The sequence below is a fragment of the Vibrio ouci genome (genome assembly GCF_004551525.1).
Classification (GTDB): Bacteria; Pseudomonadota; Gammaproteobacteria; order Enterobacterales; family Vibrionaceae; genus Vibrio; species Vibrio ouci.
In genome coordinates this window covers 1-57671 of sequence record NZ_SATR01000027.1, presented here as the reverse complement: position 1 = coordinate 57671, position 57671 = coordinate 1, and the positions used below count along the sequence as shown (strand labels likewise).

The 57671-nt window shown below is 45.7% G+C and carries 50 protein-coding genes and 1 other RNA gene; 38 read left to right on the top strand and 13 right to left on the bottom strand.

The features are described 5' to 3' along the window. Window positions 1–66 precede the first annotated feature (66 nt). Together sspA and sspB are read left to right on the top strand one after the other, a co-directional pair. The gene (sspA, locus tag ELS82_RS16660; RefSeq protein WP_053440147.1) at window positions 67–702 is read left to right on the top strand and encodes a stringent starvation protein SspA; all 636 of its coding nucleotides are present in this window, start codon (window positions 67–69) and stop codon (window positions 700–702) included. An 11-nt stretch (window positions 703–713) separates the two neighbouring features. Further along, entirely contained in the window at window positions 714–1214 is a 501-nt protein-coding gene (gene sspB, locus ELS82_RS16655; RefSeq protein ID WP_134836474.1) for a ClpXP protease specificity-enhancing factor, read from the top strand. 50 nt (window positions 1215–1264) lie between these two features. Here the strand turns inward: sspB and ELS82_RS16650 are convergent, their stop codons facing one another. Genes ELS82_RS16650 through ELS82_RS16635 form a run of 4 tightly spaced genes read right to left on the bottom strand, consistent with a single transcriptional unit; the run spans window position 1265 to window position 4607 of the window. Further along, the gene (locus ELS82_RS16650; RefSeq protein WP_134836473.1) at window positions 1265–1843 is read right to left on the bottom strand and encodes a BON domain-containing protein; all 579 of its coding nucleotides are present in this window, start codon (window positions 1841–1843) and stop codon (window positions 1265–1267) included. Between the two features lie 3 nt (window positions 1844–1846). Beyond that, window positions 1847–2437, bottom strand: coding sequence for a phosphoheptose isomerase (locus ELS82_RS16645; RefSeq protein WP_004415461.1), 591 nt, complete (start codon window positions 2435–2437; stop codon window positions 1847–1849). Window positions 2438–2440: 3 nt separating this feature from the next. Further along, the gene (locus ELS82_RS16640; protein ID WP_134836472.1) at window positions 2441–2806 is read right to left on the bottom strand and encodes a YraN family protein; all 366 of its coding nucleotides are present in this window, start codon (window positions 2804–2806) and stop codon (window positions 2441–2443) included. Further along, on the bottom strand, window positions 2793–4607 hold the full coding sequence (locus ELS82_RS16635) for a penicillin-binding protein activator (RefSeq protein ID WP_134836471.1): 1815 nt from the start codon (window positions 4605–4607) through the stop codon (window positions 2793–2795). Before ELS82_RS16635 ends, ELS82_RS16640 begins: the two co-directional genes overlap by 14 nt. Window positions 4608–4670: 63 nt before the next feature. Here ELS82_RS16635 and rsmI point away from each other — a divergent pair, with 63 nt between their 5' ends. From rsmI to lpxC, 16 genes are all read left to right on the top strand, one after another. Further along, window positions 4671–5534: a 16S rRNA (cytidine(1402)-2'-O)-methyltransferase gene (gene rsmI, locus ELS82_RS16630; RefSeq protein ID WP_134836470.1), complete on the top strand. Its 864-nt coding sequence runs from the start codon at window positions 4671–4673 to the stop codon at window positions 5532–5534. Between the two features lie 258 nt (window positions 5535–5792). Further along, an RNA gene (rnpB, locus tag ELS82_RS16625) (RNase P RNA component class A) lies at window positions 5793–6239 on the top strand. A 186-nt stretch (window positions 6240–6425) separates the two neighbouring features. After that, a complete protein-coding gene (rsmH, locus tag ELS82_RS16620) occupies window positions 6426–7376 on the top strand; it encodes a 16S rRNA (cytosine(1402)-N(4))-methyltransferase RsmH (protein ID WP_134836469.1) in 951 nt (316 codons plus the stop codon). Between the two features lie 6 nt (window positions 7377–7382). Continuing rightward, complete coding sequence (ftsL, locus tag ELS82_RS16615) at window positions 7383–7700, top strand: cell division protein FtsL (RefSeq protein WP_134836468.1); 318 nt, start codon at window positions 7383–7385, stop codon at window positions 7698–7700. Further along, window positions 7697–9421, top strand: coding sequence for a penicillin-binding transpeptidase domain-containing protein (locus ELS82_RS16610; RefSeq protein ID WP_134836467.1), 1725 nt, complete (start codon window positions 7697–7699; stop codon window positions 9419–9421). The genes ftsL and ELS82_RS16610 overlap by 4 nt, the downstream gene beginning before the upstream one ends. Window positions 9422–9432: 11 nt before the next feature. Then, window positions 9433–10917: a UDP-N-acetylmuramoyl-L-alanyl-D-glutamate--2,6-diaminopimelate ligase gene (murE, locus tag ELS82_RS16605; RefSeq protein ID WP_134836466.1), complete on the top strand. Its 1485-nt coding sequence runs from the start codon at window positions 9433–9435 to the stop codon at window positions 10915–10917. Beyond that, entirely contained in the window at window positions 10914–12272 is a 1359-nt protein-coding gene (locus ELS82_RS16600) for a UDP-N-acetylmuramoyl-tripeptide--D-alanyl-D-alanine ligase (protein ID WP_134836465.1), read from the top strand. The genes murE and ELS82_RS16600 overlap by 4 nt, the downstream gene beginning before the upstream one ends. After that, a complete protein-coding gene (gene mraY, locus ELS82_RS16595) occupies window positions 12269–13351 on the top strand; it encodes a phospho-N-acetylmuramoyl-pentapeptide-transferase (protein ID WP_134836464.1) in 1083 nt (360 codons plus the stop codon). Before ELS82_RS16600 ends, mraY begins: the two co-directional genes overlap by 4 nt. Window positions 13352–13370: 19 nt before the next feature. Then, a complete protein-coding gene (murD, locus tag ELS82_RS16590; RefSeq protein WP_208733191.1) occupies window positions 13371–14687 on the top strand; it encodes a UDP-N-acetylmuramoyl-L-alanine--D-glutamate ligase in 1317 nt (438 codons plus the stop codon). Between the two features lie 13 nt (window positions 14688–14700). Then, the gene (ftsW, locus tag ELS82_RS16585; RefSeq protein ID WP_134836462.1) at window positions 14701–15900 is read left to right on the top strand and encodes a cell division protein FtsW; all 1200 of its coding nucleotides are present in this window, start codon (window positions 14701–14703) and stop codon (window positions 15898–15900) included. Continuing rightward, window positions 15887–16948: an undecaprenyldiphospho-muramoylpentapeptide beta-N-acetylglucosaminyltransferase gene (gene murG / locus ELS82_RS16580; protein WP_134836484.1), complete on the top strand. Its 1062-nt coding sequence runs from the start codon at window positions 15887–15889 to the stop codon at window positions 16946–16948. The genes ftsW and murG overlap by 14 nt, the downstream gene beginning before the upstream one ends. Before the next feature lie 11 nt (window positions 16949–16959). Beyond that, window positions 16960–18420 (top strand): UDP-N-acetylmuramate--L-alanine ligase, encoded by a 1461-nt coding sequence (gene murC, locus ELS82_RS16575; RefSeq protein ID WP_134836461.1) that lies wholly within the window; start codon window positions 16960–16962, stop codon window positions 18418–18420. A 184-nt stretch (window positions 18421–18604) separates the two neighbouring features. Next, window positions 18605–19387, top strand: coding sequence for a cell division protein FtsQ/DivIB (locus ELS82_RS16570; protein WP_053440131.1), 783 nt, complete (start codon window positions 18605–18607; stop codon window positions 19385–19387). After that, window positions 19380–20642 carry a cell division protein FtsA gene (gene ftsA, locus ELS82_RS16565; RefSeq protein WP_053440130.1) on the top strand — a complete coding sequence of 421 codons (1263 nt, stop codon included), beginning with the start codon at window positions 19380–19382 and terminating at the stop codon, window positions 20640–20642. Before ELS82_RS16570 ends, ftsA begins: the two co-directional genes overlap by 8 nt. Before the next feature lie 30 nt (window positions 20643–20672). Continuing rightward, window positions 20673–21899, top strand: coding sequence for a cell division protein FtsZ (ftsZ, locus tag ELS82_RS16560; protein WP_134836460.1), 1227 nt, complete (start codon window positions 20673–20675; stop codon window positions 21897–21899). 97 nt (window positions 21900–21996) lie between these two features. Continuing rightward, on the top strand, window positions 21997–22914 hold the full coding sequence (gene lpxC, locus ELS82_RS16555; protein WP_053440129.1) for a UDP-3-O-acyl-N-acetylglucosamine deacetylase: 918 nt from the start codon (window positions 21997–21999) through the stop codon (window positions 22912–22914). A 58-nt stretch (window positions 22915–22972) separates the two neighbouring features. Here the strand turns inward: lpxC and ELS82_RS16550 are convergent, their stop codons facing one another. After that, on the bottom strand, window positions 22973–23428 hold the full coding sequence (locus ELS82_RS16550; RefSeq protein WP_134836459.1) for a DUF721 domain-containing protein: 456 nt from the start codon (window positions 23426–23428) through the stop codon (window positions 22973–22975). 342 nt (window positions 23429–23770) lie between these two features. Here ELS82_RS16550 and secA point away from each other — a divergent pair, with 342 nt between their 5' ends. The 6 genes from secA (at window position 23771) to ELS82_RS16520 (ending at window position 33753) form a co-directional block, all read left to right on the top strand. Beyond that, window positions 23771–26494 carry a preprotein translocase subunit SecA gene (secA, locus tag ELS82_RS16545; RefSeq protein ID WP_134836458.1) on the top strand — a complete coding sequence of 908 codons (2724 nt, stop codon included), beginning with the start codon at window positions 23771–23773 and terminating at the stop codon, window positions 26492–26494. A 74-nt stretch (window positions 26495–26568) separates the two neighbouring features. Next, the gene (mutT, locus tag ELS82_RS16540) at window positions 26569–26967 is read left to right on the top strand and encodes an 8-oxo-dGTP diphosphatase MutT (RefSeq protein ID WP_134836483.1); all 399 of its coding nucleotides are present in this window, start codon (window positions 26569–26571) and stop codon (window positions 26965–26967) included. Between the two features lie 78 nt (window positions 26968–27045). Next, window positions 27046–27870 (top strand): 4-hydroxy-tetrahydrodipicolinate reductase, encoded by an 825-nt coding sequence (gene dapB, locus ELS82_RS16535; RefSeq protein WP_208733189.1) that lies wholly within the window; start codon window positions 27046–27048, stop codon window positions 27868–27870. Window positions 27871–28405: 535 nt separating this feature from the next. Continuing rightward, window positions 28406–29545, top strand: coding sequence for a glutamine-hydrolyzing carbamoyl-phosphate synthase small subunit (carA, locus tag ELS82_RS16530; RefSeq protein WP_134836456.1), 1140 nt, complete (start codon window positions 28406–28408; stop codon window positions 29543–29545). A 16-nt stretch (window positions 29546–29561) separates the two neighbouring features. Beyond that, the gene (carB, locus tag ELS82_RS16525) at window positions 29562–32792 is read left to right on the top strand and encodes a carbamoyl-phosphate synthase large subunit (protein WP_134836455.1); all 3231 of its coding nucleotides are present in this window, start codon (window positions 29562–29564) and stop codon (window positions 32790–32792) included. A 181-nt stretch (window positions 32793–32973) separates the two neighbouring features. Then, window positions 32974–33753, top strand: coding sequence for a TSUP family transporter (locus ELS82_RS16520; protein WP_134836454.1), 780 nt, complete (start codon window positions 32974–32976; stop codon window positions 33751–33753). Here the strand turns inward: ELS82_RS16520 and ELS82_RS16515 are convergent. Beyond that, a complete protein-coding gene (locus tag ELS82_RS16515) occupies window positions 33689–34549 on the bottom strand; it encodes a LysR family transcriptional regulator (protein ID WP_134836453.1) in 861 nt (286 codons plus the stop codon). The two genes, ELS82_RS16520 and ELS82_RS16515, sit on opposite strands and share 65 nt — an antisense overlap. Window positions 34550–34672: 123 nt before the next feature. Next, the gene (gene grcA / locus ELS82_RS16510) at window positions 34673–35050 is read right to left on the bottom strand and encodes an autonomous glycyl radical cofactor GrcA (protein ID WP_004415419.1); all 378 of its coding nucleotides are present in this window, start codon (window positions 35048–35050) and stop codon (window positions 34673–34675) included. A 330-nt stretch (window positions 35051–35380) separates the two neighbouring features. On the opposite strand from grcA, the gene nfo reads away from it, so the two are divergent. The 3 genes from nfo (at window position 35381) to ELS82_RS16495 (ending at window position 37836) form a co-directional block, all read left to right on the top strand. After that, window positions 35381–36256 carry a deoxyribonuclease IV gene (gene nfo / locus ELS82_RS16505; protein WP_134836452.1) on the top strand — a complete coding sequence of 292 codons (876 nt, stop codon included), beginning with the start codon at window positions 35381–35383 and terminating at the stop codon, window positions 36254–36256. Window positions 36257–36497: 241 nt separating this feature from the next. Beyond that, window positions 36498–37184, top strand: a complete 687-nt coding sequence (ung, locus tag ELS82_RS16500) for a uracil-DNA glycosylase (RefSeq protein ID WP_134836451.1) — start codon at window positions 36498–36500, stop codon at window positions 37182–37184. 100 nt (window positions 37185–37284) lie between these two features. Then, on the top strand, window positions 37285–37836 hold the full coding sequence (locus ELS82_RS16495) for a hemerythrin domain-containing protein (RefSeq protein ID WP_134836450.1): 552 nt from the start codon (window positions 37285–37287) through the stop codon (window positions 37834–37836). Window positions 37837–37872: 36 nt separating this feature from the next. Here the strand turns inward: ELS82_RS16495 and ELS82_RS16490 are convergent, their stop codons facing one another. Next, window positions 37873–38055, bottom strand: a complete 183-nt coding sequence (locus ELS82_RS16490) for a DUF3545 family protein (RefSeq protein ID WP_053440117.1) — start codon at window positions 38053–38055, stop codon at window positions 37873–37875. 706 nt (window positions 38056–38761) lie between these two features. On the opposite strand from ELS82_RS16490, the gene ELS82_RS16485 reads away from it, so the two are divergent. The 9 genes from ELS82_RS16485 (at window position 38762) to deoD (ending at window position 48658) form a co-directional block, all read left to right on the top strand. Further along, on the top strand, window positions 38762–40192 hold the full coding sequence (locus ELS82_RS16485) for an alanine/glycine:cation symporter family protein (RefSeq protein WP_134836449.1): 1431 nt from the start codon (window positions 38762–38764) through the stop codon (window positions 40190–40192). Between the two features lie 112 nt (window positions 40193–40304). Beyond that, window positions 40305–41081, top strand: coding sequence for a peroxide stress protein YaaA (gene yaaA / locus ELS82_RS16480; RefSeq protein WP_134836448.1), 777 nt, complete (start codon window positions 40305–40307; stop codon window positions 41079–41081). 12 nt (window positions 41082–41093) lie between these two features. Next, the gene (locus ELS82_RS26340; protein ID WP_167489349.1) at window positions 41094–41240 is read left to right on the top strand and encodes a DUF5363 family protein; all 147 of its coding nucleotides are present in this window, start codon (window positions 41094–41096) and stop codon (window positions 41238–41240) included. After that, on the top strand, window positions 41240–42013 hold the full coding sequence (locus ELS82_RS16475) for a TatD family hydrolase (RefSeq protein WP_134836447.1): 774 nt from the start codon (window positions 41240–41242) through the stop codon (window positions 42011–42013). Before ELS82_RS26340 ends, ELS82_RS16475 begins: the two co-directional genes overlap by 1 nt. Window positions 42014–42218: 205 nt before the next feature. After that, window positions 42219–43481, top strand: coding sequence for a NupC/NupG family nucleoside CNT transporter (locus tag ELS82_RS16470; protein ID WP_134836446.1), 1263 nt, complete (start codon window positions 42219–42221; stop codon window positions 43479–43481). 718 nt (window positions 43482–44199) lie between these two features. Continuing rightward, a complete protein-coding gene (gene deoC / locus ELS82_RS16465) occupies window positions 44200–44976 on the top strand; it encodes a deoxyribose-phosphate aldolase (protein WP_134836445.1) in 777 nt (258 codons plus the stop codon). A gap of 119 nt (window positions 44977–45095) precedes the next feature. Beyond that, window positions 45096–46424, top strand: coding sequence for a thymidine phosphorylase (deoA, locus tag ELS82_RS16460; protein ID WP_134836444.1), 1329 nt, complete (start codon window positions 45096–45098; stop codon window positions 46422–46424). Window positions 46425–46627: 203 nt separating this feature from the next. Then, window positions 46628–47848, top strand: coding sequence for a phosphopentomutase (locus ELS82_RS16455; protein ID WP_134836443.1), 1221 nt, complete (start codon window positions 46628–46630; stop codon window positions 47846–47848). A 90-nt stretch (window positions 47849–47938) separates the two neighbouring features. Next, on the top strand, window positions 47939–48658 hold the full coding sequence (deoD, locus tag ELS82_RS16450) for a purine-nucleoside phosphorylase (protein WP_053440109.1): 720 nt from the start codon (window positions 47939–47941) through the stop codon (window positions 48656–48658). Window positions 48659–48935: 277 nt separating this feature from the next. On the opposite strand, the gene ELS82_RS16445 is transcribed toward deoD, so the two are convergent. Further along, the gene (locus ELS82_RS16445) at window positions 48936–49544 is read right to left on the bottom strand and encodes a YtjB family periplasmic protein (protein WP_134836442.1); all 609 of its coding nucleotides are present in this window, start codon (window positions 49542–49544) and stop codon (window positions 48936–48938) included. A 104-nt stretch (window positions 49545–49648) separates the two neighbouring features. Here ELS82_RS16445 and serB point away from each other — a divergent pair, with 104 nt between their 5' ends. Next, a complete protein-coding gene (serB, locus tag ELS82_RS16440) occupies window positions 49649–50629 on the top strand; it encodes a phosphoserine phosphatase (protein ID WP_134836441.1) in 981 nt (326 codons plus the stop codon). Window positions 50630–50699: 70 nt separating this feature from the next. Here the strand turns inward: serB and ELS82_RS16435 are convergent, their stop codons facing one another. Beyond that, window positions 50700–53045 (bottom strand): PilZ domain-containing protein, encoded by a 2346-nt coding sequence (locus ELS82_RS16435; RefSeq protein ID WP_134836440.1) that lies wholly within the window; start codon window positions 53043–53045, stop codon window positions 50700–50702. Between the two features lie 150 nt (window positions 53046–53195). On the opposite strand from ELS82_RS16435, the gene radA reads away from it, so the two are divergent. Further along, the gene (gene radA / locus ELS82_RS16430; protein ID WP_004415378.1) at window positions 53196–54575 is read left to right on the top strand and encodes a DNA repair protein RadA; all 1380 of its coding nucleotides are present in this window, start codon (window positions 53196–53198) and stop codon (window positions 54573–54575) included. A 173-nt stretch (window positions 54576–54748) separates the two neighbouring features. On the opposite strand, the gene csdA is transcribed toward radA, so the two are convergent. The 3 genes from csdA to panE are packed head-to-tail and all read right to left on the bottom strand — an operon-like array spanning window position 54749 to window position 57446. After that, on the bottom strand, window positions 54749–55960 hold the full coding sequence (csdA, locus tag ELS82_RS16425) for a cysteine desulfurase CsdA (RefSeq protein WP_134836439.1): 1212 nt from the start codon (window positions 55958–55960) through the stop codon (window positions 54749–54751). Beyond that, window positions 55960–56559, bottom strand: a complete 600-nt coding sequence (locus tag ELS82_RS16420; protein WP_134836438.1) for a DJ-1 family glyoxalase III — start codon at window positions 56557–56559, stop codon at window positions 55960–55962. The genes csdA and ELS82_RS16420 overlap by 1 nt, the downstream gene beginning before the upstream one ends. Before the next feature lie 2 nt (window positions 56560–56561). After that, window positions 56562–57446 carry a 2-dehydropantoate 2-reductase gene (gene panE / locus ELS82_RS16415; RefSeq protein ID WP_134836437.1) on the bottom strand — a complete coding sequence of 295 codons (885 nt, stop codon included), beginning with the start codon at window positions 57444–57446 and terminating at the stop codon, window positions 56562–56564. Window positions 57447–57671: the final 225 nt, after the last annotated feature.

The following is a 57671-nucleotide window of genomic DNA, read 5'->3' as shown; positions in this document are numbered from 1 at the left end:
TTTGAACTTAACAATGGAGGCTTAGCCTCCATTGTTTTTATATTTGTAAGTGTGCTGGAGGGCTCCATGGCTGTAGCTGCCAATAAACGTTCTGTGATGACTCTATTCTCAAGTGCATCTGATATGTATAGCCATCAGGTACGTATTGTTCTAGCGGAGAAAGGTGTAAGTGTTGAAGTTGAACTAGTAGATGAAGCAAATCTACCAGCTGAACTTATTGAACTTAACCCGTACAAGACAGTTCCAACATTAGTTGACCGTGAGCTTGCGCTTTACGATTCAAAGATCATCATGGAATACCTAGATGAGCGTTTTCCTCATCCACCGTTGATGCCTGTATACCCGGTTGCTCGTGGTAACAGCCGTCTAATGATCTACCGTATCGAGAAAAACTGGTACACGCTTGCTGAAAAAGTTGTTAAAGGCAACGCTGAAGAAGCGGAAGCCGCTCGTAACAAACTACGTAACGACCTTCTAACTCTTGGTCCTGTATTCGCAGAATACGAATACTTCATGAGTGAAGAGTTCAGCCTAATTGACTGCTATTTAGCACCGTTACTATGGCGTCTACCACAGCTTGGTATTGAGCTAGTTGGCCCAGGTTCTAAAGAGCTAAAAGTTTACATGAACCGCGTATTTGAGCGTGATTCATTCCTAGCTTCTCTAACTGAAGCTGAACGTGAAATGCGTCTAACTCGTTAATCGGCGAGAAGATGGATATTGCAAACATGACACCACGCCGACCATATATGCTACGTGCATTTTATGATTGGCTGGTGGACAACGACTTAACGCCACACTTAGTTGTGGCGGCAGACCTTCCAGGGGTACGTGTACCGCTAGAGTTTGTGCAAGATGGTCAAATCATTCTTAATATCGCACCAAGAGCGGTAGGGAATTTAGAACTAGGCAACGAAGCGATTACTTTCAGTGCTCGTTTTAGTGGTCGTCCACATTCCGTTATCGTTCCACTGTATGCTGTTCAAGCGATTTATGCGCGTGAGAATGGCGCTGGCACTATGTTTGAGCCAGAAGATGCATACATGGGTGAATATGAAGAAGAAGGTATCTTCGAAGAGGAAGTGACAACAGAAGAGTCTCCTTTATCTGTTGCTAGTGAATCTGAAGAGCTTGAGACTTCTGATGTGACCGATGGTGGTGATGATGAGCCGCCAAGACCAAAAGGTCGCCCAAGCTTAAGAGTCGTCAAATAATAAAAAAGCAGCGTATTACGCTGCTTTTTTTGTATCTCAATTTTGTGAATTTAACTTTCGCTTTCACCGGAATGAAATGCTCGAACCACTTGTTTGACACCTGAAATGTTTCTCGCGACATCAGTGGCAATATCAGCATGTTGCTGTGAAACGTAACCAAGTAAGAACACTTCTCTATCTTCGGTAATCACTTTGATCTTCACGCCACTCAAATCAGAGTTAGCCAGCAGCGCCGATTTCACCTTAGTGGTAATCCAGCTATCGTGGCTAATTTCGCCCATAGATAAAGGCTGCTTAACTCTAAGTTGGTTGTGAACGTTATTCACCCCTTTGATTTTACGCGTCTGGGACTCTAAATCACGCTTGAGCGCTTCTGTATTGGCTTGTCCGACTAAAATCACAGTGCCATCATATGAGCTGGCCGTAACGCGAGCATTGCCGCGGAATGGGGCTTTATTGCCAATACCAGCGACTTCAAACTCTATGTTGTTATCGTTCCAAATTTCTTGAGTGGTTCTAGGGTCGATAACAATGCTTGCCGTCGTTGCAGCTCCCGCAACAAACAAGCCTGCACAGCCTGTTGTGGAGAGGATAAACAGTGATAGCAATAAAGCCTTAATTGAATGCATAGCTTACTCTTCGTGCGCTGGGAATAGTACTTGGTCGATAAGATCGCACAAGCAATGCAGCGTCACCATATGAACTTCATGAATTCTTGCAGTTCTGTGAGAAGGAATACGGATTTCTACATCATGCTCACCGAGTAAACCGGCCATTTCACCACCGTCTTTGCCTGTTAGTGCAATGATGGTCATATCACGCGTTACTGCCGCTTCCATCGCTTTGATAATGTTTTTACTGTTACCGCTAGTAGAGATCGCCAGCAAAATATCACCTGGTTGACCAAAGGCACGTACCTGCTTAGAGAAAATCTCTTCATAGTGGTAGTCATTTGCGACGGCAGTCAAGGTTGTATTGTCCGCCGTAAGAGCCATACCAGGTAGGCTAGGACGCTCAGTTTCAAAACGGTTAAGAAGACAGGAAACAAATTGTTGTGCGTTTGAAGAAGAGCCACCGTTGCCACAGCAGAGGATTTTATTGCCATTCAATAGACTAGCGACCATCGCTTGTGCTGCGTGGGTAATGGCATCTGGAAGCGCCTCTGCAGCGGCGATTTGGATTTGAATACTTTCTGTAAAACTGTCTTTAATGCTATCGAGCATTGTTTATCCTTGAGTTATTGCGTTTTTTATCCACTCGATTTGCTCACCATTTTGATGGATGGCAACTAAATCAAAGCGAAAATCAGTTGAATAGACGGACAAGCCATTTTTCATTAGCCATACATTGGCCGTTCTAATTAGCTTTTGTATTTTTGAGCGAGTGACAGTCTCAGCCGCATGACCAAAAGCTTGGCTCTTTCGGTAGCGAACCTCAACAAAAACAATGCTGCTTTTGTCTCGCATGATGAGGTCAAGCTCTCCACCTTTAGCAAGGAAGTTTCGCTCAATTAGCGTTAAGCCGCAACTGATAAGATACTTTTCAGCTACGGCTTCATAGTGTTGACCGCTGGCGCGTTTAGTCGTTGGCACCGTGTTCAGCCCAGCTGATTTCACGTTGTACGACACAGTTCTCGTCAATACTTAGCGTACCAGTATTGCCATCAATAGTGTAATCAGTGACCACTTTCATTTGCGGCAAATGTTCCATTAGTCGGTAAGCATCCATGCCCAGCGCTTGGAGACGTTTTTCAGCATTTGAATCTTTAGGCCATAGCTGATCCATTTGCGCTTTTAGCGCCGCATCTGGATGAATGAGCAATGGAATATCGCTATACATTACACCAGATAGATCTTCGTACTGGTGGCGACCACTGTTACTACGTGAGTTGGAGTACAGCTTTGGTGGCACAGTGTCTGGGTTAATCGCGACTTCGATAAATGGTTTAATCAAAGTTAGCTCAGCGCTGTTAGCAACAATGTAAACGGAATCAATGTCGCGACGGCTACGTGGCTGACTTTCTAGTGGCGTGCTTAGTAGTGACTCCATTTGAGCAATGTTTTGTTGGCTTGCTTGTAGGCCAAATACATTGTTGATGTCACGCTGAAGTTGGCGTTTGTCGCCAAACAAGCTTACCGCAACTTTGTTGTCACTGTATTTTTTCCACTCTTGCTCAAAAGCTTCAACGACGCGAGGACCTAAACGACCTTTTGGCGCTAGGATGAGCGGGAACTTGTAGCCTTGTGCAGCTAAGTGTTTTGCTGCCTGAGCCACTTCTTGCTCTGGTGATAGAGCGAGATAGCAAACATTAGTGCCTGGTTTAACTTCATCAGGAATATTGAGTGCTAGTGCAGAGACGTTACTGTTTGAGCTCGCTAGAGATTCTTGCAGTTGCTCAATGTTATCTTTGATCAGCGGGCCGACAACCGAGTCAATTTGCTTGTCACTGAGCGCGAACTTTATTTCGTCAGCAGATTGCACGTTGGTATCAATGACCGTCAGTGTTGCATTTTCATCGCGCTCATCGTCATTCATCATTTCCAGAATGAAACCATCGCGGATCAGCTGTGCTTGTTTCGCAAATTTACCTGACAGCGGCAGCAGCAACGCAGTATTGACTGGCTTAGTCATTTCCAATGCCAAGATATCGACAATGCTTTGCGGTGTGTAAAGTGCCGCCGGGTGGTTAGGGTTAGCCGCTAACCATTGTTCGATCTGACTTTGCAGTTCCGGTAAGTGATTGGATAGTGTTTTGGTGTAGCTAGATAGTTCAAGCCAGCCAAGCCAGACTGAATTAGTTTCTTGTGCGCGTTGCGCTTCTAACTCAGTCGCAGGAATTAGGCTAAGGTTGCGCCAAACGTTTTGCGCCAGTTGTGGCTGCTCCTGTTCTGAGGCAAATCGACTGCCTAAAGAGAGTTCTTTAGTTGCATTGTAGTCATCACCGAGAGTCGCAAACAATGAGGCGCGCAGTTGATGGTAGTTTTGCCACTGGTCATTAGCAAGCTGCCATGACGGACGGAAATTGAGTTGCGCTAGTGCATCTTGAGGCTTCTCTTGAGCGATCAGTAACTCGGAACGGGCCAGTTGCCACTCCGCTTGTTGCATGTCACTAAGCGACTGGCGAGCAAGACGTTTGATGAGTAGCTCTGCTTGAGCAACATCGCCGTTGTCTACTGCAGCTTTCAGCGCCATGACCAACCAATCATTTTGCAAACTGCCAGTGCTGCTATCCGCTCGCATCAAATAGGTCTGAGTTGGTTGGTTCGGATCTAAAGTAATATCGACGCTTTGCGGTGTCTTAGGAGCAGAAGAACACGCCGCCAATGCGACAGCGAGTGCTACAGGAGTCAATAAGCGTGTTACACTGAGACGCTTGTGGTTATTCTTGGCCATGAGTTCTTTACTAATTCCGTATAAAATTGTGTCTATATTAATCGTTGAAGTGATGGTAAACAAATGACAGATAACAAAACCTTACCAACAGAGGTTCCAACTCTCTATATCGTACCTACGCCAATTGGCAATTTAGGTGATATTACTCAACGAGCGATAGAAGTTCTATCTACAGTCGATCTTATTGCCGCTGAAGATACACGACATACAGGTAAGTTGTTGTCTCACTTCTGTATTCAGACTAAAACTTTTGCGCTTCATGATCATAATGAACAACAAAAAGCGCAAGTGCTAGTCGACAAATTGTTAGCGGGGCACTCAATTGCACTCGTTTCTGACGCTGGAACCCCATTAATAAGTGATCCAGGATACCATCTTGTCAATCAATGTCGTCAAGCAGGCGTCAAAGTTGTCCCACTACCAGGTGCATGTGCGGTGATCACGGCGTTGAGTGCGTCAGGCCTGCCATCAGATCGCTTTAGCTTTGAAGGCTTCCTTCCTGCCAAAAGCAAAGGTCGTAAAGATAAGTTTCTAGAAATAGCTAAGGCAGAGCGTACTTGTGTGTTTTACGAGTCACCTCACCGTATTCTAGACTCGCTTGATGACATGTTAGAAATTCTTGGCGCAGAACGTGAAGTGGTGCTTGCCCGTGAGCTAACCAAAACGTTTGAAACCATTCAAGGGATGCCACTCGGTGAGCTTATTGAGTGGGTTAAGTCAGACTCCAACCAGCAGCGCGGCGAAATGGCGTTATTGATTCATGGCTATCGCGCTGAAGCGGACGACACTTTGCCTGAGGAAGTGACGCGCACTTTAACGATTTTAACCAAAGAGCTGCCACTGAAAAAAGCCGCGGCGATGACAGCCGAGATCTACAATCTGAAAAAAAATGCGCTCTACAAGTGGGGATTGGAGAACTTAGATTAAGCTTCTCGTGAGCTTGTAAACTAAACGCGATAGCTAGTGTTAATTTCAACGGCTCATACTTCTATCCTCAGAGTGAGGTACGAGCGAGTTGGGGATCTCTATTTTGGTTAGAGATTCCCTACTCACTTCTTCGTCGTTCTATGGAATGACCAATTATTGATAATTAACTGCACGCTTTTTGCCCAGTTAACACCCTCATTGCATCATATCTGTGATCTCGCTAGACACTTAGCTGATAACTCTATACAATCCGCCCTCGGAGCTGACTGGGTAGTCGCTGCTTTGTTGATGTCCTTCGGGAGACTGACGTTGAGGTCCTTTTAGGAGACTGACGTTGACGTCCTTCGGGAGACTGACAAGGGGGAGGAAAGTCCGGGCTTCATAGAGCAAGGTGCCAGGTAACGCCTGGGGGGCGCAAGCCCACGACAAGTGCAGCAGAGAGAAGACCGCCGATGGCCCTTTTTTTCGTTAGAGAATTGGGGCACAGGTAAGGGTGAAAGGGTGCGGTAAGAGCGCACCGGACGACTAGTAATAGTTCGTAGCAGGGTAAACTCCACCTGAAGCAAGACCAAATAGGCCTCCACATTGCGTTGCTCGCGTAAGGAGGCGGGTAGGTTGCTCGAGCCAGTGAGTGATTGCTGGCCTAGACGAATGGCTACCGCCGCGCAAGCGGAACAGAACCCGGCTTATGTGTCGGCTCCACCTATTCGAGACCCATCGTAACTTTATTGTTATGATGGGTTTTTTGCTTTTAATTGACCTAATTTATTTTCTAACGATTAAACTTGGCGCAAAATCACGTGTTCTCTCACGCTAGAGGTGGCGATAAGCCGCTAAATCAGTACACTGGAGAGTCAGAATTCGTCAATGCGTCAGCTACATGAGATAACTATGACCGAAGCATTTAAACACATATCCGTACTTTTACATGAATCTATCGATGGTTTAGCGATTAAACCTGATGGCATCTACATAGACGGAACATTCGGTCGTGGTGGTCATAGCCGCACGATTCTATCTAAATTAGGTGACAACGGTCGTCTTTACAGTATCGACCGTGACCCTCAAGCGATCGCAGAAGCGGGTAAAATTGATGACCCTCGCTTTACTATTATTCATGGTCCTTTCTCTGGTATGGCGCAATATGCGGCAGAGTATGGTCTTGTCGGTAAAGTTGATGGCGTATTGCTTGACCTCGGTGTGTCGTCTCCTCAGCTAGATGATGCAGAGCGAGGCTTTAGCTTTATGAAAGACGGTCCACTAGATATGCGTATGGACCCGACATCAGGTATCCCGGTTTCTCAGTGGTTGATGGAAGCAGACCTTGATGACATTACTTGGGTTATCCGTGAGTTTGGTGAAGACAAACACGCGCGCCGTATTGCTAAAGCGATTGTCGCTTACCGTGAGAACGAAGAAAACGAGCCAATGACACGTACTGGTCAATTGGCGAAGTTAATTTCTGAGGCTGCGCCAAAGAGCTTTAAAGAGAAAAAACACCCAGCAACGCGTTCTTTCCAAGCTTTCCGTATCTACATCAACAGTGAGCTAGAAGAGATTGATACCGCACTAAAAGGCGCAGCGAGCATTCTAGCGCCTGAAGGTCGTTTGTCTGTGATCAGTTTCCACTCATTGGAAGATCGCATGGTGAAGCGATTTATTCGTAAAGAGAGCAAAGGCCCTGAAGTACCTCATGGTATTCCTATGACGGAAGATCAGATCAAAGCCCTCGGTAGTGCCAATCTAAAGCCTGTTGGTAAAGCGATCAAACCATCGAAACAAGAAGTTGAAGAGAACGCTCGCTCGCGCAGTTCTGTTTTGCGTATTGCTGAGAAACTTTAACCTGCAATGAGTAAGTCGTCTCCAAACCTAGCTAAATTAATTGCGCTCGACATTGTTAGTGTTGGGCGCGTGCCACTTGTGTTACTGGTACTTATTTTTGCTAGTGCAATGGGCGTCGTATTTACTACTCACCACACTCGTCAAGCGATCACCGAGAAAGACCAAACCATGGTCGAGCGCGAAAGATTAGACAATGAGTGGCGTAACTTACTGTTAGAAGAGACCGCCTTGGCTGAACATAGCCGAGTTCAGGCGGTGGCCAAAAAAGAACTGGACATGAAACGTCCAGACTCAGACAAAGAAGTCATCATTAATCTCCCATGAGCAAAAAAGTAAAACCAGCAGAAGCTAAATCAGACGATCAGCCAGCGACACTTATTCGTTGGCGTTTCTATCTTGTTCTTTTCTTTGTGTTCTGCGCGTTTGCTGCACTTTGTGGCCGTATTGCTTATATCCAAATTATTGAGCCTGATAACCTGATCAAACAGGGCGATATGCGCTCGATTCGCGCTAAGACTTTGCACTCAGCGCGAGGAATTATCTCAGACCGTAATGGCGAGCCTTTGGCTGTGAGTGTTCCTGTTGAAGCGGTATGGGCCGATCCAGCGACCATTTTTAAAGAAGGTGGCCTTGAAGACATTAACCGCTGGTACGCGCTTGCGGACGTATTGGGGCTTAAGCGTCAAGGTATGGTTGATAAGATCAACCGAAACAAGACTAAGCGCTTTATTTATCTGCAACGTCAAGTCAGCCCTGCGATGGCGCACTATATCCGTGAGCTGAAGTTGGCTGGTGTTGGTCTAAAAGCTGAATCAAGACGTTATTACCCTGCTGGTGAAGTTAGTGCCCACTTAGTTGGTGTGACGGGTATTGATGGTCATGGTCTGGAAGGTGTTGAGCGTAGCTATGATAAATGGTTAACGGGTGAGGCGGGTAAACGCATCATTCGTAAAGACCGTTATGGCCGTGTGGTAGAAAACATTTCTTTAGAAGAGCGTGAAGAAGGCAAACCGCTCGAACTGACTATCGATCAGCGTATTCAGGCGATCGCTTATCGCGCGATTAAACAGGCGGTGGCTGACTTCCGTGCAACTTCTGGCTCGGCGGTTATCCTAGATGTGAAAACTGGTGCGGTATTGGCGATGGTTAATGCGCCATCTTATAACCCGAATAATCGCTCAGACCTTCAATCTGCCAAGATGCGAAACCGTGTTATTACTGACGCGTTTGAGCCAGGGTCAACGATAAAGCCTTTTGTTGTTCTTGCTGCACTTGAAAATGGCGTCGCTGATGAAAACACCATCATTGATACCGGCAACGGCATTATGCAGATCGGTGGTAGTCGCGTACGAGACACGTCTAAGGTGGGCAAAGCCAATCTTCAAACCATTCTTAAAAAGTCGAGTAATATCGGTGTCGCTAAGCTAGCTTTGGATATGCCGCTTGAAGCGCTACTCGGTATGTATAGCTCAGTCGGTTTTGGTGAAGTATCTGGCTTAAACCTAGTGGGCGAAACGCAAGGTATTTTCCCTAACCGCCGTCGTTGGTCAAAATTTGAAATAGCCACGCTGTCATTTGGTTATGGTTTGACCATTACCCCTCTTCAACTCGCCCACGCCTATGCAACGCTAGGCAATTTAGGTGAGTATCAACCGATCCATATTATTGAAAACAACCAGCAGAACCTCGCTAAGCAAGTGATTGATCACGATAACGCTCGTAAGGTGCTTGATATGCTGGAAACCGTGACTCAGCCCGGTGGTACTGCAACTAGAGCTGCCGTTCCTGGCTATCGAGTGGCGGCGAAAACGGGTACCTCACGTAAAGCGATTGCGGGTGGTTATGGTGATGAATATTTTGCTTATACCGCGGGTGTTGCGCCAGCGAGCGATCCAAGAGTCGCTTTAGTTGTCGTAATTAATGAACCGCAAGGTGACAGCTACTACGGTGGTTTAGTGGCTGGTCCTGTGTTTTCAGAAATATTAAAAGGGACGCTGCAGATTTTGAATGTAGCGCCTGATGAAAATCGATTTAAACAAGATTAAGTGAGTTTACTATGTCCAAGGAACTGACCTTAGCAGCGCTGCTCTCTTCATGGCTGGATATCTCTACTGATAAGAGCGCTAATATTGTCGTTAAGCACCTTGAGCTTGATAGTCGCAAAGTTACCTCTGGAACAACGTTTGTTGCGATTAAAGGACACGCTGTTGATGGACGCCGTTTTATTGCATCTGCGATTGAAAAGGGTGCCAATGCCGTTATTGCTGAAGCATGTGAGCAACATGCTGCTGGAAAAGTTGAGCTTATCGGTGATGTTCCGGTTGTTTATGTCGCTCAGTTAAGTGAATACCTTTCTGCTTTAGCAAGCCGTTTATACCCTCTCGAAACTCACCAAGTCATCGGCGTGACGGGGACCAATGGCAAAACCACCATCACCCAGTTGATCGCGCAGTGGCTTGAGCTTGTTGGTAAGAAAGCAGCCGTGATGGGCACGACAGGTAATGGTTTCTTAGACAACCTACAACCTGCTGCCAATACCACTGGTAACGCGATTGAAATTCAACAGACCTTGCATCAATTAGAGCAACAGTCTGCTCAGTTTACCGCTTTGGAAGTCTCTTCTCATGGTCTTGTTCAAGGTCGAGTAAAAGCACTCGATTTTGCTGTGGGTGTCTTCTCCAACTTGAGCCGTGACCACCTTGATTATCACGGTACGATGGAAGAGTACGCTGAAGCCAAATTCAGTTTATTCAGTGAGCACAATTGTCACAACGCTGTGATTAATATCGATGATCAAGTGGGCGCGAGTTGGGTAGAGCGTTTAGATAATGCGATCGCTGTTTCCCTTAAGACGATAACGATCGAACGTGCCGTGTGGGCGAAAAGCGTTGCCTACTCTGAGTCGGGCATCACACTGTCGATTGATGGCATGTTTGGCGTAGGTGACTGCGTTGTACCACTTATCGGTGAATTCAATGCGAGCAATGTTCTGCTGGCAATGACGACCTTATTGGCGTTGGGTATCGATAAACAATTACTGCTTGATACCGCGAGTTCTTTGAAACCGGTATTAGGTCGTATGGAACTCTTTACCGCAGAGAATAAAGCTAAGGTAGTGGTTGATTATGCGCACACACCGGATGCACTTGAGAAGGCGCTTAATGCATTGCGAGTTCATTGCCAAGGACAGCTGTGGGCTATCTTTGGTTGTGGCGGTGATCGAGACAAAGGTAAACGCCCGATGATGGCCGAAATTGGCGAACGCTTAGCTGACCAAGTGATTTTAACTGATGATAACCCGCGCAGTGAGTCACCAGCAGAGATCGTTAAAGATATGCTTGTTGGTATGAAGCAGCCGGATAGCGCTGTTGTTGAGCACAGCCGCTTTGATGCACTTCAATACGCAATAGCTAATAGCCATGCGGATGACATTATCTTACTTGCGGGCAAGGGACATGAAGATTATCAAGTGATGGCGAACGAAACGATTCATTACTCAGATCGTGAGTCTGCGATTCAATTGCTGGAGCAAAAAGCATGATTTCATTAATGTTAAGTCAAATCGCTGAATCATTAGGTGCTGAGCTTATCGGCAATGATATGGTGATCAATTCAGTATCAACGGATACGCGTAACATTGAGCAAGGTGCTCTGTTTGTCGCATTAGTTGGTGAACGATTTGATGCGCACAACTTTACTCACCAAGCTGTTGAATCAGGTGCGGGCGCCTTGTTAGTCAGCAAGCCTGTTAGTGATGATGTACCACAGCTTTTGGTTAAAGATACCAAATTGGCGCTTGGTCAATTAGGTGCTCTCGTGCACCAGACATGTATGACTCCAACCGTGGCGATCACGGGTAGCTGTGGCAAAACCACAGTCAAAGAGATGATCGCAAGTATCATGGAGCAAAAAGGTCAGGTGCTGTTTACCGCAGGTAACTTTAACAATGAGATTGGCGTCCCGCTGACTCTACTGCGTTCCACTCCTGAAGATGACTTTGCGGTTATTGAGTTGGGTGCTAACCATATTGGTGAAATCGCGTATACCACATGCTTGGTTCAACCGGATGTTGCCTTGGTCAACAACGTAGCGGCTGCACACCTTGAAGGCTTTGGCTCGATGGATGGGGTGAAACATGCTAAAGGTGAAATCTATCAAGGCCTTAAAGCTGGCTCAGTGGCGATTGTTAACCTAGATAGTAATGGTGGTGACTACTGGCAAGAGGTTCTGGCGGACAAAGTGGTGAAAACCTTTTCTTTGACAGACTCTAGTGCTGATTTTACCGCGTCAGATATCTCACTTAATGAGGTAGGTGAAGCGAGCTTTAAGCTAAATACACCACAGGGTGAGATTAAGGTAACGCTGGGCATCATTGGACAACATAATGTGGCCAATGCACTGGCGGCTACAGCTTTAGCGTTGGAGCTAGGAGCAAGCCTTGAGATGATTCAATCCGGCCTTGCTTCTTTAAATAAAGTGAAAGGGCGAGTTGAACTGATCGAACTTAATCAGCAAATTAAGTTAATTGATGACAGTTACAATGCCAGCGTTCCAGCGATGAAGGCGGCCGCTGATTTACTTGCAGGTTTCAAAGGCGTTCGTTGGTTAATTTTAGGTAATATGGCTGAGTTAGGCGATGAAAGTCTTGCACTTCACCGTCAAGTCGGACAACATGCTGCCCCATTCAAATTTGAATATGTGCTTACATTTGGCGCTGACGCGAAGGCGATCAGTGAAGAGTGTGATGGCCTTCATTTTGAAGACCATCAGAGCATGATTGATTTTATTAAACAGCAGATAGAACAGCACCAAGAGCCTCAAACCTTATTGGTTAAAGGGGCGAATAGTGCTGGAATGAGCAAAGTTGCCGCTGCTGTCAAGGAGATGTACACATGATTATTTGGCTCGCGGAGCTGCTACAGCCATATTTTTCATTCTTCCGTTTATTCGAATACCTGTCTTTTCGAGCGATTGTCAGTGTCCTAACTGCACTGGGTATCTCGCTGTGGATGGGACCAATAATGATCCGCCGTTTGCAGTTACTGCAAATTGGTCAGGTTGTTCGTAACGAAGGCCCAGAATCCCACTTTAGCAAACGTGGTACCCCAACTATGGGCGGGATCATGATCCTAACGGCGATTGTTACCACGGTTTTACTTTGGACGGATTTATCCAACCCTTATGTTTGGGCTGTACTGGCAGTATTACTTGGTTACGGTGCGGTTGGTTTTGTCGACGATTATCGCAAAGTTGTGCGTAAGAACACCGATGGCTTAATTGCGCGTTGGAAGTATTTCTGGCAATCCGCCATTGCTTTAGTGGTGGCATTCGCACTGTATGCCCACGGTAAAGACACGGCCGCAACTCAGCTAGTGGTGCCATTTTTCAAAGACATCATGCCTCAGCTAGGCTTGCTCTACATTGTCCTTACTTATTTCGTGATTGTTGGTACCAGTAACGCAGTAAACCTGACTGATGGCTTAGATGGCCTGGCTATTATGCCAACGGTATTGGTTTCAGCTGGCTTTGCTGCGATTGCTTGGGCAACGGGTAACGTTCAATTTGCTAACTATCTGCATATTCCATACATTCCTCAAGCGTCTGAGTTGGTTGTCGTCTGTACCGCCATTGTCGGAGCAGGTTTAGGTTTCTTATGGTTTAACACTTACCCTGCGCAAGTGTTTATGGGCGATGTAGGCTCACTAGCACTGGGTGGAGCACTGGGTACGATTGCGGTTCTAGTACGTCAAGAGTTTGTACTGGTGATCATGGGTGGTGTGTTTGTGATGGAAACCTTGTCAGTGATCTTACAGGTTGGTTCATACAAACTGCGCGGCCAACGTATCTTCCGTATGGCGCCAATTCACCACCATTACGAATTAAAAGGCTGGCCAGAGCCACGTGTAATTGTACGTTTCTGGATCATCTCTATCGTTCTTGTGCTTGTTGGTTTGGCAACGCTGAAAGTTCGCTAAGGAAATCTCACTCATGACAATGGAACGCTGGAAAAATGTTGAGAAGGTAGTGGTTGTAGGGCTTGGTATTACCGGCCTGTCAGTGGTTAAACACTTACAATCGCTGCCGAAAACGCTACAAATCCGTGTTATTGATACTCGTGAGTGCCCGCCGGGACGCGAGGAGCTAACGGAAGACGTTGCGCTTCACTCAGGCAGCTGGAATCTCAACTGGTTGCTTGACGCTGACCTTGTGGTTGCCAATCCTGGTATTGCTCTCGCAACGCCAGAGATTCAACAAGTACTCCAAGCTGGCATTCCTGTTGTGGGTGATATTGAGCTATTTGCATGGCAGGTCGATAAACCTGTCATTGCGATTACTGGCTCAAATGGCAAAAGCACCGTTACCGATTGGACTGGCTGTGTCGCAAAAGCGTCCGGCCTCAAGGTTGGTGTCGGCGGTAATATTGGCTTGCCTGCGCTTGATCTTCTTCAGCTTGATGCTGACTTGTATGTGCTTGAACTCTCCAGTTTTCAACTTGAAACGACCTCGTCATTAAAGCCTACCGCAGCCGCGTTTTTAAACCTCTCAGAAGACCATATGGATCGCTACGATGGGATGAGTGATTACCGTCAGGCGAAATTGCGCATTTTCCACCACGCAAAAACTTGCGTGGTGAATGCTGATGACAAACAAACCTATCCAGATGATGACTGCAATGTGGTTGAGTTTAGTTTAGCTGAGCAGACTCGTTATCACTTAGTTACTGAAGGGGACGTTGAGTATGTAGCTATCGCTGGGCGTAAACTGTGCCCAACTCAAGCGCTTTCTCTAGTTGGCCGACATAATGTCGCCAATGCATTGGTTGTTTTGGCTCTACTTAATGAGTCGGGTGTCGATATTACTTCAGGTCTTGATGCTCTTAAGTCTTACAATGGTTTGACACATCGATGCCAAGTGGTTGCTGATAATCATGGCGTTAAGTGGGTCAATGACTCTAAAGCAACCAATGTCGCAAGCACATTAGCAGCATTGGCTGGGCTAGAGTTAGCTGGCAAATTATATCTGCTAGTCGGTGGTGTCGGTAAAGGGGCTGATTTCTCAGAGCTCAAGCCTGTGTTGAGTGCGTTGAATGTTCAGTTGTGTTGCTTTGGTGAAGATGGTGACGAGTTCATGCCTCTACACCCTAGTGCGAAATCTTTTACCTCGATGAAAGAGATTATTGAATGGCTTGCACCTCAGGTTGAATCAGGCGACATGGTGTTATTGTCTCCAGCTTGTGCCAGCTTTGATCAGTTCAATAATTTTATGGCCCGTGGTGATGCATTCACTGAGCTAGCAAAAATCTACTCTTAGTTGTTAGGGAACTATGCAGATTCGAGATGTTTTCAGCAGTATTAAGCGTTGGATGACCACTGCGTCACCAGAGGCTTTGTATGACCGTCAGTTGGTATGGATATCCCTTGGCTTGATGCTTACTGGATTGGTTATGGTAACGTCTGCTTCGTTCCCTATCAGTTCTCGTCTAACGGATCAGCCATTCCACTTTATGTTCCGTCATGCGATATTTCTTGTGCTTGCTCTCATGGCCTCGTCGGTTATTTTGCAAGTGCCGATGAAGCGCTGGCTGCAATACAGTACTTGGTTACTGCTGATCTCTATTGGTTTGCTGGTTGTGGTGCTTGTCGCGGGTAAATCCGTTAACGGTGCATCGCGCTGGATCCCGCTTGGTCTGTTTAACCTGCAGCCTGCCGAAGTAGCAAAACTGTCGCTGTTTATTTTCATGTCGGGATACCTTGTGCGTAAAAGCGAAGAGGTACGCTCAAGTTTCTTTGGCGGCTTTATCAAGCCGATCATTGTATTTGCTACCTTAGCAAGTTTACTTCTTCTCCAGCCAGACTTAGGTACGGTTGTGGTAATGCTAGTGACCTTGTTTGGGATGCTATTTATTGCCGGCGCGAAGCTGACTCAATTCCTTGCACTTATGGTAGTGGGTTTGATGTCGGTCGCGACTCTTATCTATATCGAACCTTACCGTATGCGCCGTGTTACTTCTTTCCTCGACCCTTGGGAAGACCCATTCGGCAGTGGTTACCAGTTGACGCAATCTTTGATGGCGTTTGGTCGCGGAGAATGGTTTGGTCAAGGGCTAGGTAACTCGATTCAAAAACTCGAATATCTTCCGGAAGCGCACACTGACTTTGTATTTGCCGTTCTGGCTGAAGAGCTCGGTTTTGTGGGTGTTGTCTTAGTATTGCTGCTGATTTTTAGTTTGGTACTTAAAGCGATATATATTGGCCGTAAGGCATTCGACAATGAGCAGCTATTCGGTGGCTACCTTGCTTTTGGCATCGGTATTTGGTTTGCTTTCCAAACACTGGTTAATGTCGGTGCAGCGGCCGGAATGGTGCCAACCAAAGGTTTGACTTTGCCACTGATCAGTTACGGTGGTTCGAGCTTGATTGTTATGGCAGTAGCCGTTTCTATCCTACTGCGCATCGATCATGAATGTCGTTTGGTTGTTGCAGATAAGCATGAACAACAGTTAGAAAATGATGAAAAAGAATAAAAGATTAATGGTGATGGCTGGTGGTACCGGCGGTCACGTTTTCCCCGGCCTTGCCGTTGCTAAACAACTACAATCACAAGGTTGGGAGATTCGCTGGCTAGGTACCGCGGATCGTATGGAAGCTGATTTAGTACCTAAACATGGTATTGAAATCGACTTTATCAAAGTAAAAGGTCTACGAGGTCAAGGTATTGGCCGGCTAATTAAAGCACCATTCCAGATCATCAATGCCATTATGCAAGCTAAGGCGCACATGAAACGTTGGCAACCTGATGCTGTGCTTGGTATGGGTGGTTACGTCAGTGGCCCAGGCGGGATTGCTGCTTGGTTGCTTGGGATCCCAGTGGTACTCCATGAACAAAATGCAGTAGCAGGGTTAACCAATCAGTGGTTATCAAAGATCGCGAAGAAGGTGTTTCAGGCATTCCCTGGTGCCTTTCCAACCGCACCTGTGGTGGGTAACCCAGTACGTGAAGACGTAGTGGCGATTGACGCACCTGAGCAGAGAATGGCACAGCGTGATGGAAAAATTCGTATTTTAGTGATGGGTGGGAGCCAAGGCGCTCGCATCCTTAATCAGACCCTACCAGAGGTCATGGCCAAGCTCGGTGAAGGGTATGAGATTCGTCACCAAGCGGGTAAAAATAGCCAGCAGGAAGTTGAGCTAGCGTATCAGCAACATCAAGTGAGCAATGCGCAAGTAACAGAGTTTATTGATGATGTTGCAGAGGCTTACACATGGGCTGATTTACTGGTATGTCGCTCAGGTGCGCTGACTGTATCAGAGGTATCAGCGGCAGGTGTTGGGGCTATTTTTGTCCCATTTATGCACAAAGACAGACAACAAGCGCTGAACGCAGACCATTTGGTCGAGTGCGGTGCGGCAAAAATGATAGAGCAGCCTGAGCTGAGCGTGGATAAGTTGGTTTCAGAGATTCAGACAATGGATCGTGAAGCCCTAATGGCCATGGCAACAAAAGCGAAAGCGGCGGCGAAGTTAGATGCAGATAAAGTGGTAGCCGAAGCCATTATCGCATTGACGAAATAACGAGAAGATTCATGACAGTTCAACATACTCAAAATTTAGCTCAGATTCGAGCGATGGTGCCTGAGATGCGCCGAGTTAAATGCATTCACTTCATTGGTATTGGTGGTGCAGGCATGAGCGGTATTGCCGAAGTGCTCCTCAATGAAGGTTACCAAATCTCAGGTTCTGATATTGCCGAGAATCCAGTGACTGAGCGACTTGCTGATAAAGGTGCAACCATCTACATCGGTCATGCTGAAGAGAATGTCGCTAAAGCGAGTGTGGTCGTGGTGTCGACGGCGATCAATGAAGAGAACCCGGAAATCATTGCAGCACGTGCTGCACGTATTCCGGTTGTTCGTCGTGCGGAAATGTTGGCTGAGTTGATGCGATTCCGCCACGGTATTGCGGTAGCTGGTACTCACGGTAAAACCACGACAACCGCTTTGGTTACCCAAATCTATTCAGAAGCGGGTTTAGATCCCACGTTCGTTAACGGTGGTTTGGTTAAAAGTGCTGGTACCAATGCACGTTTAGGTTCGAGCCGAATCTTAATCGCAGAGGCGGATGAGAGTGATGCTTCATTCCTTCATCTTCAGCCAATGGTAAGCATTGTCACCAATATCGAAGCGGACCATATGGACACTTATGGTGGTGATTTTGAGACGCTTAAGCAGACATTTATCGATTTTCTGCACAACTTACCTTTTTATGGTCAAGCGATTGTGTGTGTTGATGATCCTGTCGTACGCGAATTAATTCCAAAGATTAGTCGTCAGGTGATTACCTATGGTTTCTCTGATGATGCAGACGTACGTATTGCCAACTACCGTCAAGATGGCCAACAAGGCAAGTTTACCGTAATTCGCCAAGGTAAGGCTGATCTTGATATCACGCTTAATATCCCTGGTCGTCACAACGCACTAAATGCCTCGGCAGCCATAGCGGTCGCGACAGAAGATGATATCTCAGATGAAGCAATCCTAAGTGCGATGGCTGGCACGCAAGGTACAGGTCGACGCTTTGACCACCTTGGTGAGTTTGATACTGGTAATGGTCAAGCGATGCTGGTGGATGATTATGGTCATCACCCAACCGAGGTTGATGTGACGATTCAGGCAGCACGCAATGGTTGGGAAGATAAACGCCTAGTGATGATTTTTCAGCCTCACCGTTATAGCCGTACACGAGATCTTTATGACGATTTCGCCAACGTACTTGAGCAAGTCGATGTATTGATCATGCTGGATGTATATTCTGCGGGTGAGAAACCGATCGCTGGCGCTGATGGACGAGCATTATGTAGGACTATTCGCAGTCGCGGTAAGCTGGATCCGATTTTTGTACCGGAAAGCAACGCATTACCTGCAGTTCTCGCTAATGTTTTACAAGACGGTGACTTAGTACTAACTCAAGGCGCAGGGGATGTTGGTAAAGTCGCTAAACAACTCGCTGCTTTTGAGTTAAATATCGATAAGATGAGCCAAGCTTAATCAAAAACATCGAATTTTAAGTATTTGCTGCACTTATTGCATTTAAAGTAGCAATTTCTCACTTTCAATGTTTGATACTTTCTTTGACCCCAGTATAATCCGAAGGTTAAAGTAGGTGCTTTAGTCTCTATATACGAATTGGGTTAGGGAAAGATAAGCGAGCTAATAGCAAGGACTATGGACTTTGATTAAAAGTGCTTTTAATGAAGGCCGTCGTTTAACCTCTGCGCCACTAGTGAAACAACATGCCCTCGGAGGCAGTTTCTTGCTAGTGGTCTTGTTGTTAATAGGCTCTCTCCTCTACTCGACGGTTTCTTGGATGTGGGATGATCAACGTCTGCCACTATCAAAAATCGTACTTCAGGGCGAACTGCATTATGTTACCGCGCGAGACGTTCAACGAGCGTTTGCTCAGTTAGAGCATGTCGGAACATTCATGTCTCAGGACATTGACGTACTGCAAAGTATGGCAGAATCAATCCCTTGGGTTTCTCATGCCTCAATTCGTAAACAGTGGCCTGATACCGTGAAAGTCTTTTTGACAGAACATCACGCAGAAGCAATTTGGAATGGAAATGCTCTGCTTAACGATTTCGGTCAAGTTTTCGACGGTGATATCGGTCAACTGGATGAAGATCGTGTAAAACTATACGGACCGCTTGATACAAGCAGTGAAGTACTGCAGGTATGGCGAGATATTAGTCCCAAGTTTGAAGCACTGCATTTAACGATAACTTCTCTGGTTCTCAATGAGCGTAGAGCTTGGCAAATTATTCTGGATAACGGAATTCGCTTAGAGCTAGGCAAAGAATCTTTAGAAGAGCGCATTGAGCGCTTTATCTCGCTTTACAAGAATTTGGGTAGCGATGCTGAAAGGGTTAGCTACATTGACCTCAGGTATGATACGGGAGCCTCTATTGGATGGTTCCCTGAGCAAGAGTTAGAACAAGAGAATACAGATGACTAAGACCGCTGATGACAACATTATTGTTGGTCTTGATATAGGCACTGCTACCGTATCAGCTCTGGTAGGCGAAGTATTGCCTGATGGTCAAATCAATATTATTGGCGCAGGCAGCAGTCCTTCCCGCGGGATGGACAAAGGTGGTGTGAACGACCTTGAATCGGTAGTGAAATCGGTTCAGCGCGCTGTCGACCAAGCAGAACTGATGGCTGAGTGCCAGATCAGCAATGTGTTCATTTCGCTTTCAGGGCGACACATTGCGAGCCGTATTGAAAAAGGCATGGGAACGATATCTGATGAGGAAGTGTCTCAGGAGGATATGGACCGTGCTATTCATACCGCAAAATCAATTAAAATTGGTGACGAGCAACGCATTCTCCACGTAATTCCTCAAGAATTTACGATTGATTACCAAGAAGGGATTAAAAACCCGCTAGGTTTATCAGGAGTGCGAATGGAAGTTAGTGTTCACCTTATTTCTTGTCATAACGATATGGCACGAAATATCATTAAGGCAGTAGAGCGCTGCGGCCTTAAAGTTGAGCACCTTGTTTATTCTGGATTGGCGGCAAGTAATGCGGTCATTACAGAAGATGAACGTGAACTGGGCGTATGTGTCGTTGATATCGGCGCTGGTACAATGGATGTGTCTATTTGGACCGGTGGTGCGCTACGTCATACTGAAGTGTTCTCGTACGCGGGTAACGCTGTCACCAGTGATATTGCTTTTGCTTTCGGTACGCCAGTGAGCGATGCGGAAGAAATTAAAGTGAAATATGGCTGTGCTCTTAGTGAGTTAGTCAGCAAAGATGACACGGTTAATGTTCCAAGCGTTGGTGGTCGTCCATCACGCAGCTTACAAAGACAGACTCTGTCTGAAGTAATTGAGCCTCGTTATACTGAGCTCATGGGATTGGTTAATCAAACTATCGACAACGTTCAAGAGAAACTGCGCGAAGAAGGTATTAAACACCACTTAGCAGCAGGTGTGGTGCTCACTGGTGGAGCGGCACAGATTGACGGTGTGGTAGAATGTGCGGAACGAGTATTCCGCAACCAAGTTAGAGTTGGCAAACCTTTAGAGGTAAGCGGCTTAACAGATTACGTAAAAGAGCCGTATCATTCTACGGCTGTAGGTCTACTTCATTATGCAAGAGATGCCCAGATAAGTGATGAAACTGAATACAACGAGCCTTCTCGTCCTTCAGTGACAAGTTTATTTGATCGCGTGCGTAATTGGATACAAAAAGAGTTTTAACCTGAGCAGCAGGAAAAACGGAGATAACACATGTTTGAACCGATGATGGAAATGTCTGACGACGCGGTAATCAAAGTCGTTGGAGTTGGTGGCGGTGGTGGTAACGCCGTTGAACACATGGTGCGTGAGTCCATCGAAGGTGTTGAGTTCATTAGTATTAACACTGATGCTCAGGCACTTCGTAAAACCAGTGTGAATAGTGTTATTCAGATTGGCGGCGATATGACTAAAGGTCTAGGTGCTGGTGCGAACCCTCAAGTAGGACGTGACGCAGCTCTCGAAGATCGAGATCGTATTAAAGAAGAGCTCAACGGTGCCGATATGGTATTTATCGCAGCTGGTATGGGCGGTGGTACAGGTACAGGTGCAGCTCCGGTAATTGCAGAAGTAGCGAAAGAGCTAGGTATTCTGACTGTTGCTGTTGTAACTAAGCCATTTAGCTTTGAAGGCAAAAAGCGTTTAGCTTTTGCTGAACAAGGTATTGAAGAGCTTTCTAAACATGTGGACTCGCTAATTACGATTCCAAATGAAAAGCTTCTTAAAGTACTTGGCCGTGGAATTACTCTACTAGAAGCCTTTGCTAGTGCGAATGACGTATTGAAGAACGCGGTACAAGGTATTGCGGAACTGATTACTCGCCCAGGCATGATTAACGTCGACTTTGCGGACGTACGCACTGTAATGTCGGAAATGGGTCATGCAATGATGGGTAGTGGCGTTGCGAAAGGCGAAGATCGTGCAGAAGAAGCGGCAGAGATGGCAATCTCAAGCCCACTTCTAGAAGACATCGATCTTGCTGGCGCTCGTGGTGTACTTGTAAACATCACTGCTGGCCTAGATATGCGTCTAGATGAGTTTGAAACTGTAGGTAACACAGTTAAAGCATTCGCATCAGACAACGCAACAGTGGTAATCGGTACTTCATTAGACCCTGATATGGCTGATGAAATCCGCGTTACAGTTGTAGCGACAGGTATTGGTAACGAGAAGAAACCGGATATCACGCTAGTTGCGGGCGGCAAGGCAAAAGTAGCACCAGTTGCTCAGCCTCAAACTCAACCACAAACGGCACCTGCACAGCAGACTGTCAATAAAGTGGAAGAAAAGCCGGCACCAACTTTGCAAGAGAAACCTCAGGTTACTCCTCAGCCAACGACAACGCCATCAGGTTCAGGCGCAGGCCAAAGTGCAGCAGCAAAACCTGAGAAAGAGGGCTATTTAGATATCCCTGCGTTCTTACGTCGTCAAGCTGACTAAAAACACTACAATTTGACACTGTTCGATTTTGTGGTAGCATGCACGGTCAATATCGCTTATTGACCGTGATTTGTAGCATATTTACTGAGGCAAGCAGATGATCAGACAACGTACTCTGAAAGAAATGGTGAAAACAACTGGTGTGGGTCTCCACTCTGGTCGTAAAGTCACGCTTACTCTTCGCCCAGCAGCTGCAAACACAGGTATCGTGTACCGTCGTACTGACGTAAATCCACCAGTAGATTTTCCTGCAGACCCTGAATCTGTTCGTGATACTATGCTGTGTACAGCACTAGTTAACGACGCTGGTGTGCGTATCTCTACGGTAGAGCACCTTAATGCTGCGCTTGCAGGTATGGGTATCGACAACATTGTTGTTGAAGTTGACGCACCAGAAATTCCAATTATGGATGGTAGTGCCAGCCCATTTGTATTCTTACTACAACAAGCGGGTATAGAAGAGCAAAACTCACCAAAACGCTTTATTCGCATCAAAAAGCCAGTGCGCTTTGAAGATGGCGATAAGTGGGCTGAATTTGTACCATTCAACGGTTTCCGTATGGATTTCGAAATTGAGTTTAACCACCCAGCGATCGATGCAGATGAACAGCACCTACTGTTCGACTTCTCATCTCAAGGGTTTGTTAAAGAAATTTCACGTGCACGTACTTTCGGCTTTATGCGTGATATCGAATACCTACAGTCGCAAAACCTAGTGTTAGGCGGTAGCTTTGATAACGCAATTGTTTTAGATGAATACCGCATCTTAAACGAAGAAGGTCTTCGCTTTGAAAACGAATTCGTAACTCACAAAGTGCTAGATGCTATCGGTGACCTTTACATGTGTGGTCATCCAATCATCGGTGAATTCCGTGCATTCAAATCGGGCCATGGCCTAAATAACCAACTGCTTCGCTCAGTATTGGCTGATCAAGAAGCTTGGGAATGGGTTACCTTCGAAGAAGAAGCAACATCGCCAGTTGCGTTCGCTGAACCAAGCATGGTTTTAGCGTAACAAGAATTAGAAAAAAGCCAGACGTAAGTCTGGCTTTTTTTATGCCTGTAGAATTGGGCTAGTCAGGTTTTTTAGCCAATTTGGCTAAGCTCTCTAAGCGAGCTTTCACTTTCGGCGAAGCGCCTGACGCGATCATCTCTAAATATTGAGCCGCCGTTTCTGAAATAGGATCGCGCGGTTTACTTTGTTCCGCCTTGGTTTTTTCTACGCGATACAGTTCTGGATTGATCTGAACAGAGACAGCGATCAATCGAGCAAAGCCTTTTGATCTTAACTGATTTAAGATATTCAAACGTTCATAATCGATCTTCATTTTGATGCTGGCACTTGCCACTTCAAGGATCAATTGACCATCTCGTATGTTTGCCACTCGGCAATGTTGTTCCGTTCCGCGTGGCAAGATCGTTTTTAATTCACTGTTGATCATCATGATCTCTTTAGCGTGTTGCTGAAGTTGAGATAATCTCGAATCAGCAATAATGTCGTCGCCAAGAGTCGGGCGGTGGTCTCTCATAATCTGCCTCAAATAAAACGGACACTTCTATTCTAGTGAATGACATCAAGGGAAGATAGGGAAATCTCTGACATCAAAAAATCCTTATTGTGAGTAAACTTCCTTCATATAACGACAAAAAATAAAGAGTGGTTCAAACAAATAACTATGTTATTGGTTGTTAGAGACAAAATTTCATAAACTAAGCGCCACTTAAAGTAACACAAGCCTTGAAATCTATAGTTCTCATCACAATATCTGAGGAAAGTGATTTATCTCAGTATTCTTAGTTCAAAACTGTTAGAGACTGAAGGCATTAAAAGTAGATCGGGCCCGATCTGAATAAAGAGAGATTCATAGCAAATGATAACTAAGCTACTGACAAAGGTAATTGGCAGTCGCAATGACCGAACACTGCGCCGCCTGAGAAAGATTGTAAAAGAAATTAATAACTACGAGCCGACCTTTGAAGCTTTTTCTGATGAAGAATTGAAAGCTAAAACGGTTGAGTTCCGTCAGCGCTTAGAGCAGGGTGAAACGCTAGACAAGCTACTACCAGAAGCATTTGCGACGGTACGTGAAGCATCAAAGCGTGTTTACGGCATGCGTCACTTCGACGTACAGCTTATTGGCGGCATGGTACTAAACGCTGGCCAAATCGCCGAGATGCGTACAGGTGAAGGTAAAACACTGACTGCAACCCTACCTGCTTACCTAAATGCACTTAAAGGCGCGGTTCACGTCGTCACAGTGAACGACTACCTAGCTAAGCGCGATGCGGAAACTAACCGCGTCCTATTCGAATTCTTAGGTATGACAGTTGGTATTAACGTGCCAAACATGCCTCCTCAAGAAAAGAAAGAAGCTTACCAAGCGGATATTCTTTACGGTACGAACAACGAGTTTGGTTTTGACTACCTACGTGACAACATGGCTTTCCGTGCGGAAGACCGTGTACAGCGTGAACGTTACTTCGCTATCGTCGATGAAGTGGACTCGATCCTAATCGATGAAGCGCGTACTCCACTGATCATTTCAGGCCCTGCTGAAGATAGCTCTGAGCTATACACACGAATCAATACTTTGATTCCTCATCTACAAAAGCAAGACCAAGAAGATTCTGAAGAGTACCGTGGCGATGGTCACTACACTGTCGATGAAAAATCGAAGCAAGTTCACCTGACTGAAACAGGCCAAGAGTTTGTTGAAGAGTTGATGTTTAAAAACGGTCTGATGGAAGAGGGCGATACGCTTTACTCTCCAACTAACATCAGTCTATTACATCACGTGAATGCGGCACTTCGTGCTCATGTTCTATTTGAAAAGAACGTAGACTACATCGTTAACGATGATGGCGAAGTGGTTATCGTTGATGAACATACTGGCCGTACTATGCCAGGTCGTCGTTGGTCTGAAGGTCTTCACCAAGCGGTAGAAGCGAAAGAAGGCGTTAAGATTCAGAACGAGAACCAGACGCTAGCATCTATCACGTTCCAGAACTTCTTCCGTTTATACGAAAAACTGTCAGGTATGACAGGTACTGCAGATACTGAAGCGTTCGAGTTCCAGTCTATCTACGGCCTAGAAACTGTGGTTATTCCAACCAACAAACCAATGATCCGTAACGATATGCCAGATGTGGTTTATCGTACTGAGACAGATAAGTTCAACGCGATTATTGAAGATATCAAAGAGCGCGTGGCAAAAGGTCAGCCAAGCCTTGTTGGTACAGTATCAATCGAAAAATCTGAGCTGCTTTCAAATGCATTGAAGAAAGCAAAGATTAAGCACAACGTACTTAACGCTAAGTTCCACGAGAAAGAAGCAGAAATCGTTGCTGGCGCAGGTACGCCAGGCGCGGTGACTATCGCAACTAACATGGCCGGTCGTGGTACCGATATCGTGTTAGGTGGTAGCTGGCAATCGAAGGTTGAAGCATTAACCGATCCTACGCCAGAACAAATTGCAGAAATTAAAGCAGAGTGGAAGAAAGTACACGACGCAGTGCTTGAAGCAGGCGGTCTGCACATCATTGGTACAGAGCGTCACGAATCTCGTCGTATCGATAACCAGCTACGTGGTCGTTCTGGTCGTCAGGGTGATGCAGGTTCTTCACGTTTCTACCTATCGATGGAAGATTCACTACTACGTATCTTCACTTCAGACCGTATGGCGAGCCTAATCCAGAGTGGTATGGAAGAAGGTGAAGCGATCGAATCTAAGATGCTATCTCGTTCAATCGAAAAAGCGCAACGTAAAGTAGAAGGTCGTAACTTCGATATTCGTAAACAGCTACTTGAATACGATGATGTTGCTAACGATCAACGTAAAGTCGTTTACGAGCTGCGCGATGAGTTAATGAGCGCTGAAGATATCAGTGAGATGATCGAACACAACCGTGAAGATGTTCTAACGGCTGTGATTGATGAATACATCCCGCCACAATCTCTAGAAGATATGTGGGATGTAGAAGGTCTACAAGATCGTCTGAAGAACGACTTCGATATTGATGCACCAGTTAAACAGTGGCTTGAAGAAGACGATAAGCTGTACGAAGAAGCGCTACGTGAAAAGATCCTTGAAACTGCAGTTGCTGTTTACAAAGAGAAAGAGACCGTTGTTGGCGAACAAGTACTGCGTAACTTCGAGAAATCAGTAATGCTACAAACGCTAGATACGCTTTGGAAAGAGCACCTAGCGGCAATGGATCACCTACGTCAAGGCATCCACCTACGTGGCTATGCACAGAAGAACCCGAAACAAGAGTACAAGCGTGAGTCGTTTGAACTATTTGAAGGTCTTCTTGATGCACTGAAATCAGATGTGATCACTATCCTGTCTAAAGTTCGTGTTCAGCAGCAAGAAGAAGTTGAGCGTATGGAAGCTCAGCGTCAGGCGCAAGCTGAAGAAGCAGCACGTCGTGCTCAAGCTCAGCATGCATCAGCGGAAAACCCACTTTCTGATGGTGAAGAGTCTGATGATGCTCATCAGCCAATGGTACGTGAAGAGCGTAAAGTTGGCCGAAATGAACCTTGCCCGTGTGGTAGTGGTAAGAAATACAAGCAGTGTCACGGTCAGATTAACTGATTAGGCATCGCTATATAAATAATGAAGAGTCGCTTAAGCGGCTCTTTTTTTAACTTTTAGTAAGGAATCGGATGATGAAACGTATCCATATCGTGGCAGCAATCATCTTCAATCAAGATAAGTCGCAAGTTTTTATCACTAAGCGCCCAGATGATAAGCACAAAGGTGGTTTTTGGGAGTTCCCCGGTGGCAAAGTAGAGCAGGGTGAAACTATCGAGCAAGCGATGGTGCGCGAGTTAGAAGAAGAGATCGGTATTACCACCACTGAGCAGCGGTTGTTCGAGCATCTAGAGTTTGATTATTCAGATAAATCATTGAAGTTTGATTTCATCTTAGTGACTCAGTTTGAAGGTCAACCTTATGGTAAGGAAGGTCAGCAAGGTGAATGGGTAGCGGTAGCGAATCTTGCCGACTACGCCTTCCCTGAAGCGAATGTGCCGATTTTAGAGCGAGTGATAAAAGAGTTTGCTTAGGCTCTAGCCACTGATGACGATTGTTGATAGTTTATTGAGACAGATTGGAATAACTGCGAAGACGCAGATTAGAAAAGAATGGAGAACAGCGCAATGGTAAGAATTGCAGTTGCAGGTGCAGCGGGCCGTATGGGACGCAACCTAGTCAAAGCAACGTACAACAATGAAAATGCAGCAGTCGCAGCAGGATCTGAACGCCCAGAGTCGTCACTTGTCGGTGTTGATTTAGGTGAGCTGTGTGGTGAAGGTAAATTTGATGTTGTTGTCACGGATGATCTTGCCAAAGAGATTGAGCAGTTCGATGTGATCATTGATTTCACCGCGCCAGTGAGCACTCTAGCGAATCTAGAGCTGTGTCGTCAGCATGGTAAAAGTATTGTGATTGGCACAACGGGCTTTTCTGACGAAGAGCGCGCGCAGATCGATGAAATCGCCAAACAAGTCCCAGTGGTTATGGCGCCGAACTATTCAGTCGGTGTAAACCTGGTATTTAAGCTGCTAGAAAAAGCAGCGAAAGTGATGGGTGACTACTGCGATGTTGAAATTGTAGAAGCGCACCACCGCCATAAAGTCGATGCCCCTTCAGGTACTGCTATTGGTATGGGAGAAGCGATTGCTGGCGCTATGGGCAACCAACTCAGTGACGTTGCTGTCTATGCTCGTGAGGGTATCACTGGTGAACGTACCAAAGATGAAATCGGTTTTGCTACGATTCGTGCCGGCGATATTATCGGTGAGCACACTGCTATGTTTGCGGACATCGGTGAGCGCGTTGAAATCACCCATAAAGCAACAGACCGTATGACCTTTGCCAATGGTGCGGTTAAAGCGGCGGTGTGGTTAAAGCAGAAACCTGCAGGCTTTTACACAATGACAGATGTGCTAGGGCTTAACGACCTATAACGGCTGCTATTAGCTTAGTTTCTTAATTACTCGAAACTGGCTTAAATTTATAAATAGATAATTATGCGCTGGGCTTGCCCGGCGCTTTTTGTTTTTGGCCGTTAGTAGTTGAGAAGGTTGCATTGCAATATCTTAATATACACCCTTAGTTTAGTGTTATTTTTATGGGTTTGGTGGTGTTTTTTGTTTGTTATGGCCAAAAGTTAATGCGATCTATGGTGGTGCAACGTTTGCGTAATTTTTGAGGACAAAACTGTGATCTCAAATTATCTTCAAATTCTAGAATTCATAAATCATTAATCATCTCTCCATGAAAGTGGCACTAAACGTGGTTTTTTGGGGGTCTAAAAAGGTTTTTTGCTTTAAGCGCCCTAAATGCTAAATTTATTTTTAGGCCTGTATTGACAGTTGTGACCAGTGTCATTAGAATACCGCCAATTTGTCTAATTTCCATAAACACGCACTTTTAGGTGTTGCAGGAAGGTAGATTTGCAAATTAAATCAATTTTAATGCATTTTTATTCTGGAGGTTGTCTTGAGTAAGTCAGCACTGCTAGTCCTAGAAGATGGGACAGTATTCCACGGTGAATCCATTGGCGCAGGTGGTTCTGCTGTCGGTGAAGTCGTTTTTAACACCTCGATGACGGGGTACCAAGAAATCCTCACTGATCCTTCCTATTCTCAACAAATTGTTACTCTTACTTACCCTCACATTGGCAATACCGGAACCAATTCCGAAGACGAAGAATCTTCTTCAATCCACGCTCAAGGCCTTGTGATTCGCGATCTCCCTCTTATCGCTTCTAACTTCCGTAACGAACAATCCCTTTCTGATTACCTTAAATCGCAAAATATCGTCGGCATTGCTGATATCGATACGCGTAAGCTTACTCGAATTCTGCGTGAGAAAGGTGCACAGAACGGTTGTATCATTGCAGGTAACAACCTAGACGAGGCTCTAGCGCTAGCTAAAGCGAAAGAATTCCCTGGCCTAAAAGGTATGGACCTTGCGAAAGAAGTTACAACAAAAGAAGCGTATCAATGGAAACAAGGTTCGTGGACGCTTGAGGGTGGACTTCCTGAAGCGAAAGACGACAGCGAGTTGCCATATCACGTTGTTGCCTACGACTTCGGTGCAAAACGAAACATCCTGCGCATGCTTGTTGACCGCGGCTGCCGCTTAACGGTTGTTCCTGCTGAAACTTCAGCGGAAGAAGTGCTGGCTCTAAACCCAGATGGCGTTTTCCTATCAAACGGCCCTGGTGACCCAGAACCATGTACTTACGCTATCGAAGCGACAAAAGTATTCCTAGAAAAAGGCCTACCAATCTTTGGTATCTGTCTAGGTCACCAAATTCTAGCTCTAGCGTCTGGTGCACAGACTGTGAAGATGAAGTTTGGTCACCACGGTGCTAACCACCCAGTTAAAGATTTAGATCGTAACGTTGTAATGATTACTTCTCAGAACCACGGTTTTGCTGCGGATGAAGCAACTCTACCTGAGAATCTACGTGCAACTCACGTATCGCTATTTGATGGCTCACTGCAAGGTATCCACCGTACAGATAAGCCAGCGTTTAGCTTCCAAGGTCACCCTGAAGCGAGCCCAGGTCCACACGACGCTGCGCCGCTATTTGACCACTTTATCGAACTAATCAAACAACACAGCGCTTAATTCGGAGTAGTAGAGAATGCCAAAACGTACTGACTTAAAAAGTATTCTAATTCTAGGTGCAGGCCCGATTGTTATCGGTCAGGCATGTGAGTTTGACTACTCTGGTGCTCAAGCATGTAAAGCACTGCGTGAAGAGGGTTACCGAGTTATCCTTGTGAACTCTAACCCTGCAACCATCATGACTGACCCAGACATGGCGGATGCAACCTACATCGAACCAATCCAATGGGAAGTGGTTCGTAAGATCATTGAGAAAGAGCGTCCAGATGCAGTACTACCAACAATGGGTGGTCAGACTGCGCTTAACTGTGCTCTAGACCTAGAAAAGCACGGCGTACTTGAAGAGTTCGGCGTAGAAATGATTGGTGCAACGGCTGACGCTATCGATAAAGCAGAAGACCGTTCTCGCTTCGATAAAGCGATGAAGTCTATCGGCCTTGAGTGTCCTCGTGCTGATACAGCGAAAACCATGGAAGAAGCTTACGGCGTTCTCGATATGGTTGGCTTCCCATGTATCATCCGTCCATCATTCACTATGGGTGGTACAGGCGGTGGTATCGCTTACAACAAAGAAGAGTTCGAAGAGATTTGTCGTCGCGGTTTAGACCTGTCGCCAACTAACGAACTTCTAATCGATGAATCTCTTATCGGTTGGAAAGAGTACGAAATGGAAGTGGTTCGTGACAAAGCGGACAACTGTATCATCGTATGTGCGATTGAAAACTTTGACCCAATGGGCATCCACACGGGCGACTCAATCACAGTTGCACCAGCACAGACGCTAACCGACAAAGAATACCAGCTGATGCGTAACGCATCTCTAGCAGTTCTTCGTGAAATCGGTGTTGAAACGGGTGGTTCAAACGTACAGTTTGGTATCAATCCTAAAGATGGCCGTATGGTTATCATCGAGATGAACCCACGTGTATCTCGTTCTTCTGCTCTAGCTTCGAAAGCAACAGGTTTCCCAATCGCTAAGATTGCAGCGAAACTGGCTGTTGGCTTTACGCTAGACGAGCTAATGAATGACATCACAGGCGGCGCAACTCCTGCATCATTCGAACCAACAATCGACTACGTAGTCACTAAGATTCCTCGCTTTAACTTCGAGAAATTTGCTGGTGCTAACGACCGTCTAACGACGCAAATGAAGTCTGTTGGTGAAGTTATGGCTATCGGCCGTAACCAACAAGAGTCGCTACAAAAAGCGCTTCGCGGCCTAGAAGTTGGCGCGACTGGCTTTGACGAAATGGTTGACCTAGATGCGCCAGACGCACTAACAACAATTCGTCACGAACTAAAAGAAGCTGGCGCAGAGCGTATCTGGTACATCGCAGATGCGTTCCGTGCGGGTATGTCAGTAGATGGTGTCTTCAACCTGACGCAAATCGACCGTTGGTTCCTAGTTCAAATCGAAGACATCGTTAAGCTTGAACAAGAGCTAAAAGCGAAAGGTTTTGCGGGTCTGAACAAAGACGAGCTAAACAAGCTTAAGCGCAAAGGTTTTGCTGATGCGCGCCTATCTAAGATTCTAGGTGTTTCTGAAAGCGAAATCCGTCGTCTACGTGACCAGTACGACATCCACCCAGTTTACAAGCGTGTCGATACGTGTGCGGCTGAGTTCTCGTCTGATACTGCTTATATGTACTCATCTTACGATGACGAGTGTGAAGCGAACCCAACAGATAAAGATAAGATCATGATTCTTGGCGGCGGTCCAAACCGTATTGGCCAAGGTATCGAATTTGACTACTGTTGTGTACACGCGTCACTAGCACTGCGTGAAGATGGTTATGAGACTATCATGGTTAACTGTAACCCTGAGACAGTTTCAACAGACTACGACACGTCTGACCGTCTGTACTTCGAACCAGTAACTTTGGAAGATGTACTAGCGATTGCTCGCGTTGAGAAGCCAAAAGGCGTTATCGTTCAGTACGGTGGTCAAACTCCACTGAAACTGGCTCGTGCACTTGAAGCAGCCGGCGTGCCAATCATCGGTACTAGCCCAGATGCAATCGACCGTGCGGAAGACCGTGAGCGTTTCCAAGTTGCTGTTGACCGTCTAGGCCTACTACAGCCAGAAAACGCGACAGTAACAACGATGGAGCAAGCGGTAGAGAAATCTCGTGAAATCGGTTACCCATTAGTTGTACGTCCTTCATACGTACTGGGTGGTCGTGCGATGGAAATCGTATACGACGAGCAGGACCTACGTCGCTACTTCAACGAAGCAGTAAGCGTATCGAACGAATCACCAGTACTACTAGATAGCTTCCTAGATGACGCTGTTGAAGTAGACATCGATGCTATCTGTGACGGTGAGCGCGTAGTTATCGGCGGTATCATGGAGCATATCGAGCAAGCGGGTGTTCACTCAGGTGACTCAGCATGTTCTCTTCCTGCATACACGCTAAGCCAAGAAATCCAAGACGTAATGCGCGAGCAAGTTGAAAAGCTAGCGTTCGAGCTAGGTGTTCGTGGTCTGATGAACACGCAGTTTGCGGTTAAGAACAACCAAGTATACCTAATCGAGGTGAACCCTCGTGCAGCGCGTACTGTACCGTTCGTATCTAAAGCAACGGGTGCGCCAATCGCTAAGATTGCCGCTCGTGTAATGGCTGGTCAATCTCTAGAGTCGCAAGGCTTTACTAAAGAGATCATCCCACCATACTACTCAGTAAAAGAAGTGGTACTGCCATTCAACAAATTCCCAGGTGTTGACCCACTATTAGGCCCAGAAATGCGCTCTACTGGTGAAGTTATGGGTGTTGGTGCAACGTTCGCTGAAGCGTACTCTAAAGCCGAGCTAGGTTGTGGCAATGTTTACCCTGAAGGTGGTCGTGCACTTCTTTCTGTTCGCGAAGGTGACAAAGAGCGTGTTGTAGACCTAGCATCTAAGCTTTCTAAGCTTGGCTACCAGCTAGACGCAACACACGGCACTGCAGTTATCCTAGGCGAAGCGGGTATTAACCCACGTCTAGTAAACAAAGTACACGAAGGTCGTCCTCACATTCTTGACCGCATCAAGAACAATGAGTACACCTACATCGTGAACACTGCGGCTGGCCGTCAAGCGATTGAAGACTCTAAAGTTCTACGTCGCGGCGCACTAGCTGAGAAAGTGAACTACACGACAACGCTAAATGCAGCATTTGCAGTATGTATGGCACATACCGCTGACGCTAAAACGTCAGTGACTTCAGTTCAGGAGCTACACGCTAAAGTAGCTGAGAACGAAGCGTAATAACAATCAGTAGGCTCGCAACGGAGCCTATATGACAACCTCATTGCCCGCTCACTAGAGCGGGCTTTTTTATTTTCTAATTGTTGAAAAAAAGGAATGGGTTTAAGTCTAATCTTTCGTTAAAAGAATGGTTAACTTGATGGTATTTTGCTCTTAGAGACTTGTAACTGATTGATCGAAAATGGAACTGACACTCGAAATTCTAACCATCCTATTCTTTGTTGCTACCGTGGCGGGTTTTATTGATGCCATGGCTGGTGGTGGAGGCTTGTTAACGTTACCTGCGCTACTGGCTGCTGGTGTGCCGCCGACACAGGCACTAGCAACCAATAAACTGCAAAGCTCATTCGGTAGCTTTTCAGCCAGTTGGTATTTCGTGCGTAACGGCATTGTCAGTATCAAAGAGATGCGCTTGGCTATTGTCTGTACTTTCATCGGTTCTGCAGTCGGTGCTGAAGCCGTGCAGTATATTGATGCGGGAGTACTAACTAGCCTTATTCCGCTGTTATTGGTCGCCATTTCGCTCTATTTCTTAATGATGCCGAAGACCAGAGAGCAATCGGGCAAGGCTAAAATCTCTGAAGCGATGTTTGCTTTTAGTGTTGGTGGTGGAGTGGGGTTCTATGATGGCTTCTTCGGCCCAGGGACAGGTTCGATCTTTACCGTCTGTTTTGTCGCGCTTGGTCACTTCTCGCTTGTCGATGCGACCGCTCGCACTAAGGTGCTCAACTTTACGTCGAATATCGCCGCGCTACTGTTTTTTATTCTGGCAGGTTTACCTATTTGGGAATTGGGCCTTGTGATGGCTGTTGGCGGCTTTATTGGTGCTCAGCTCGGCGCGAAAGTGGTGGTGAGCAAAGGACAAAAGTGGATTCGTCCTTTGGTGATTACCATGTCTATGCTAATGGCGCTGAAGCTACTTTGGGAACAGCATCAGCAATGGTTGCTATCAATGTTTTAACCCTTGTAGATTGGTAAACACTCTGCCTTACACAAATATGAATCGGTCTGATCAAGGACTCAAGTTGCTTAAACTGAAAACAGTGATTATCTGGTATGTTTAGCGCTCTAACGATAGAGAGAGGGATCAGCGCTGGTGACGCCCCTCCTAAGGCTAATTGAGCCGCGGCAGTGTAAGCATCCATTTCCATTGCCGGTTTTATCCCTAACTTGGCTAGAGCTGGAAGTTGATAACTGTTGGATGGGTTCGTCAGGTCATTGGTGATGACTCTCTCTGGTAGTTTGTGTGGCTGTTTATCACTGACGATGAAAAACGGTTCATCACATAGGTGGAATGCCTTCAAACCATGTTGTGCAGGGAGTTGGCCAGCACATAGGCCTATTGTCGCTTTACCTGATTGGACTCGTTCGACGATTCTCGGTGTGTGATTGGTCGTTATTGTTAAGTACTGATCTTGTTTTAGATAATCACCGATCGTTTTGCCTAGGTAACCTGCAATGAGCGATTTTGAGCTGTCTAGGGTGATTAATGAGGTGTCCTCAAGCTCTTGCTGCTCATAGATTAGGCCGCGTAACTCATTGAATGAGGGGCCAATCGTTTCAATTAAAGCAATGCCATCGGGTGTGAGCTTTATCGAACGGCCGCAAGGCTCAATCAGTTTTTTACCCAACTTCTTTTCCAGATTGGCGATACGCTTACTAACGGCGGATTGGCTGATGTAAAGTAAGCTTCCGGTGCGGCTCATGGTCTTTGCTTTACTTAACACAAGTAAGGTTTCGATGCCTTCCAATAGCATAAGGTTCACTCTAGGTGATAACTAGTGATGTTAATGTACCTTATGGCCAGTAGAGTAGGGTATAGCCACAAGCAAAAAAAACGGCGTTCAATGAGCGCCGTTTTTAAAATCAGTGACTGAGAATTATAGAGACTCAGTGAAAGTACGTGCGATTACGTCACGTTGCTGTTCAGTTGTTAGTGAGTTGAAACGAACAGCGTAGCCAGAAACGCGGATAGTTAGCTGAGGGTAGTTCTCAGGGTGTGCTACAGCATCTTCTAGAGTTTCACGCTTAAGAACGTTAACGTTTAGGTGCTGACCACCTTCGATGCGTGGAGCTGTTTCGATAGCTACTTCACGGCTTTCGTAGTCGCCAAGATCGTTAATTGCGATTACTTGGTCAGCTTCGTAGCCAGAGTTTGCTGCTACACAACGAGCTTCATTCTTCTCGCTATCTAGTAGCCAGATAGAGTTTAGTAGGTCGTCATTTGCTGCTTTAGTGATTTGAATACCTTGAATCATTACTATCTCCTAGTCCACTTAACGTGGTTAATTGGTGTTAATTTTCGAATTTTAGTGAGCTACGTATTATATAGCGAATATCCCTTATGATAATATTGATTTAAGTCAAAAAACAACCAAAAACATTAATTTCTTGATGGTTATTTTATTGTTCTAAATCAATAAAATCTTTGAAAACAATATAGTTACAATTTATTTGATAATATAAAAAATATTTAATAACTCATTTTGTTGTAAATTTACTACAAAATGAGTTTAAAGTTTGAGCTCCCTCTTTTAAATGACTGTTTTTCGGGAGCCATACTGAAAGTGAAAGGTGATTAAGTAACAATGATAAAAAAAGCAATGGGTAATAAGTATATAGGTGCGCATGTCTCTGCAGCTGGTGGGGTTGACCAAGCGCCACTGCGTGCGCGTGAGATCGGTGCCAACGCTTTTGCGCTCTTTACTAAAAACCAACGCCAATGGGTAGCGAAGCCACTTGAAGCTGCCACCATCAGTGCCTTTAAAGCGAACTGCAAAATGTTAGGTTTTGCTAGCGAACAGATTCTTCCTCATGATTCCTATTTAATAAACTTAGGTGCACCGGAAGAGGAAAAGTTGGAAAAGTCGCGCGCGGCATTTATTGATGAGATGGAACGCTGTAATCAGCTCGGATTAACCCTGCTGAATTTTCATCCTGGGAGTCATTTAAAGAAGATATCTGAGAAAGAGTGCCTCACTAAAATTGCCGAATCGATCAATCTGGCGCATCAAGCGGTTCCTAATGTGATCGCAGTGATTGAGAACACCGCGGGTCAGGGGACGAATCTTGGTTGGCGTTTTGAGCATCTCGCCGAGATCATTGAGCAAGTTGAAGATAAGTCGCGTGTCGGTGTATGTATTGATACTTGCCACACCTTTGCTGCTGGCTATGACTTAAGTTCGCATGAGGCTTGTGAAGCGACATTTGCTGAGTTTGAGCGTGTAGTCGGGATGCAATATTTACGTGCAATGCACATTAATGACTCAAAGATTGCCTTAGGCGGCAAGGTCGATAGGCACCACGCTTTGGGCAAAGGTGAAATTGGCTGGGACTGTTTTGAGTATATCTCTAAAGATGCGAGATTCGATGGTATCCCATTGATTCTAGAGACGATAGAGCCTGAACTTTGGCCGCAAGAGATCGAAACCATGCGTCAATTCCACCTTCAAGCATTAGCTTAAGCGAGAAGTTGGCAGCAATGTGGCATTAATCTTTCATAGCTTTTTATGAAGTCACAATATGGGGATGCCACTATGCCTTTTACTTACTCTCACGTTTCGAGCCGCACTGTACGTCTACCTTTGCCAAATCGACACATCACTGGTCAAGGTCACTACCGTACTCCTCAAAAACACTAACCCCTTTGTTCCTTCTACTATTTTTGCGACAATGTCAGCGCATATATAGTAGAAGGAATGGGTCATGAATACCTCACTTACCTGGCATGATGTTATTGGTGTAGAAAAGCAGCAAGAGTATTTTCAGCAAACGATCTCTTTTGTTGAGGCGGAGCGTGCAGCCGGAAAAGTAGTATTCCCGCCTGCGTCGGACGTTTTCAATGCGTTTAAGGCGACAGAGTTTGCCGATATCAAAGTGGTGATCATTGGCCAAGACCCTTACCATGGCCCTAATCAAGCCCACGGGTTATGTTTTTCGGTTCTGCCGGGGGTAAAAACGCCACCTTCTTTGGTCAATATGTATAAAGAGCTTGCTCAAGATATAGAGGGGTTCGAGATCCCGCCGCATGGCTATTTGCAAAGTTGGGCTCAGCAAGGTGTGTTATTGCTTAATACGGTATTGACGGTAGAGCAAGGTAAGGCACACTCACACGCTAAAAGTGGTTGGGAGACCTTTACCGATAAAGTCATAGAGGCCATCAACCAACATCAGTCTGGGGTTGTGTTTCTTTTATGGGGGGCACATGCGCAAAAGAAAGGACGCTTTATTGATCGTGATAAACACCATGTTTTATCTGGGCCTCACCCATCACCGCTGTCTGCTCACCGTGGTTTTTTTGGCTGCGGCCACTTCTCCCAGACCAATGCCATTCTGACCTCTCAGGGGAAAAACGCGATTCAATGGCAGCTTCCGATGCAGGTCGAAGTGTAATTCATCCTTGCCAATGACTGATTAAAATCTGAACAAGATCAAAGCATCTCTATTAATACTCTAATACACTTATTAAAAGTAAGTGTTAAGGAGAGACACTATGATGATTGAAAGAATCAAGCGCGAGCATGGTTATATGGTGCGCCTGCTAGCAATATTGCGCCATAAGTTAGCGGTACTAAAAGATGAGCGCAGCGTTAACTATGGTGTGTTAAGAGAGATTGTCGACTATTTAGCGAATCATTCTGAGAGGGTACATCACCCTAAAGAGGACATCCTATATCACCATTACTTGACTCATTACGGTCATCATAAGGAAATTGATAACCTAGAGTTAGAGCACAAAACATTGTCTGAGCAAACGCATGAGTTTCTTAATATTGTTGATATGGTGCTTCAAGATGCGGTTGTGCCACAGAGTCTGTTCATTGAGCAGCTTGAATCATTCCTAAATGCGCAGAAGAGCCATTTAGAAATGGAAGAGAAGCACATCTTTCCTTATCTAATGGAAACGTTCACCACCAAAGATTGGCAAATCGTTGAAGAGCAATGGACAGTATGCGAAGACGATCCTGTTTTCGGCGAAACCATCGCCGAGCAATATCAGCAGATCGCTGAACGCGTCCATCAAAATGCTCATGAAAGCATCTAAAATGAAAAAAAGAGGCGTAATGCCTCTTTTTAGTAATCAGTATTCGACTGCGTTTAAATCATCATAGCCGATATCCATATCCATCAACTCTTTTTGCAAGCGTTGGCGATCTTTAATTGCTTCGATTTCTCGCCACTTACGTTTCACAGGTTTTGAGCGACTGGCTCTTCCTTTTGGTAAGTCCTGTTCGAAAATTTCGTCAAAGTTTAAGCCTTCCATAAGCTACCTCTTTATGATCATCTTTCCTTTAATCGGGCATGTTTTTAATACCATATCTAAAACTAACCTAACTTTGATTCGTTTCTCATTTGTTACGTTTCAATGAAGTTTTTGCGCATATTGTGCGAGGGGGTCACAAAAAATGTCGTCTTAACTGGCGTTTTTTTGAGCGTTTGATTCGACGAAAACGATTAAATTGACTCTAACGGTATGTTAATTCTGTGTGTGAATTTTGACCTTGAGATGACGCATTCAATTATGCACATATAAAATTGAAGCATAGCCTATCATTTTGCGGTACGTCATTTTTTATATTGAGTTGCGAGCCTTATAGAGCAAGGCATTGTCGCTAGAAGAATATAGAGGGGATTCTTAGCAGTATGAATTAGGGGTTGTTGATTAATATTTAATAAAATGTTCTGTTTTAATTGCTAGTTTGTGTGGGTTACTGTTAATTTCAGGTGACTATCTAGTGAAAAATAACATTTTAATGAGTTTGGTTGCATATTGATTTTTGTCGTTCTTCACTGCATTATCCGCCCGTCAAAAAATACGCTGATACGTAAAATGGAAGCATGAGGCGAGTTTTACAGATCTAGACTGCACAATATAACAATACCAATACTAAGCAATCTTGACACTTAGTAAGGCGGTCAGATGGAAGGCTTGGAAGCAAAGATTAGCGAAAACTCAATATGAGGATGTTATGACAGACTTAATTAATTTAATGAATGACCTGCTATGGGGTTCCATTCTTGTTTATCTTCTAGTCGGTGTTGGAATCTACTTTACAGTCCGCTTGGGCTTTATCCAATTCCGTCACTTTGGCCACATGTTCTCAGTATTAAAGAACAGCCGTAAAGCAGACAAAGCTGGTATCTCTTCTTTCCAAGCTCTTTGTACTAGTTTAGCTGCACGTGTTGGTACCGGTAATATGGCCGGTGTAGCTGTAGCGCTTACTGCTGGTGGCCCAGGTGCTATTTTCTGGATGTGGCTTATCGCCATGCTAGGTATGGCGACATCATTCGCTGAAAGTACCTTAGCGCAGCTATACAAAACCAAAGATGATGACGGTAACTACCGTGGCGGCCCTGCATACTACATGGAGAAAGGCCTAGGTATGCGTTGGATGGGTGTACTGTTCTCGGTATTCCTAATTATCGCATTCGGTCTTGTGTTTAACGCAGTACAAGCGAACTCTATCGCAAACGCAATGCACAACGCATTCGGTTGGGACGACACCTACGTAGGTGTGGTAGTTGTGCTACTTTCATCGGTTGTTATCTTTGGTGGTATCAAGCGTATTGCACGTGTAGCAGAGTTAGTGGTTCCAATCATGGCACTGGCTTACTTGCTACTAGCAATGTTCGTTATGGTAATGAACATTGAGAAGCTTCCTGCTGTTCTGACCTTAATCATCAAGAGCGCATTCGGCCTACAAGAAGCTGCTGCAGGTGGTTTGGGCTACGCAATTGCACAAGCGATGATTAACGGTATCAAACGCGGTCTATTCTCAAACGAAGCGGGTATGGGTTCTGCGCCTAACGCTGCAGCTTCGGCAACGCCTTACCCACCGCACCCAGCGTCGCAAGGTTATGTGCAAATGCTAGGTGTATTCATGGACACGATTGTTATCTGTTCAGCGACAGTTGCTATCATCCTGATGTCGGGTGAGTACGTACCGCATGGTGAAGTGACGGGTATCGAATTGACTCAGAGCGCGCTAAGTTCACAAGTGGGTGAATGGGGTGGAATCTTTGTTGCAGTAGCGATTTTCTTCTTCGCATTTACTTCAATCATTGCTAACTACTCTTACGCTGAAACGAACCTTATCTTCCTGGAGCACAACCACAAAGCAGGCCTAGGTATCTTCCGTATCGTCGTGTTAGGTATGGTAATGTTTGGTGCAGTAGCGTCACTACCAGTTGTTTGGGCTCTTGCAGACGTATCTATGGGTCTAATGGCGATTGTTAACTTGGTAGCGATTCTTCTACTATCAGGTATCGTGATTAAGCTTGCTAAAGACTACAACCGTCAGCTAGATGAAGGCAAAGTGCCAACGTTTGACTCGAACGATTTCCCTGAGCTGAAATCTCAGCTTGAAGATGGTATTTGGGATCAGAGCAAAAAGAGCTAATCGATAGTTATTAGATTTGCCTATCAAAACGATTCAAAAAGCCATGCAGACAATGCATGGCTTTTTTTGTACCCTAAACTCAATAAAACAAAGATATGGATAGAGTAAAGTCATGTTAATCGTCGTTTCTCCAGCGAAAACCTTAGATTATGAATCCCCACTGGCGACAGAGAAGTTCACTCAGCCAGATTTAGTTGAGTACTCAAAGCAGCTGATTGAAGTGTGTCGTAAGCTCACACCTGCAGACGTTGCGAGCTTGATGAAAGTGAGTGACAAGATTGCTGATTTAAACGTTGGCCGCTTTCAAGAGTGGAGTGAAGAGTTTACGACTGATAATTCGCGCCAAGCAATTCTAGCGTTTAAAGGCGATGTTTATACTGGCCTAGATGCACAATCGCTGTCTGAAGAGGACTTTGCTTATGCGCAAGAGCATTTACGCATGCTCTCTGGCCTGTATGGTTTACTTAAGCCTCTCGACTTGATGCAGCCATACCGCTTAGAGATGGGCACCAAGCTGGCGAATGATAAAGGCACCAACCTTTACCAATTCTGGGGTAACGTTATTACAGGTAAGCTCAATGAAGCTATTGAAGCTCAAGGTGATAACGTGCTTATCAACCTTGCATCGAATGAATACTTCAAAGCAGTAAAACCGAAAGCGTTAGATGCGCAGGTGATTACGCCGGTATTTAAAGATTGTAAGAATGGCCAATATAAAGTGATCAGCTTTTACGCTAAGAAAGCACGCGGCATGATGGCGCGTTACATCATAGAGAATCGTATTTCGAGCGTGGCAGACTTAACCAAGTTTGATACCGCGGGCTATTACTTTGTTGAAGAAGAATCGACACCGACTGAGCTAGTCTTTAAGCGAGAAGAGCAGAAATAGAAGGGGATGGGGATGCGCAGTTGGTTGAAGCGTCTATTAGCAAAATATGATGCGTGGTGTTTGTCTCTCGGATTGACCCCCGAGCATAAGCGCAGCTGTGTTCCTTATCGCACTGACCCGAGTGCTGAGAACTCTGATAAAACTAAGGCGCAAAAGTAATGCGCCTTTTTGATACCCACTGTCATTTCGACTTTGATATCTTCCAAGACGACTTTGACTCTCAACTGAAATCCGCCCATGAGCAAGGTGTCTCGCGTTTTGTTATCCCATCTATTGGCTCTAGTAATTGGGCCAAAATGCACCAAATGGCCACAGACCACACCGATATCTACTATGCGCTTGGGATGCACCCCTATTTTCTTGATCAACAAAGTATTGATGAATTGCCTACCTTAAAAGAGCTGCTTAACCAGCGTGGCAATCAGTGCGTAGCGGTAGGCGAATGTGGCTTAGATTCGATGGTTGAGGTCGATATGACGCTTCAGGAAAAAGTGTTTATAGAGCAGGTCCGTTTTGCAACATCTTGTCAACTTCCCCTCATTCTCCATTGCCGGAAAACACACAACCGAATGCTACAAATTTTGAAGCAAGAAAAGTTTCAATATGGTGGTATTTTGCACGGTTTTTCTGGCAGCTATCAGCAGGCTATGCAATTTATCGAGCTTGGTTTTTTTATCGGTGTCGGTGGTGTAATCACCTATCCAAGAGCAAATAAAACCAGACAAGCTATAGTTAGACTGCCTATTGAGAAGTTAGTGTTAGAAACGGATTCTCCAGACATGCCACTAAATGGTTATCAGGGCAAGCCCAATCATCCTAAGATGATAGGTGAAATCTTGTCCTCTCTCGCATCTCTAAAAGGAATGTCGAAGCAAACGATTGCTGAAATCGTTTGGAAAAATAGCAATTCAGCGTTTGGTATTTGTGAATAATTTCTAATTAAATTGTTCATTTGATGATTACCTAAAGCCTTAAAGGTGATCTCGTTCACGTAAATGAGTGAGCAGGCCATGAATCTTATTAGAAACTGTGAGGGTGGCATTACTTTATCATTGGCCGGATGAGTATAATTGCCTCCGCTTTTTGAGCTCCATTTTGTAACACGCCAACAAATAACATATAAGGAAGTCATAAACTATGAGCCTGTTTATGAGCCTAGTCGGTATGGCAGTATTGCTAGGACTTGCATTACTACTGTCTGATAACCGCAAAGCTATCAATCTAAGAACTGTGGGTGGCGCATTTGCTATCCAATTCATCATCGGTGGTTTCGTTCTATACGTACCATGGGGTCGTGACCTTCTAGCTGGTTTCTCAGCTGGTGTACAAAACGTTATCGATTACGGTAAAGACGGTACTGGTTTCCTATTCGGCAGCCTAGTTAACTTCTCAGTTGACGGTATCGGTTTCATCTTTGCTTTCCAAGTACTACCAACGCTAATCTTCTTCTCTGCGCTAATTTCTGTACTTTACTACATCGGTGTGATGCAGTGGGTTATCAAGATTCTTGGTGGCGGTCTACAAAAAGCACTAGGTACTTCACGTGCCGAGTCTATGTCTGCAGCAGCGAACATTTTCGTAGGTCAAACAGAGGCACCTCTAGTTGTTCGTCCGTTTGTACCTAAAATGACTCAATCTGAGCTGTTTGCAGTAATGTGTGGTGGTCTAGCGTCAGTTGCTGGTGGTGTACTAGCAGGTTACGCATCTATGGGTGTACCTCTAGAGTACCTTGTAGCAGCATCATTCATGGCAGCACCAGGCGGTCTACTATTCGCTAAAATCATTAAGCCAGAAGTTGACACTCCAGACGAAGATTTGGACAACAACATTGATGGTGGTGATGACAAGCCAGCTAACGTTATCGACGCAGCAGCAGGCGGTGCATCAGTTGGTCTACAACTAGCACTTAACGTTGGTGCAATGCTACTAGCATTCGTTGGTCTAATCGCACTAGTTAACGGCATCCTAGGTGGCGTTGGCGGTTGGTTCGGTATGGAGAACCTAACTCTAGAACTAATTCTAGGTTGGATGTTCGCGCCGCTAGCATTCCTAATCGGTGTACCATGGGCTGAAGCAACATTCGCTGGTTCTTTCATCGGTCAAAAACTGGTTGTAAACGAATTCGTAGCGTACCTAAACTTCGTACCTTACGTTGGTGATGCAGCACAAGTTGTTCCAGCAACAGGTGCAGTAATGTCTGAGAAGACTCAAGCAATCATCGCATTCGCACTATGTGGTTTCGCAAACCTCTCTTCTATCGCGATTCTACTAGGTGGTCTAGGTAGCCTAGCTCCTGCACGTCGCCACGACATCGCTCGTATGGGTGTTAAAGCAGTGTGTGCTGGTACTCTATCTAACTTGATGGCAGCGACAATCGCTGGCTTCTTCCTATCTTTCTAAGAAAGTAGATAGATTATATAGACGCCGTTTTACAAAACCCCGTAGTAACTCTGTTACTGCGGGGTTTTTTTATTTTTCGGCGTAGTGAACGTGATAGGTGCCTCAACTGAGATTGGCTCCTTGCTTCCACTACTTTGAAGAATAGTTGTAAAGGCTCGAAACTGTGATTCCCAAGTGTATGACAGATTTGAGCAACGCACTTAAATTAGATTTAGGTGAGTGGGTTTTGAGTGTTTGATGATGATTAAGATTGAGCAAACGTTAAACAGAATCTTTTTTGAGATACAAACCGTTTGCGCTCTATGAGCAACTACAGATTTTCGATGAATATCTATAATGTATAGTTGTAGGAAGTAGGGAAACGTTTTTGAATCAAACGTTGGAAGCTGGGCAAGGTGATGTCAGCTTACTACTTTTCATACATTCAGATTTATTGAAATGTTTTTCGCTAGCGATAATTAATACAAGGAGTATGATTGGCGCTGGCAGCAACGAGAGTTGCTAGGGCTATTGCCCTTATACGTTAGACACCGCAATCGAAGATTGTTGTGCCATAGACCAAACTGGTACTGTGCGGTGACAAGGATAGCAATTAGGGGTCAATTCGCTGTTTACCCCTGAGTCTTCAAGGAACCAAGTCCGTTCATTAATGACTACATCGCCAACTTGAATAGACAGGTTGAGCAGTAAAATTTTTGAATATTGATCGGAGATAGAAATGAGCGATTTAAAAGCAGCAGCACTACGTGCACTTAAACTAATGGACCTAACTACGCTGAATGATGACGATACTGATGCGAAAGTTATTTCACTATGTCATGACGCAAAATCAGCAGTAGGTAACACAGCTGCAATCTGTATTTACCCTCGCTTTATTCCTATTGCTAAGAAGACACTTCGTGAGCAAGGTACACCAGACGTTCGCATTGCGACCGTAACTAACTTCCCACACGGTAACGACGATATCGAAATCGCAGTTGCTGAGACTAAAGCAGCAGTCGCTTACGGTGCGGACGAAGTAGACGTAGTATTCCCTTACCGTGCTCTAATGGCAGGTAACGAAGAAGTTGGCTTCGAGCTAGTGAAGCAATGTAAAGAAGCATGTGGTGACATCCTTCTTAAAGTGATCATCGAAACAGGTGAACTGAAAGAAGAAGCACTAATTAGGAAAGCTTCTGAAATCTGTATCAAAGCGGGTGCAGACTTCATCAAAACTTCAACGGGTAAAGTGCCAGTAAACGCAACTCCAGAATACGCTCGCATGATGCTTGAAGTCATTCGCGATATGGGCGTTGCAGAAACGGTTGGTTTCAAACCAGCTGGTGGCGTACGTACAGCAGAAGATGCGCAAGCGTACTTAGCAATGGCTGATGAAATCCTTGGTGATAATTGGGTTGACGCTCGTCACTACCGTTTCGGTGCATCAAGCCTGCTAACTAACCTACTTAATACATTAGAAGTGACAGACGAGACTGCTGATCCAGCAGCTTACTAATTTTCTCTTTCCATTTAGAGAATTAATAAAAATAAAGTCTGTTTGGTGGAGTAGTGATTCGCTGCTCCACATTACCTCTTTACCTTACAACCTTGCTGCTCAAAGCATGGGAGGATCTAATGTACTTACCTCAAGAAATTATTCGTAAAAAACGCGACGGCGAAGTTCTAACAGCCGAAGAAATTAACTTCTTCATTCAAGGTGTTGCAAACAATTCTGTATCTGAAGGTCAGATCGCGGCATTTGCAATGGCCATCTTTTTCAACGAAATGACAATGCCTGAGCGTATCGCACTGACGTGTGCTATGCGTGACTCTGGCATGGTAATAGATTGGAGCCACAAAGAGTTTGGTGGTCCTATCGTTGATAAACACTCAACCGGTGGTGTAGGTGACGTAACGTCTCTAATGCTTGGCCCTATGGTGGCAGCGTGTGGTGGTTTCGTTCCTATGATCTCTGGTCGCGGCCTTGGTCACACTGGCGGTACGCTAGATAAGCTTGAGTCAATTCCAGGCTACAACATCACACCGACTAATGAAGTGTTTGGTGATGTGACTAAAGACGCCGGCGTAGCTATTATCGGTCAAACCGGCGACTTGGCACCAGCAGACAAGCGTGTATACGCGACTCGTGATATTACCGCGACAGTAGACAACATCTCGCTAATCACAGCGTCAATTCTGTCTAAGAAACTGGCTGCGGGTCTTGAGTCTCTAGTCATGGATGTAAAAGTAGGTTCTGGTGCGTTTATGCCAACTTACGAAGCATCTGAAGAGCTAGCGAAATCAATCGTAGCCGTAGCAAACGGTGCAGGCACCAAGACAACCGCAATTCTCACTGACATGAACCAAGTACTGGCTTCTTCAGCAGGTAATGCAGTAGAAGTTCGTGAAGCGGTTCAGTTCCTAACCGGTGAATACCGTAACCCTCGTCTACTTGAAGTAACGATGGCGTCATGTGCTGAAATGTTGGTGTTGGCAAAACTTGCTGATGACACAGCAGACGCGCGTGCGAAGCTGATGGAAGTACTAGATAACGGTAAAGCGGCGCAGTGCTTCGGCAAGATGGTTGCAGGCCTTGGTGGTCCAGTAGACTTCGTCGAGAACTACGATAGCTACCTAGAAAAAGCGCAAATCATTAAACCAGTATTTGCTGATGAATCTGGTGTTGTTTCAGCAATGGATACTCGTGCAATCGGTATGGCGGTTGTTTCTATGGGTGGTGGTCGCCGCGTTGCAACTGACGTGATCGACTACGCAGTCGGCTTTGATGGCTTTATTCGCTTGGGTGAACAAGCGTCTAGTGACAAGCCTCTAGCTATTATTCATGCTCGCAATGAAGAGCAATGGCAAGAAGCGGCGAACGCACTGAAAGCAGCGATTACGATTGGCGGCGAATATACGCCAACGCCAGAGGTATATCGTCAGATTCGCGCGGAAGACCTTTAATCCCGTCATACTTGAAGTTGCAGCGTTGTTGACGGTGAAAATTCACCGGAACGCCGGCCGCCCTATTCACATAGAGCCTCTATGCTCATAGGGCTGAATTTTCTTGTCGCCTAGCTGCAACTCCAATTATTTAGGGATTAGCATAATATTAATTAGATTGGTCGATTGAGCTTTTGCTCTCGGCCAGTTAAAGGAAGAGAGCAATGAAAAGAGCATTTATTTTAGTCTTAGACTCATTTGGTATCGGTGCAACGGCTGATGCGAAAGATTTTGGCGATGTAGGTTCAGATACGATGGGTCATATCGCAGAGCAATGTGATAAAGGCTTGGCAGACAACGCGGATCGTAGTGGCGCACTAAAACTGCCAAATCTATCTAAGCTCGGTCTGGCAATGGCGCACAAAGAATCAACAGGCAGCTTTGCTCCGGGTCTTGATGTTGACGCTGAAATCATCGGTGCTTACGGCCATGCGGCTGAGCTTTCTTCTGGTAAAGATACTCCATCAGGCCACTGGGAAATTGCAGGCGTGCCTGTACTATTTGACTGGGGCTACTTCACTGACAAAGCAAATAGCTTCCCAAAAGAGCTAACAGATCGCATTCTTGAGCGTGCAGGTCTAGACGGTTTCCTTGGTAACTGCCACGCGTCAGGTACGCAGGTTCTTGATGACCTAGGTGAAGAGCATATGAAGACTGGCCAACCAATCTTCTATACCTCTGCTGACTCTGTTTTCCAAATTGCATGTCACGAGGAAACGTTCGGTCTAGACCGTCTTCTAGAGCTGTGCCAAATCGCACGTGAAGAGCTTGAAGACTACAACATTGGCCGTGTTATCGCTCGTCCATTCATTGGCCCAGGTAAAGGCCAGTTTGAGCGTACGGGTAACCGTCGTGACCTATCAGTTGAGCCACCTTCAGCAACCATTCTTCAGAAGCTAGTTGAAGAGAAGAGTGGTGAAGTTCACTCGATTGGTAAGATCTCTGATATTTATGCTGGCTGTGGTATCACTAAGAAGACCAAAGCAACGGGCATCCCAGCTCTATTTGAAGCAACCAAAGATGCGATTAAAGAAGCGGGTGACAATACGATCGTATTCACTAACTTCGTTGATTTCGATTCTGCTTATGGCCACCGTCGTGACGTAGCTGGTTATGCAGCAGCGCTAGAGTACTTTGATGGTCGTATCCATGAAGTAATGGAGCTGATGGAAGAAGATGACCTGCTAATTCTTACTGCTGACCACGGTTGTGATCCTACATGGCCAGGTACAGACCATACACGTGAGCATATCCCTGTGATCGTTTACGGCGCTAAAGTACCAGCAGGCTCTCTAGGCCTTCGTGATACGTTTGCTGATATTGGCCAAACGTTAGCAAGCCACTTTGGTACATCACCAATGGATTACGGTAAAAACTTTCTGTAATTCTAAGTAGATATTTCAAATAGAGGGCTTGTCCCTCTATTCTTTTGTTTATTGCTTACTTTTATCCGATTAAGAAAAGGAAATTAAATCATGGCAACTCCACATATCAACGCAGAAATGGGTGCATTCGCAGACGTCGTACTAATGCCGGGTGACCCGCTACGTGCTAAATACATTGCGGAAACTTTCCTGGAAGAAGTTGTACAGGTATGTGATGTACGCAATATGTACGGTTTCACGGGTACTTACAAAGGCCGTAAGGTATCGGTAATGGGCCACGGTATGGGTATCCCATCATGCTCAATTTACGCGACAGAACTTATCAAAGACTTTGGCGTGAAGAAGATTATCCGTGTCGGTAGTTGTGGTGCAGTAAGTGAAGATATTAAAGTTCGCGACGTTGTGATCGGCATGGGCGCGTGTACTGACTCTAAAGTAAACCGTATTCGCTTTAAAGGTCATGACTTTGCTGCTATCGCAGACTACAAGATGGTTCGTGCCGCAGAAGATGCAGCTAAAGCTCGTGGCATTGAGGTCAAAGTCGGTAACCTGTTCTCGGCAGAGCTATTCTACACGCCAGATCCAGAAATGTTCGACGTAATGGACAAATACGGCATCGTAGGTGTTGAAATGGAAGCGGCGGGCATCTATGGCGTATGTGCTGAGTATGGAGCTAAAGCTCTGACTATCTGTACCGTTTCAGACCATATCAAAACAGGCGAGCAAACGACTTCAGATGAGCGTCAGACAACCTTCAACGACATGATGATCATTGCTCTAGACTCTGTTCTTCTTGGTGATGAAGAGTAAGAGGCGAGGGTATATAGAGTCATTCGATAGAGCGATGGCGGAGCGAGTAGGGTGCCTTTAATTGCTTTCTACTCACAATAAGAGATCCCCAACTCGTTCGTACCTCACTCTCGGGGATGACAGGTTAAACTCTTCGTCATTCCATAGAACGACGAAGGAGTGAGTAGGGAATCTCTTTGAGTTTTCTATGGACTCAAATCTCTCGCTTTTCTTTCTATGTGATGACTAATAAAAAAGGGTTGATGCTTGGCATCAACCCTTTTTTGTTTTCTGGTTTTTACTGCATGTCTTTAAGCAGTAAGTTCTCGCCCTTACGCTTATTTGGTTTACGACGGATAATCAGCGTCAACAGTAAACCGGCGATAAAACTCATCCCAACCATGGTGTACATATATCGATCACTTTTACGGTAGTAGTGATCTGAAAACGCCGTGAGCTTACCAGTTTCAAAGGTAATGCGAACAAAGCCGATTACCGTGCCATCTTTCAGCACCGGCTCAACCAGTTGTTGTTTACCGATACGCGCGGTCTGTAAAGGGGTGTCTAAACCTAGAATTTCACGCACTGAAGTTGCTTGGTCGCTGGCTGCCAGCTTGACCCCTTCTGCGTCGTAGATGGTGGCATCAACAACGAGGTTATCTTTCGCTAGCTGGTTAGTCAGCTTCAATAAACGCTCTTGATCTTGCGTGACGATCATGTCACCGGCTGACAAAGAAGCTTGAGAGATAAGAATATCGGTTAAGGTCTCTAATTGGTTGGCTTGAATCTGCTCATTACCTTTCGTAATTTTGACACTATTGATCCCAATAGTAGCGACCATGGCAATTAACGAGGCCGTTGCCAATACTTTCAGTGCGATACGAAAAGAAAATAGAGATGAGTCCATTTTTCACCTAAATAGAGGATAATTATACTTTAGAGCATATTGAGACTTGCGCAGATAAATTGCAATAGGTTAACGTGTTGAGAGATTTTACAGGAATAATTGACATGGACACGTTAAAGCCCCTTTCTATACGTAAACATACCCCATTAATTAATCGTCTACCAGAAACCCGCCTTGCCACTCAGTTTGATAAAGCGAAAGCAGGTTGGGTTGTATTTGGACACTATCTCTGCCCGAGCAAATTTGAAGACATCGACTTCTTTGTAGGTTACTACAACGCCATTGTCGATGTATGGAAGGTTGGCGAGTACGAGGTTGCTTTAATGGCCGGAGAGCTTACTGAGCAACACGAAGAGATTTTGCAGGCACTTGAGCTTGATTATTCGACTTTGAATGATATGCCTGAGTTGAGCAAGCCAGGGTTAATCGTGCTTGATATGGACTCAACTGCGATTCAGATCGAGTGTATTGATGAAATTGCTAAGCTGGCAGGAGTCGGCGAAGAGGTCTCTGAAGTGACGGAGCGAGCAATGCAAGGCGAGCTCGACTTTGAGCAAAGCCTACGTCAGCGAGTCGGCAAGTTAGCGGGTGCCGATGAAAGCATTTTAAGTGCCGTACGTGAGCAGCTTCCTTTGATGCCTGATCTTCCTGAGTTGATTGGTACATTAAAACAGTACGGTTGGAAGACGGCGATTGCCTCTGGCGGTTTCACTTACTTCTCAGACTATTTACAAGAGTTGCTTGGACTGGATCATACGCAGTCAAACCAACTTGAGATTGTCGATGGTAAGTTGACGGGGAAAGTGCTGGGCGAGGTCGTTTCGGCGCAGACCAAAGCCGATATCTTACAACAGCTTGCCGATGAGTATGAGATTGAACCACACAATACTATTGCAGTCGGTGATGGTGCCAACGACCTAGTGATGATGGATGCGGCTGGTTTGGGTATTGCTTACCATGCCAAACCAAAAGTAGAGCAACAGGCTAAGAGTGCCGTTCGTTATGTGGGACTTGGCGGGATCATTTGTATTTTATCGGCGATTCTTGTTAAGCAAAAGCGCGTGAGCTTTCAGCCTCAACCTTAAGCGAAGAGACATATACTTATAAAAAAAGCGAGGATAAGGCCTCGCTTTTTTCATTGTCTTAACTATTAGGTTAGGTAGTTAACTCCAATCGAATCAGCACTTCTTCGGTGATATCGGTGAGCTCGCCATAACCAACTATGTTGTTGATCTCTTTTTCTAAGCTGCGCGCTTGATGCATGCTGATTTGCGTCAGTTCCTCGAGGTCTTTTCGAACCAGAGCGGTTATCGGGTTGAAAACCGGTGCACCACAAATTCGAATTGCGTAAAACTCGCCCATCATTTGCGCGCGCTTTATGTAACTGATGCGCTCTTTAACATTCTCAAATTCGTTGGAGAGTTTAGCTTCGACCGACTGAATTCGGGTACCAAACTTACTCGCACTAAGGTATAGCTCGTGGTACTGCGGCTCAGCACCTTCAATTCGCTTCATTGGCTGCGCCAACAGCGTATTAGTATGACCTTTGTATATCGGTGCTAACGAGAAGTTCGCACCGTCACCAAGTTTGGCCAAAATAGTCAGATACGAGCTAAGAGGGTAATTCACGCCAATCGCTTTAGGGCGCAAGCTTTTACCCCTTTTCTCAATATATAGTGGTGAGCTGACCATTTTATCCAGCAAGATATCATGCAGACTTTCTAGCAGTTCATTACTTGGCAGTAGCTCTTTTTTAGCGACCAGCTTGTCTTGGTTATGCTCAATCAAGCGACCAAAGAAAGTGATGGTACGCATGATTTGCCTCGATTCCTCAATCGCAAGCTGAAGGCGTTTACCACTAGGGGTAATGCGAATGACTTTATAAGGCACTTCACTAAGCGGAAGGTTCTTATCATAGAGCTGCAGCTCTTTGAAATTGATGAAGCAGGCCTCTCCGGCTTTGAGTGTGCTCGGGGAGCTAAGAACAATGTTGGCGCCATGTTTAGAGATATCAACAGTAGCACCTTCAACAGTTGTACCATGGATATCTGTTAACAGTAGCGGTGACTTAAATTGATATCTCGGTTCTCTGCGACGAGATTGGGCATCAAAATAAATACATGCTGGGTTAGTGGTTGGGTTACGCAGATGGCGGAACGGGTTTAATTCGTTTGCCGCAAGACGAGGCTTATCTGTCAGTAAGTAATCATGGCGACTGTTGTCATCAGAGATCTCTTGCAAGATGCCACAATGAGTCAGCGTTTCTGCTTCCAGATCCAATTCACTATAATGTTGTGATAGCTCTTTTCTCTCATCTGGCGATAATTCAAATACAGATAGTCTGAACGCTTTCCAACTCTCTTTTTTCGCTCCCACATGCCAAAACAGTTGGCGCAGTTCACGCGATGCTTCAGGCATCATCATCGAAAAGAACAAGCTCTTCTCTTTATGTTGATGAGTGAAGGAGTAAATCACGTTACTGCTACCTTTGACACCCTCTGTCGTCAATTGCGACATGCGCTGTTGATGAAATAAGCTACTCAAGGTTTGTTGATTACGCTCATCGTGCCAGTATTGCCAAATAGGGCGGTTATTTTCCGTCATTAGGACCAGTTTTAGCTCATTTCCGCTAAAAAATACTGGTAAATTGCAGGTGTGCTTTAAGTAGGTATGTTCGAAACCACGCGCACGTGCGCGGATGATCTTATCTTGATTATCATGACGAGCTTTTTGAGCATCACTTTGCAGCAGGTGCTCAATGATCTTTTCAATCAAGCTTGAGGTGTCGAGCTTAAGTAGGCGTAAAAACTTAACGGCATCATTTTCATATGATTCGTCAATACCGACAATACGATAGGGGATTGGCTGTTCGATACCTTCAATTTCAACCGATTTCTGCAGCTCGATAAGGGTTACGTCAACGACTTCCCCTAACTTATAATCAAAAGCCGAAGGTGCTTTAAATTTGGCGCCAGAAGGGGAGAGATCAACAGTCAGCGCATTAACCACTTGGTTATTAGACAATTTGATTTCGACTTGAGATGAAATTTTTAGTCGGTTCTCTTTACGCTTGAGATCGTAACCGAGCGTAATGGCTTCGACATCTAAACTGTTGGGATTAGCCGCAACTTCAGTCCCAGTAGGTTTACCGTGCTTTTGCATCACGCGGAAGTTGTTATGGGTATTGATTAGGGCTTCCCATACCCCTTCGGTATAGCCGCCGAACTTACGAGTGTTTTTGTGATAGGCGTTAAATGCAACATCGTCTAGCCAGTGCTTTAAACCATCCAGATCATAAGAGCGACACTCACCTTTCACTCGTCCGCGTAGGTCGATTGGCTTGGTACACGGTGCCATCACGCGATTCAGCTCCATCTTGACCAAAATTTTAGTCGATGGGGGCTCTCCCTCCGTCATTTGGTTAAGAAGGTGCTCGAAGTCCTGTGCATGGTATGCTGGAATTAATCGCTCTGCTAACGAGAGTATTTCTGGCTGCTGCATATTTTTTTGTTAGAGTATTCCTTACTCTCGATATCGGCCTTGATATTAAGATCTTTAGTGATATGTTACAGCGAATCAAGTTTCTATGTGAGATAAACGCACCACGGTGCAGTTTGCGTCACAAATACTATTTTTAATACCTGAGGTTACATGGCAAAAGCGAAGAGAGCATACGTATGTAATGACTGCGGTGCTGACTTTCCACGTTGGCAGGGGCAGTGCAATGCTTGTGGTGCGTGGAATACAATTAGCGAGGTTAGACTGGCAGCATCCCCAGCAGCGGCGAGAAATGAGCGCTTAACGGGGTATGCGGGTAACTCGGGTGAAACTCTTGTTCAGGCTCTGTCTGAGATTGATCTGCAGGAAGTGCCGCGTTTTACCACCGGCTACAAAGAGTTTGATCGTGTACTCGGCGGCGGTGTTGTCCCAGGGGCGGCAATTTTAATTGGTGGTAACCCAGGTGCTGGTAAATCGACATTGCTGCTGCAGACGATGTGTTACCTCGCATCTCAAATGCCAACGCTCTACGTAACGGGTGAGGAATCTCTCCAGCAAGTTGCGATGCGCGCTTCTCGATTAGGGTTGCCGAAAGAGAACTTGAAAATGCTTTCTGAAACCAACGTTGACCGCATCTGTCAGATCGCAGAGAAAGAGCAGCCAAAGATCATGGTGATTGACTCAATACAGGTTATGCATGTTGCTGACGTGCAATCTTCACCGGGTAGTGTGGCGCAAGTTCGTGAATCGGCAACGGCGTTAACTCGTTACGCTAAGCAAAACAATGTCTCGGTGTTTATCGTTGGTCACGTTACTAAAGATGGCACTCTAGCGGGGCCAAAGGTACTCGAACACATCATTGACTGCTCTGTGTTGCTTGACGGCGGTACCGATAACCGATTTAGAACCATGCGCAGCCATAAGAACCGTTTCGGTGCGGTGAATGAGCTCGGCGTGTTTGCGATGACAGGGCAGGGCCTAAAAGAAGTCAGCAACCCGTCAGCGATTTTCTTATCACGCGGTGAAGAAGAAACATCTGGCAGCTCAGTGATGGTGGTGTGGGAAGGTACTCGCCCTCTGCTAGTTGAGATTCAGGCTCTTGTCGACTATTCACAACTTGCGAACCCACGTCGTGTCGCTGTTGGTCTTGAGCAAAACCGTCTGTCATTGCTACTCGCAGTACTACATAAGCATGGCGGCCTACAAATGGCGGACCAAGATGTCTTCGTTAATGTTGTCGGTGGGGTAAAGGTTACTGAAACCAGTGCTGACCTTGCCTTGGTTATGGCGCTGCTTTCAAGCTTCCGCGATCGCGCATTACCAAAAGATGTAGTGGTGTTTGGCGAGGTGGGTCTTGCTGGTGAAATTCGTCCGGTACCAAGTGGTCAAGAGCGCCTCAATGAAGCGTTTAAGCACGGCTTTAAGAAAGCGATCGTTCCTGCAGCAAACATGCCTAAGGGCGGTATTCCCGGAATGCAAATTCACGGCGTTAAGAAGCTTTCAGAGGCGATTGAAGCCTTTGATGAGCTGTAGATGTATCGGCTTTGACCGCTCTGAGTTTTGTCATTCCATAGACCGAAGAATGAGGGAGTAGGGAATCTGCTTGCGTTGTTTGGTTGTTTTTAGAGATCCCCAACTCACTTGTACCTCGTTCTCGGGGGATGACGAAAATAAAAAAGGTCGGCATTTACCGACCTTTTTATTTTCTATAGCATATCAACCGCTTTCTCGACCGCAGCAATAAAGCGCTCTACATCTTCCATTGTGTTGTAGATGGCAAATGATGCCCTCACGGTCCCCTTAACACCGAGTGCATCCATAAGAGGGTGCGCGCAGTGGTGCCCCGCCCGAACGGCGATACCTTGTTGATCAAGTAGTGTTGCGATGTCTTGATGGTGAACCCCATCCATCACAAAGGAGAGCACACTAGCACCGGACTGGTAGCCAAGAATTTCAATATCATCTAGTGCGTTCAGGCGTGTATAAGCAGCAGCGACTAGCTTGTGGATATGCGCTTCAAGTGCCTGTTGGTCAAAGCTCTGATACCAGTTGATAGCCGTTTCTAAAGCAATTGCCCCAGCGACATTTGGTGTACCAGCTTCAAACTTCCCCGGAAGTTCGCTGTAGGTTGTTCCTTCAAATGAGACTTTCTCTACCATCTTGCCGCCGCCGTGCCATGGAGGCATAGCTTCAAGCAGGTTTAGTTTGCCGTAAAGCACCCCAATACCGGCTGGAGCATACAGTTTATGGCCAGAGAAAACGTAAAAATCAGCATTGAGTGAAGCAACGTTAACTTGCTCATGGACGATCCCTTGAGCGCCGTCCACGACAACAATCGCTCCCATCTGATGGGCAAGCTCAATCACTTGTTCGATAGGTTGGCGAGTACCCGTTACATTAGTGATATGGGCCAATGCGACAATTTTAGTTTGAGGAGAAAGCAGCGATTTAAAGGCAGCCAGATCAAACGAACACTCGCTTGTCATCGGTACCTTGATCACTTTTGCTCCGGTCTGCTCAGCCACTATTTGCCATGGAACTATATTCGCATGGTGCTCCATTTCACTGATTAAGATTTCATCTCCGGGCTTAAGCGTGTTTCGCGCGTAAGTTTGAGCAATCAGGTTTAAAGCTTCTGTGGCACCGCGAGTCCAAACTATCTCTTTGCTTGTCGAAGCGCCTAAAAAGTCGGCTACTGTTTGGCGAGCAGATTCAAACTGGCTGGTGGCTTTCGCGGTTAGGCTATGGCTACCGCGGTGGACATTGGCATTTTGATGACTGTAATAGTCGGTAATCGCATCGATCACACAGCGTGGCTTCTGCGTAGTCGCGGCACTGTCTAAATAGACCAGCCGTTGGCCATTAACTTGCTGAAGTAAGGCAGGGAACTGCGCAGCCACTGCTTGTACGTCAAACATTATTCGTCACCCAGCTTATGGTATTGCAGCGTCGGTATCGTCACCATCGGCTCTGCAACGGTCCACGCATGTGCTTTGCCTGATAGATTGATGATGATCTCCATGGCAAACTCAAGTGCGGTACCTGGGCCTTGGCTGGTTAATAGGTTGTGGTTTACATCATAAGTGACACGTTTAACGCGCCATTTTTTCGGATTGATGTGGCTTTCAAAACTTGGATGACAAGTCATTAGTGCGTCACTATATAGGCCGTGATGAGCAAGAACGAGAGCTGGTGCGGCACAAATTGCGGCAACCAACTTACCTTCGTACATCTGCTGGCGAACAATCTCGACCAAAACAGTGCTGTCGCGGAACGTTTCTGAACCCTCAACGCCACCCGGCAAGATCACTGCATCGAACTCATCGTCAGCAATATCGACCAGTTTACAGTCAGCAGTTAGTGTTACACCACGCGAGGCCTTCATTGTTAACTGACCATCGAAGTCGGCACTGGCAACCACAGTTTCGTATCCAGCTCTAACCATCATATCAATGATAGTAATAGCTTCCATTTCTTCACTGCCAGGAGCGATAGGGACGAGGACTTTTTTAGTCATGGTTAATTCCAACCTTGTTCGATGTTTTTAATGGCGTCATACAGCGAGCGGTTTACCGGCGTCGCTATTTTGTGCTGCTGCGCTTTTTCAATCAGATAGCCAGTAATAAAGTCTATCTCGCTTTGGCGTTGATGAACAATATCTTGCTGCATAGAAGATAAGTTTTTCGCCGTTGCTTGAATGACTTGAGCAACGGACTGACTCAGCATTTCTGAGTTGGTGTCGATCCCTTCAGCTTGCATCACTAAGGTGACTTCGTTAATAACGGACTGCAAGGTGTCTTGATATTGGCTTTGTGCTAACTCGCCATTGGCTACTCTGTGCATTGCGGTAAGCGGGTTGATGGCGCAGTTGATGGCAAGCTTATTCCAAAGTGCATCAAGAATGCTAGGGTTCCACACGACTTGAGGAAGAGCGTGCTGGAATACCTCAGCTAAGAACTCACAGCGTTTACCTGTCGAGTTATAGCCACCCAACTCCGTTTTGCCCAATCCAGTGTGTAAGACATGGTGAGATGACTTTCGATACGCGCCATGAGTTGTTGTCGCAAGAACTAAAGGGTTATCAATAAGTAACTCAGAAACGACTTCGGCTGTACCCATACCGTTGTGCATTAAGGTAACTACGGTGTCTTTGTTAATTAATGGCTTAAGCTCAGATAACGCATCCTCGACTTGAGGCGCCTTTAGAGTAACAAGCAATAAGTCAGCATGTTCAAGAGCGTGCTTGGAGCGATTACCGAATTGGATCGGAGCATGCTCATCTCTTTGGATAGAAATCGTCGATTCTGTATGTCGAGACCAGAGTGAAACAGAGTGGCCTGCATGATGGAGGTAGGATGCCCATAAAGAGCCAATTGCACCAGGACCAAGAACGACAATATTCATACGATAGAAAATCAGTGGGTTTGGCCAAGATCATAAGGTTATCTATTGAGAAAGCCAATAAAAATGGCACCCTAAGGCTGTCTCTTGATCACAAGTCTAGTGAATCAAGAGACTTAGCCAGTTCATACCCTTCAAGGATGGTTTGTAGCCTAAACCATCCTTGCCATAACGTCTTTATAGAAGCGCGATCCGTTCGCTTAGTATTCTTCCAGCCACCTAATCGTG

What these genes read in the sequence shown, in the direction of transcription:
- murG (WP_134836484.1), top strand. Translation starts at nt 15,887, where the DNA reads ATGAAAAAGAATAAAAGATTAATGGTGATGGCTGGTGGTACCGGCGGT.
- lpxC (WP_053440129.1), top strand. Translation starts at nt 21,997, where the DNA reads ATGATCAGACAACGTACTCTGAAAGAAATGGTGAAAACAACTGGTGTG.
- radA (WP_004415378.1), top strand. Translation starts at nt 53,196, where the DNA reads ATGGCAAAAGCGAAGAGAGCATACGTATGTAATGACTGCGGTGCTGAC.
- ELS82_RS16645 (WP_004415461.1), bottom strand. Translation starts at nt 2,437, where the DNA reads ATGCTCGATAGCATTAAAGACAGTTTTACAGAAAGTATTCAAATCCAA.
- deoA (WP_134836444.1), top strand. Translation starts at nt 45,096, where the DNA reads ATGTACTTACCTCAAGAAATTATTCGTAAAAAACGCGACGGCGAAGTT.
- deoD (WP_053440109.1), top strand. Translation starts at nt 47,939, where the DNA reads ATGGCAACTCCACATATCAACGCAGAAATGGGTGCATTCGCAGACGTC.
- sspB (WP_134836474.1), top strand. Translation starts at nt 714, where the DNA reads ATGGATATTGCAAACATGACACCACGCCGACCATATATGCTACGTGCA.
- serB (WP_134836441.1), top strand. Translation starts at nt 49,649, where the DNA reads ATGGACACGTTAAAGCCCCTTTCTATACGTAAACATACCCCATTAATT.
- ELS82_RS16600 (WP_134836465.1), top strand. Translation starts at nt 10,914, where the DNA reads ATGATTTCATTAATGTTAAGTCAAATCGCTGAATCATTAGGTGCTGAG.
- ELS82_RS16475 (WP_134836447.1), top strand. Translation starts at nt 41,240, where the DNA reads ATGCGCCTTTTTGATACCCACTGTCATTTCGACTTTGATATCTTCCAA.
- grcA (WP_004415419.1), bottom strand. Translation starts at nt 35,050, where the DNA reads ATGATTCAAGGTATTCAAATCACTAAAGCAGCAAATGACGACCTACTA.
- murD (WP_208733191.1), top strand. Translation starts at nt 13,371, where the DNA reads ATGGAACGCTGGAAAAATGTTGAGAAGGTAGTGGTTGTAGGGCTTGGT.
- secA (WP_134836458.1), top strand. Translation starts at nt 23,771, where the DNA reads ATGATAACTAAGCTACTGACAAAGGTAATTGGCAGTCGCAATGACCGA.
- murE (WP_134836466.1), top strand. Translation starts at nt 9,433, where the DNA reads ATGTCCAAGGAACTGACCTTAGCAGCGCTGCTCTCTTCATGGCTGGAT.
- ftsL (WP_134836468.1), top strand. Translation starts at nt 7,383, where the DNA reads ATGAGTAAGTCGTCTCCAAACCTAGCTAAATTAATTGCGCTCGACATT.
- sspA (WP_053440147.1), top strand. Translation starts at nt 67, where the DNA reads ATGGCTGTAGCTGCCAATAAACGTTCTGTGATGACTCTATTCTCAAGT.
- mutT (WP_134836483.1), top strand. Translation starts at nt 26,569, where the DNA reads ATGAAACGTATCCATATCGTGGCAGCAATCATCTTCAATCAAGATAAG.
- csdA (WP_134836439.1), bottom strand. Translation starts at nt 55,960, where the DNA reads ATGTTTGACGTACAAGCAGTGGCTGCGCAGTTCCCTGCCTTACTTCAG.
- panE (WP_134836437.1), bottom strand. Translation starts at nt 57,446, where the DNA reads ATGAATATTGTCGTTCTTGGTCCTGGTGCAATTGGCTCTTTATGGGCA.
- dapB (WP_208733189.1), top strand. Translation starts at nt 27,046, where the DNA reads ATGGAGAACAGCGCAATGGTAAGAATTGCAGTTGCAGGTGCAGCGGGC.
- ELS82_RS16610 (WP_134836467.1), top strand. Translation starts at nt 7,697, where the DNA reads ATGAGCAAAAAAGTAAAACCAGCAGAAGCTAAATCAGACGATCAGCCA.
- nfo (WP_134836452.1), top strand. Translation starts at nt 35,381, where the DNA reads ATGATAAAAAAAGCAATGGGTAATAAGTATATAGGTGCGCATGTCTCT.
- ELS82_RS16550 (WP_134836459.1), bottom strand. Translation starts at nt 23,428, where the DNA reads ATGAGAGACCACCGCCCGACTCTTGGCGACGACATTATTGCTGATTCG.
- ELS82_RS16520 (WP_134836454.1), top strand. Translation starts at nt 32,974, where the DNA reads ATGGAACTGACACTCGAAATTCTAACCATCCTATTCTTTGTTGCTACC.
- carB (WP_134836455.1), top strand. Translation starts at nt 29,562, where the DNA reads ATGCCAAAACGTACTGACTTAAAAAGTATTCTAATTCTAGGTGCAGGC.
- murC (WP_134836461.1), top strand. Translation starts at nt 16,960, where the DNA reads ATGACAGTTCAACATACTCAAAATTTAGCTCAGATTCGAGCGATGGTG.
- ELS82_RS16445 (WP_134836442.1), bottom strand. Translation starts at nt 49,544, where the DNA reads ATGGACTCATCTCTATTTTCTTTTCGTATCGCACTGAAAGTATTGGCA.
- ELS82_RS16650 (WP_134836473.1), bottom strand. Translation starts at nt 1,843, where the DNA reads ATGCATTCAATTAAGGCTTTATTGCTATCACTGTTTATCCTCTCCACA.
- ELS82_RS26340 (WP_167489349.1), top strand. Translation starts at nt 41,094, where the DNA reads ATGCGCAGTTGGTTGAAGCGTCTATTAGCAAAATATGATGCGTGGTGT.
- ELS82_RS16515 (WP_134836453.1), bottom strand. Translation starts at nt 34,549, where the DNA reads ATGCTATTGGAAGGCATCGAAACCTTACTTGTGTTAAGTAAAGCAAAG.
- rsmI (WP_134836470.1), top strand. Translation starts at nt 4,671, where the DNA reads ATGACAGATAACAAAACCTTACCAACAGAGGTTCCAACTCTCTATATC.
- ftsZ (WP_134836460.1), top strand. Translation starts at nt 20,673, where the DNA reads ATGTTTGAACCGATGATGGAAATGTCTGACGACGCGGTAATCAAAGTC.
- ELS82_RS16435 (WP_134836440.1), bottom strand. Translation starts at nt 53,045, where the DNA reads ATGCAGCAGCCAGAAATACTCTCGTTAGCAGAGCGATTAATTCCAGCA.
- mraY (WP_134836464.1), top strand. Translation starts at nt 12,269, where the DNA reads ATGATTATTTGGCTCGCGGAGCTGCTACAGCCATATTTTTCATTCTTC.
- ftsA (WP_053440130.1), top strand. Translation starts at nt 19,380, where the DNA reads ATGACTAAGACCGCTGATGACAACATTATTGTTGGTCTTGATATAGGC.
- ELS82_RS16470 (WP_134836446.1), top strand. Translation starts at nt 42,219, where the DNA reads ATGAGCCTGTTTATGAGCCTAGTCGGTATGGCAGTATTGCTAGGACTT.
- deoC (WP_134836445.1), top strand. Translation starts at nt 44,200, where the DNA reads ATGAGCGATTTAAAAGCAGCAGCACTACGTGCACTTAAACTAATGGAC.
- rsmH (WP_134836469.1), top strand. Translation starts at nt 6,426, where the DNA reads ATGACCGAAGCATTTAAACACATATCCGTACTTTTACATGAATCTATC.
- ELS82_RS16635 (WP_134836471.1), bottom strand. Translation starts at nt 4,607, where the DNA reads ATGGCCAAGAATAACCACAAGCGTCTCAGTGTAACACGCTTATTGACT.
- ELS82_RS16455 (WP_134836443.1), top strand. Translation starts at nt 46,628, where the DNA reads ATGAAAAGAGCATTTATTTTAGTCTTAGACTCATTTGGTATCGGTGCA.
- ftsW (WP_134836462.1), top strand. Translation starts at nt 14,701, where the DNA reads ATGCAGATTCGAGATGTTTTCAGCAGTATTAAGCGTTGGATGACCACT.
- ELS82_RS16485 (WP_134836449.1), top strand. Translation starts at nt 38,762, where the DNA reads ATGACAGACTTAATTAATTTAATGAATGACCTGCTATGGGGTTCCATT.
- ung (WP_134836451.1), top strand. Translation starts at nt 36,498, where the DNA reads ATGAATACCTCACTTACCTGGCATGATGTTATTGGTGTAGAAAAGCAG.
- ELS82_RS16495 (WP_134836450.1), top strand. Translation starts at nt 37,285, where the DNA reads ATGATGATTGAAAGAATCAAGCGCGAGCATGGTTATATGGTGCGCCTG.
- ELS82_RS16490 (WP_053440117.1), bottom strand. Translation starts at nt 38,055, where the DNA reads ATGGAAGGCTTAAACTTTGACGAAATTTTCGAACAGGACTTACCAAAA.
- yaaA (WP_134836448.1), top strand. Translation starts at nt 40,305, where the DNA reads ATGTTAATCGTCGTTTCTCCAGCGAAAACCTTAGATTATGAATCCCCA.
- ELS82_RS16420 (WP_134836438.1), bottom strand. Translation starts at nt 56,559, where the DNA reads ATGACTAAAAAAGTCCTCGTCCCTATCGCTCCTGGCAGTGAAGAAATG.